Genomic DNA, 57,671 nt, shown 5'->3' with positions numbered 1-57,671 from the left:
TCATTACGGATTAAGTTAAAGCGCTCACAAGTATCGAACAGTCCTAAGTCTACAGCGGCAACCGAGGTCCAAACCTGGTCGTAGTTCACTGAGCAGGAGGCCATTAAATATTGCTTCTGAGTGGTGTTTTCTTCCAGCCAAGTGGAGTCCGCCGGTATCAAGTCGTGCTCGCGCAACTCAGCAGCCACATTTGGGATTTGAGCGATGAGCTTGGCGGTTTCTTTGTTGTAGCTGTTTTGAACGTGTTGTTCGTTCACCATTAGGGCGAGACCGAAGCCCACCATGGCGATAATGCCAATCGAAGTCAAAAACACCCGCGTGAGCAGGCGTTTTTTGGGTCGAAGAAATCGCATTAGTTGCATGACCGGCTAAATTTGTAGCCTTGACCGCGAATGGTGGCAATCGAGTTGTCCAAACCACCGGCGTTCAGCTTTTTACGCAGACGCGAGACCATCACCTCAATGGTGTTAGGATCGCCATCTTTATCGCCATACAAAACGTCTAGTAGACGCTGCTTTGACACCACTTCTTGGTGGTGGCGCATCAAGTATTCGAGAATTTGGTACTCAAACGCGGTGATTTCCATTGGCTCGTTGGCCAGAGTTACTTGCTTAGCGGCTAAATCTAGCTCCAAGTGCTCGCAGGTAATCACGGTTTTGACAAAACCGGCGCTACGACGCACAAGCGCGTTTAAGCGAGCCACGAGCTCTTCTTTCTGGAAAGGCTTAACCAAGTAATCGTCAGCACCTGCGTTGAGGCCTTCTACCTTGTCCTGCCAGTTAACACGGGCGGTTAAGATAAGCACAGGCGCGCGCACGTCAGCCTCACGCATTTGCGCGATTAGGCTGATGCCGTCTTGATCCGGTAGACCCAAATCCACTACAGCTACCTCAATTGGGTAGTTAGTGGCTTGGTACAAACCTTCTTTGGCGTTTGGTGCCACTTGCACCACATTGCCCATCTCTTCGAGTTGAACTTTGAGGTGGTGAGAGAGGATTGGATCGTCCTCTACTACAAGAATTCTCATGATAAATTAGCCCCTTAAGTGGTCTGGCTAGTGTAGCCCGAATACGAGGCTATGCCAATTAAGACGCTAGTGTAATGTATAACGACTTAACCCTAGCTGAACTTGGTTGTTAAGTTTAGCGATAACTAATAACTGAGACGGCAATGGACGCAAAAAAGGCGCCATAAGGCGCCTTCTTCGATTGAGTCGAGACTCGCTTAGAAGCGGTAGTCTACACCCAAGTAAAGCTGTGAAGTGCTGTTTACTTTGAAGCTTTGCTCTTCAACTTTGAACTTGGTGTCTTGCTTCAGGTAGCGGTAGCCAACTTCAGTACGAACACCGTTGTCGAACTGGTAAGAGAAACCAGTTTGAGCACCGTATACAGGAGTCGCTTCGTTGCCTAGGCCTGCATCTTTGAAGATACCAGCGCCAACGCTTGCACCGATGAACCAGTCAACTTTACCAGCGTCGTCTAGCTTAACTAGGTAGTCGTAAGACGCGATGATGTTGTGGTTGCGAGACTCGCCTTTGTCTTTAGAACCGTGAACGCCTTCAGAGCGAGTGTAGGTACCAGTGAAACGGTGAGTATCGTTCAAGATGGCACCAGCGCGCAGGCCGATGTTAGAGTTTGAAGAAGTCTCTTTAGCAGCGCCTTTGGTTTCAGTCCACTGGTTACCAACGGTGGCACCGATGAACAAATCAGCAGCCATGGCAGGTGCGGTCAAAGCGGTAGCGGCTACAGCAGCGATAATTGATTGTTTAACGTTCATTATTCTCTCCGAGGAAAATGTTCTGCCAAGTCGTGTTGGCTTCGTTTTGATGACGGCGGAGAGTGTATACAGAGGTGGCTGAATTGAACCTGAACAAGGAATTATTTTTCCAAATTCAGCTAAAGAGAGAAAAAAATCCAATAAAAAGGGCGCCTTACGGCGCCCAAAGGGGAAGCTAGCTTAGAAGCGATAGTCTAGACCCAAGTACAGTTGCTGAGTGTTGTTCAAAGAAAACTCTGCGTACTCGATAGAGGTTGGTGCAACTTCTGGCAGGTTGCCTTTCTTGTAGTCTTGCTTCAGGTAACGGTAGCCCAAGTCAGCGCTTAGCTTGTCGGTCAGGCGGTAGTTCAAACCAACCTGTGCGCCGTATACAAAGTCGTTGCTAGAACCGCTTTGGTCCATCTTGGTGTAGGCGCTACCAATGGTGGCACCCACATATACGTTTAGACGCTTGTCAGCAGTCACTGGAATTAGGTAGTCGTATGAGGCCAACAGGTTTTGCTGGTCAAACTTAGTACCTTCTAGCGAAGAAATTTTGCCAGAGTTCCAGCTGTAGCTAACAGTGGCACGGTGCTGTGAAGCATCGCCAAAATAAGCACCGGCACGCAGCTCGTAAAACGGGTCGCGCTCACGCTTAGTGCCAGAGTATGGCATTAGGTTCATTGGCTCTGGCTCAATGCTGTTTAGAGTGTTAGCGCGAATTTCGTTTTGCTGAGCACCGATGTTACCACCGATAAAGTATTCAGCTGCAAAAGAAGGTGCGGCGGCCGCCATTAGGGTGGTGCCAGCGATGACAGAAGTGATACGAGTTAGTTTCATGTTGCTCTCCATTAAAAACTCTGTGTTTTGTTGTTGGGAGCAGTGTAGGCTGGTCCAGCTGAACCGAGGCTGAACCAATATATCGATAAGTTATTGAAATTAAATAGGAAATTTTATTCCTAGGCAGTTTAATTCCGAGTGCGGCGGTTATAGATTTGTTGAGTCAACACCAGCGCTAGCAGGTTAAAGCCAACGACCGCAGCCATGATTATCGCCAGTCTAGTGTAATCACTATCAAAAGCGATTCGCATGCTAATTAACTGCCAGCTGGTTTGCAGCCAAACCATAATCGCAGCGATTAAACCCAGTTGGATTACTCGGTCGCTCCACTGAGCCTTAACGAAATAAAGTAGCGGAGCGACGGCAGAAACAATGACCACGGCGAGGTTGCCGTAGCGAAGAAAGTGCGCAGCCAGTAATACGTAGGCCAATACGATGATGAGATAACGCCACCACATACATGGAGTTCCTAAATCATTAGAAGATGCTGATAGCTTAAATGAGAATCAACACGAAAGGTTTGGAGTGCCTCTCGTTTTCGTTAAAAACGATAGGCAAGGGTGGCTACAGGCCCAAAAAAGCGGTAGTTAAATTGAGGACGGCTTTGTTCAAAGTTCATTTTCGACTCGAATTCCAAATAGCTGTAGCCCACGTAAGCTTTGAAATTCTTCCAGAACGACAAATTTACCCCAGCGTTGAGATCGAAAAAGCGGCCATCGAGGTTTTGGGTATCAATGCTGTAAAGCTTTGCGGTGGCGCTTAAATCGAAGTTTCTCAATAGCCGGTATTGGCCATAAAGGCCGAGATTGACCATAGGGTGCTTGGATTTTTCACTAACAGTATCACCAAGGGTTGGGCAGGGTTGCCCTGGGCACAGTGGCTGCATGCCCGCCAAGCTAAATTGCACTTTCATCTGGTGCAAGCCAAGGCTTACGCCAAACATGGACTCATTTTCGTGCCACAGCGGAATGCCGTAACTTAAACTGGCGATCTCTAGGGTTAACTCGCTAGCGATAAAAGCACCGTTGTTGGCTCGGTAGTCTGTGTCATTTTGTCGCCAAGTAAATGGCCCGCCATTGAACTCTCCGGCTTCTTTGCGCGTTAGGTACTGGTAATCAGCAATCAGACGGTGGTCGTTATTAAAATCCAGCTGCAGTGCAATTAACGGTACTGCCTCTCTGACTGGTAGGTCGAACTGGTTCTCGAGATTGAGATCACGAGAGGAGCCTGCAGCCTGGTTGTTGAGTTGAAACGACGAGTTAGATTTTGAGTAAAAGCCGCCGGCGCGCACCGTCACCTGCGCCGCTTCCACTGCAAAAGTGCAAAGCAGAGCAACAGATACTAACAGAGTGTTCAAGGCTTTTACTGACATACGAATGTTGAGCGCAATTGTTATAAGGCTTATAGCGGATAGTTTAGCTTTATTCGGCAAATTGCTACAATCGGGGATTGAATTGAGTTTGTCTTTTAGTGATTTGGAATGGCTATACACGCAAAAAAAGTAGAGTTTCGAGGGCGCGCTGCGCACTTAATAGACTTGGCGCATTCCATCACTCATTATTCGCAAAAGTACTTTTGCCAGTGCAGCAAACCCGCCCGTTACCTGTTGCTGACGAAGGGACGCCGCACTGGATACTGTAAAACCTGTTGGCAACGCGAGGAACTAGAGTCTTTTGAATAAGACGATTAATGGATAATTCCTAGAATTGGCGAAAATGTGAACGTTTGTTCAGCTTGGGTTCAAGGCTTTTTGGTTAATATTTAACCCGAAACAGAGAGTATTGAAAACCGGGCAAGTTGAGCCCTTGAGGAGTTAAACATGGCAGCTATCATTTCGTTATTCGCAGTCGTTTTCACCTACAACGTAGTTAAGACTGACCGCAAGTCGCGCTTTAATCCTTAATTGGAAAAGCCGAAAAAACACAGAAAACCCAGGCCTTGTGCCTGGGTTTTTCGATCTTTACCCTACCAATTTGATATTGGTTAAATTCACCCTGTGCGCCGGTCGCAATTTTTCGCCAGTTTGGTTAAAAAAGTAAACTAACACCACAAAAGGACATACGGTATGGCGAAGACATTGGTTATCACGGGAAGCACCAGCGGTCTAGGTTTAGCAACTGCACACTCAGCAGTGGCAAAGGGCGCTAACTTGGTGGTGTCTAGCGAGTCAGAAACCGCTCTACAAGAGACCTTGGCTGAGTTTTCGAGTCATGCAAACGTGGTAGGTATGGTATGTGATGTTACCGATGCGAGCCAAATCCAAGCCTTAATTCAAACCGCTCATCAGACATTCGGCAAAATCGATTGTTGGATTAACAATGCCGGAACCACCACACCTTCTGGCCCAACCACTGAGGTTCCGCTGGCGATGGCCAATCTGTTGGTGTCGGTGAATATACAAGGGTGTTTACAAGGTAGCAGTTTGGCATGCCGCTACTTTCGCAAACAAGGCTACGGTCGCCTGATCAACATTACCGGCCGAGGTGAAAAAGGGCCGCAAGTCGACGCGAATTGCTATAGCGCATCCAAAGCGTGGGCGCGTAATTTCACACTGGCGCTTCGCAAAGAAGAGGCGGGCAATGGCATTGAGGTAGGGACCTTTAACCCAGGACTCATTCTGACCGCCTTGACTCAGCACCCGCGCGTGCTCAAAGGTAAGCACGAAAAATTCATCAAGGGCTTAAAGACGGTGCTCCCTATCATAGGAAATCCCGCGTCGGTCTCCGGCGAAGCATTGGCGGGATTTGCCCTTCAGGAAAAGCCGCTCAAAGCGGAAAATCGCGCGGGTAGTTTTGTTTGGACAGCGCTGGGGCGCTTGATTAGCGGTCGACGCGCCGACGTCAACGTGGAAACTATTAGTCCCAAGCTGATTGAGCCCGAGTTGGATTAATCAGACGGACACAAAAAAGCCGCAATCAATCGATTGCGGCCTTTTTGCTATTTGGTCGGAACGAGAGGATTTGAACCTCCGACCCCCGACACCCCATGACTAGGGGTTATTGTCCTAAGTCGTATTTTTGATTTTTTTATAGTCTCAACCCTCTGTTTTTAATGCATAATGGCGAATTTCTTTGTCTAACTTCGTTCGTTGATGTTTTTTAAAGTCCACGATGTTAGCCCATAGATTAGCCCATGAGCTTACAGGGGAGCGTGCATGGCCTTATGCAAAAGAGATATTGAGCAAATTAAAGCTAACCCATCGGGAAAGGAGCGAGCACACAAACATACTAAAGGGCTCTATTTAAGAGAGACTAAGGCTGGCGTCCTCAGTTGGTTATGTAGGTACTCTTTCGAAGGCAAACAGTACAAACTGACATTGAACAAACTATCAGAGATGAGCATTCGTCAAGCAGAAGACAGGCATCAAGACATCTTGGACATGCTCGCTGAGGGACTAGATCCGAAAAGTGAACAAGAAGGAGAGAACCCTCGAACTGTAAAGGAGCTTTGTGACTCTTGGTATTCTTTAGACGCGCAACTCAACAGAAAGCGTCCAGAAATAGCGAAGGAGTCGATTGACCTGTTAATTGTCCCTGTAATAGGTCACATCAAGCTCAACATACTGAAGAAGCGACACGTCAACATGATGACTGACGCTTGTATTAAACGTGGGGCAGGTGGTCAGGCTAAAAAAGCGCTTGGCTTGTTTCGTCAAATTTGTCTTTGGGCATTTCAGCGCAGCATTCTTAGCTTTAATCCTACAGCAGATATCAATAAGTCTCGCCTTGGTGGTAAAAGTAGCCCTCGAGAAAGAACACTTAAAGACGAAGAAATATCAGTGGTTTGGAACACCATCGGTAACTTAGGTCTTAGCAAGCAAGTAGAGATCGGTGTAAAGATCTTGATAGCAACGGGTCAAAGGCGTGGAGAGATAACTCGCTGTGAATGGTCCGAGGTGAGATTTGACTCTGCAGAATGGTACATTCCCAAAGAGAAGTCGAAAAATGGTAAGGAGCATCTCGTGCCACTCTCTCCATTAGTTATTGAGTTATTTAAAGAACTGAAGAGATTCAGCAATGGGTCAGCCTTTGTTATGCCTGGGGCAAGCCATAGAAGAAGTCAAGCTGATGGGCATATGACTGAAAAGGCTATTACTCGAGCGATCGCACGAAAACAGTGTGAATTTTTGTTAGATGGCAAGGCGATTGAAAAGTGGGTAGCTCATGACTTACGACGGACAGCCATGAGCCGTATGGCGGGGATCGGTGTTGGTCTGCATATTATCGAACTAATAGCTAATCATCGTTTACCTGATATGTTAAGAGTCTACGTTACAGGAGTTCAGGAAGACGAGTTGTTCGAGATGCAACGGAGAGCGCTCAACCAATGGGCTGAGCACCTTAAGTCAATTTGCGGCATCTCGTCTCCTCGGCTGATAGCCGAGTGATTTTAAGCAGCTTGACTTGTGGCTAGTCTTTCAGCCCACTCATCAACCACGTATTTGGGCCAGCGAACGTTTCGAACTGAGATTTTTATAGGTTTTGGAAATTTTTTGTCTCTCATGAGTTTGTAAATAGTAGAACGGCTTAATTTCGTCAATCGACAAACGTCTTGGATTGTAAGTAGCTGTTCGATAGTAACCATGCTAGATACCTCTGTTTAAGTTCTTTTTGCGAAGTCATAGTTGGTCTACATACTTGACCTATGGTCTCTGCTTTTAAGGCTAAAAATGTCAACTCATTCTCGACAGAGACTCGTTCAAAGTAAGTAGTATTCAAGAAGAAATATTAGCTCTAAGGTGGTTCACGAAAAAGGTTAACAAGGTGATTAAGTCTGCGCGTTGAATGCACAACTCGAAGTTTTTCTTCATCCTCCTGTGGTTTGCACTCAATTCTCATAATCAGGTGATTAAACCTGTGGCAATCGCAAAAATCCCACGAATACATTCAAATAAGTCAATAAGATAGACTGGGAAGAGCAATCCTGGTGCGGTGGCGCAGTGAACTTTCTGAGAACAACTGAGAAGAGCGGTCAATTTGGACCCTGAGCTAATCACCCGTCCGGCTTTGAGCAGTCTATCGAAGCCGGACTAGCGCACTTTTGGAGTAAGCGGATAGGTAGTGCCAAGCTCTTACTTTAAGACGTCGGACTTGAAAACCCGGTTTCAAAACTTTAGTTTATGCGGAATTATCATGCTGGTTATATTGATGGGGAAGCTAAAGTGCTGTCGAAAAGGCCCGTTTTGTATATATGTGCTTTGCTGTTGGTTTACATCAGTCCATTTGCACTATCTCACTCTGGTGGGTTGGATGCAAATGGTTGCCATGGAGGAAGTAAACCATACCACTGTCACCGCTCTCCAGGTGAAATGGTAAAGAGTTTATCAGGACAAAACCGACTAAGATGTAGCGCTGGAAGCCGTTCGCAAGACTGTATAGGTACGTCGTCAAGGTCTTTATCATCGGGAGCTGATACCTTGCTTCAGCCTGAATCTCCACTTCCAAGTATGGAAGGTTTAAGTAGGTCAGATCAAGATTGGGTTAGACGAACATGCCCGAGTCAATTGGGGCCTTCACTAACGATCTCTTGCATGAACAGAGAAGTCGGAGCCTTAAGAGGCGGAGTCTCAAGTATGGATGACTTAAGTAAGTCAAACCAAGATTGGGTTAGACGAACATGCCCGAGTCAATTGGGGCCTTCACTAATGTTCTCTTGCATGAACAGAGAAATAAAAGCCTTAAGAAACGGTGTCTCAGGTCTGGCCGGCCTAAGCAAGTCAAACCAAGATTGGATCAGAAGGTCATGCCCCAGTCAATTAGGGCCTTCGCTAACCATCTCTTGCATGAACAGGGAAATAAGGGCTCTGAGAGGTTACTAGACCTGAGTATATCCATATTTCTAGCGGAAAAATCGTGTTTTGTGAACGCCTCTATTTCATTTTCCTGTAATGCCACTCCAAGGTAGGCTGATAACATATTTGGAATCTATTGGATCCCGATTTTTATCACATTAGTGCGATGGAGCCTGCATTTTACCGCTAGTTTTCGTTATGGAAATTAGCAGTTATCGTAGGAATCCTACAAATATGCTCCAACTATCAATAAGATAAAAATCGATAGGAGGCCGTTGGCCCTTTGTTGCCGTGCGCAGTTGGTCGAACATAATCGAGAGTTCCGTACAACAAGCTGTTTTGTTTAAAGGAAAGTACAATGAAAATTAACCAGTTTTATGCAAATTTGCGTTCTCAGTTAAAAAAGGTCATTACGGGTGTACAAGATGCTGATGGGCTTTTTTGGGACGACACTACTCCTAACTCTAGCATCAAACGAGAGCTAGAGAGTTTGCTGAAAGAAAATCTAGAGTTAGTCGCAAAACATTTTGGTATATACGTAGTAACTAGGCACTGTTCTTGTCCGAATAAGCAACACAATAAATACTTCGACTTCCCGACAAGTAATAACTATGGCTTGGATATCAACTACGGAGACTCACGTTACAAATGGACCATGCAGCAATTTTTTCAGGGTGAGCGATATTGCGCCTGCGCATGCAGTAAAATAAATAAACCAACTAACCATTGGGTTATTGATGACTTTGTCTATGATAAGCAACTAGAACGTGATTTCGACGCTGATAAGCTAATAAATATCCTTACCGATATTGTTGAGGCTATTGATAGTGCTGGCGAAAGAAGGCCTCGTTCCGCCATTCGGGAATGGCTGCTTAGAGCTGTGCTAAACATAAATGATGAATTGTTGCCTATCGCTATGGATGATTTTGTTACTAGGTATATAACAAATTGAACATAACAATCTGGTAGGGACCAAATAAACTAGGTATTTCTTGTCTTCATATAGGCTGACTCCGGTTCTCCAGACATCCAAAAACTAACCTTTGAGCATTGCTTGACACGTGCTTGTCGAGGAGAGAGCCCTTGTCTCTAGCTCTCTCCTTAAAGCATAGCTTTAAAAAGTTACAACTCTCAAAATTCTCCCGCCTAGTATTCTACGCACGCAATCAACTGAGCGACTAGTAGCAGATGTGGTGCTACGTTCGCTGTATATCTGCTGCTGTTGTACATCTCAAAAAACGGTTTCAACAAGTCTTCGGCGTTATCAAGCGAAGTTGTACCAGGCTGGGTTCAAAGAACGAAGGTAGCTTGGTAAAGCATGTTTACAGTGGAGCAAACCTACTTCGTTTGGTTGCGGACTTGAAACAAGCACAAGTTGGGCTTTTTTCATGCAATTACGTAAGCGCGAGAAAGCTAGATTGACAAGCGAACTCGGTGGCTTATCAAACATTAAACATAGGTTACCCGCTATGAAAAACCTCCATAAATTTAGTCTTTTAATTTTTTCAATGTTCTTATTCATACTGCAGGGCTGTGGCGGTGGAGGCGATAATTCATCCTCGAACAAGCCGCCGGAAAGTATAGTATCAGTATCTCTAAGCCCAAATAGCGTTGAAGTGGGTGTTGGCGAAAAGGCGTCTATAACAGCAACGGGCATCACCACAACGGGTCAATCGGTTGATGTTACAGGTTCTGGAACATGGGGAACATTAGATACAAATATCGTAACGGTATCTGGCGGGATGATTACCGGTGTAAGCGTTGGTGCGACGAGCGTTGTTTTTGAAGCCATGGGTGTAAAAGCGCAAGCCGCGGTTTCGGTAACGAGTGATGTAGTATCAATTGACATAGAAGATAACCAGCCAATGATTGCCTCGGGGCAGAGAGTCAATCTGGTAGCTAAGGCCATACTCAAGAACGGTGAAGTAATCGACAGCTCTAGCTCTGGTACATGGGAGGTATCAAACGACAATGCCAGAGTCACCACTAGTGGCCAACTTACTGCACTAAAGGATGGTAAGTTTACGCTAACGCATAGCTACTACGGCGTTAAAGCAACAAAAGAGCTAGAGGTCGTGACAATCAAGCAGCTAGTGCCAAATCGCTCCGCTCTGCGTCTTTTTGTGGGGGACAGCGAGCAACTCACAGTACGTGCAGAATTCGTAAATCGCACATCGGAGGAAGTGGGACAAGCAGGCGAGTGGGTAGCTATGAATGAGACGAGGGCAACGGTTGATAATGGCCTTGTCACCGCAGTCGGCGCAGGCCAAACGGCCGCACGGTTCAAATTCTTAAATCAGCAGTTGGATATTAAGGTTGATGTACTCGCGAAAGGCATGCTGAAGAAAGAGGGAGCCTTGCCAGAGTATTCCGCTGACTTAGTTAACATTGGATCTGCGGGCCATATCATTGAAGCTCGTAACTATAGAGCAACAGGCCAAAGACCCAAATTGCTGGTTAACGGAAGTGAGGTCACTCAGCTAGATGGACCAAGTAGCATCACCTCATTTGAGACCATCTCAGTAAACAGCACCGGCTCGATTGTGGCATATCAGCTTCGCGACGACAAAGCCAACATGTTGTTTAAAAGCATATTTGTTCACAATACATCAGGTGGCAAACAACTGCTCAGATTGGGAGACTTTTTTGAGGGAGTTTGCTGCAAGATTTACACTCAGTTTGTTGGCTCTGACTTGTACGTATTTAAGAATGGACAGATGGGTCGTCTTGGCGCGGATGGTATTTTTACGGTGCTTTTCGATGGATACAAAGCCGGTCAGGAGATATTCCAATCTTACAGTAACTTCACATTCTTGAAAGACAAAATAATTGCCACTAAGACTTCGCGAGGTGAAGGCGCGAAGGTCATTGAAATCGACTATCAGGGCAAGATCATTCGCTCTTTAGAAAATGGGTTACCAAGTCATGGAGATAATGGTCCAAGGGACATCGTTGAACTATCAGAAGGTCGGTATATTGCGCGTATGAACGGTTCAACGTGGGAGTTTAGTGGAAACTGGTTTGAGCGCCCTGACCTTGGTTACGTATCTCGGTTTGGCGAAAAGGTCTACTCAATTAAGCGGGAGAACAATTTCTGTGCGATACGAGAGGTTGATAGCGCGGTCGGTAATGCAGGAGACATCATCCACAATTACTCAACCTTGAACAGCTGCAACGAAAGGGTTAGCCATACAACTGGCGAGACACATGTGCTTTCAGCGCACGATGTTTTTGGCGTTGTTAAGCAAGTGACCTTTTTCAGCAATGAAACCAGAAGGGCTGACGCCAAAGAGTGACGGAGTTATAGTCAAGACGAGAGCGGAGCTCGGGTAGCTAAGTAGATATTGAGTTTTGAGCCTAGAAGCATCTCGGCCATCACTCAAGCCCCGAGTTGCCTCTTGATGTAATTAGCTAGCGGGGCCCATAATCGGATCGAATACAATTTGGTGTGCTATTGGTCTGCAGGGTCGTTGATTCGTCTCGCGGTAGATAGGCGGTTGAGTATCATATGTGCGCCCCCTATCTTGGCAAACTGGAAGCCATATGCTTCGAAACTCGAGCCTAGCTAAACCTCCATAAGGTTTACTGGGCTCAGTTTCTGTTTAGTGGGAGGCGGCTCCAGAAACTACCACCATGGTATAAGTGCCAGTTGTTGATTTACATCTGCATCCAAAACTCTACCACTGAGGTAGGCGTCTTATTCGTGTGGCAAGCATTTTCATTGATTCAAAGACGCCACTTTTCGGTTGCTTAAGCTCTCTAATGACATTGTCAACGTAGAACCGAAACATACTGAGTAGTCAGTCGCTCCACCTTTCGATGAGTTCTTCTCTGAGTATCTCAACTTCTTGTGGCGCTTCAAAACAAAGTCCCACTTGATTACCTTTTATCTGAACTACTAGTACTTTGATCTCCATGTCGTATATGAAAAGGCTAATGGACTCTTGCTCACGGCGGGTTAGTTTTAACATGGTGCACTTCCTTTGCTGTTTGGATGGTTCCAATTGAGCGTAGACTAGGGTCACTTACTTGTATGCCGTTGTGTAAAAAATCACTCGAAAGTATGAGACTCCATATCTGTTTTAGTCCCAGTTGTTGAACCGGCTTGCCATTACGTAGACGAAACCTTTCTCATAGTTGGCCAAAAGTACTTTCGGCAATCACCGCAGCAAGCGAGCCCTTATTTAAGAGCTCTCATGTTAAAAACATCGCCAGATAACAGCTTCAAATAGGGAAGGAATATAGCCTACCACCAAACTCTCGTTCGCGTAATCTGCGCACTCATTGAAGAGAAAACTTTTTCGTGCAAGATGGCATGGATTCATTTCAAAAGACTTAGCATCATTGTTTCATTGGGTAGACATTCCGGAGTTATCAATGAGAATTACAGCAGAGTACCGAGCATGGCTGGCGTCAATCGTAATAGCATTTCTCTACCTTGCGGTTGTTTTACCAATAGCTCTAAGGCATAGCTTCGAACTGTGTGTAGCGCTGTGGCTTCTGTTTTCAGCCTTCGCTGGGTTCGGCATTACCCCTTACTATCAAAGCCTTCGAAAACATAATGAGCCGCATTGTTGGAAGCGATTCATGGCGTACTTTTATCTCTATGGCGTTTGGCGAGCCTGCATGTTGCCGATGGAGTTCTGGCAATGGTACAAACGTCGTTAGCTCAGTCTGTTTCAACTTTCTTTTAGCGCATTCCAAGGTGCACTCATTGACTTCCTAACTGACTGTTTTATCGTCTGAATAACTGCAGTAGTCAGAGAACAGAAGTATCTTTTGTGTCTCTGACCATGCAAGTGATTTGAGCGTTGCTCAATGATTAGTGATGAACTTCAAGGAGGAATCATGGGTATTTTCAATTGGCTTAGCGACGTCTTTGGCGATAGTTCATCAGCGACTTCGTCAGTGGATGACAATGCCATCAACCCCGCCAACGGGTTGCCAATGGTCGATGGCACTGGAGGTGTTGATGTTGAGGGTAATCCTTATGGCACTGATTCCAGTCATGATTTGATGGATAGCAGTATGAATGACAGCCTTGGCACATCCAGTTTCGACGATTCATTTGGCTGCGGGGTCGATGATTCATTTAGCTCAGGTATAGACGACACGTTTTCCAGCGGCGGTTTTGATGAGTGGTAGAACACACCTGTAGCAATTAGCCGGAAAAGGATTCACCGAAATGAACTCTAAATCAATAAAAGTCGTCGTAGTTATCCTAGGCCTCTTGGTAGGGGGAGCCCTTGGCCAACAGTTGTTTTCTGATACTCTTCAAAACGAGACCACACAACTGAAGACGCAACTTGACGCCCAGGCAAGAGAGATTCGAGTGTTAAAGGCCAAGCTTAAACAGCTCGAGCAATCACTGCCTTGCGAACGGAAAGCTGACTCTAGTCTCAACCCATCGACCAATTGACTCGGTCTTCCTTATTCTCCCCGCTGCGCTCCTAGGTCTATGTGAGGACCAACATATGGGAGAGTATAGATGGGAGCTGACGTGCAGTTTCTAAGAGAGTACAAGCGCGCGAGCCAGTCACCTTGGGATGATGTCAGTACGGTGTTGCTGTATTGCCGGCATGGCACAGATGATGAAGGCCAACGCCAGTTTTCCTTTGACCGATACATCTACCAGCATCGGGCAGGGGATGGGCGAATACTGGGAATTAGCATTAGTAAAGCAATACTCGAAGCGCACGATGAGTTTAGTGGACGGTATCTTGAAGGTGATGAGATGGTGTTGTGCTTACTCGTTTACATTGATGAGATACGCTCCTTTTGTGGCTTGTTCGCGCAGGAGTTTGAAGCCGTATTTGGCTTACCGCCAGAGCCATACTTTGAGGTCGCGCAAGCGTATTGGTTGTCGCTTATCGAGCAACTCTAAAACTAAAAGCGAAACTTTGGTTTCGCTTTTTTCCGTTGACAGTCCCTAGGTATCAAAAGAACACAATTAATGACTTGAGGCGCTCAATCATCACTTCACAAAGTCTGACTGCCGGCCAAGGGCAGTGGATGTCGCTAAGGACGTGCGGCGTCACTAGAAGGTGACGCGCTGGCCCGTGTCACAGGCTTGGCCATACGAAAGCGTTATGGTTGATGCTTCGATGAAACTGACAAGAGCAAAAACGGAAAACGGGCGGCTATTCATAGCGGTCCGTTTTTCTTTTTCCGCTGAATGGAATACGCAGATTCTCCACACTCACTCCTAGGTATGGATGTGCAATGTCGCACGATGACTTTGACAGGCTTTGCCATGACCGATTTATACAAACGAGCACCCGACGCCCACCTTCACTATTTGCTGGAATCTCGCTTAGAGCGAGTGCGACTCAACGCCTTACTACTCTCTAACATTTTGGAAGAGGTCATGTACGGCGATTGGGTCCCCGATGAATGCATGCCGAACTTTAACCATGCCCAATTATCGGAAGTGATTGCCGACCGATTAGAGGCTTGCGTGGATAACAACCGCGAGCGTGAGCTGCTCTTTGATTTTGTTGACCACTATGTGCGTTTAACCGAGTACACCCGCCGTCCCATCTGGATTGATTGAATCGCTGACTACCAGGCGCACTCCTAGGCAACGGGGCTATTGCCCCGTAAGCTATTCATATCAATGGACAATCGATAAAGGTGTAAAGATGGATGAAGTGATGTCTTTGAGCCATTTCAGGCAGGCAAAAGCTTGGGTGGCTGAAGTGGGGGAGTACTTTGGCACACCTCAAGATTACGCCTTTTTGAAGTTTTTAACCCAAGTCATCACCCGATTGAGCGCCTCCCAAGGCGAGAGCTTTGACAGAGAGCAATTGATTCAGGCTTTCAACCTTTACGGCTACGGGTTTGATGCGGATGTGGTTGTCGCGTTTATCGAGGATGATGACTAGGCCCAATCACTCAACCCAGAGAAGAACGGATGAGCCTAGTGAGTTCAAAGGAGTGATGAATGAAATGGCCCGATGACATCAAGCCCTGGTTACCCACCTTGGTGGCTTACATCCTGCTGAACTTTATCTTCGATGCATTGGTTACCTACTTCGATTCAAAGCCCGGTGAGCTGGTCTTTGCCCTTTGGAACTTAGGCGTTGCTCTGAGCTTTGAGCCATATCGCAGAGCGCGAGCACGTGCCGGCGGCAAGGAGTGTTGGAAAGAGATTATGGCCTACTTTATTTTTTACGGACCCACGCACTTAATTGCCGCCGCCGGCCATCAGTTAACGCAACTGGCCAAATGGCTAGGCTATCGATAGAAAAGACTCTCAATCTCCTCACAAAAGGCGCTGCGATACACCAAGGCTTTTTGCAGCAACTGCGCTTGCTCTTCAGTAATACTCACCCCATGGCGAGCATTGGCGGGGCGTGCGAGCATCTCCGCTATCAACTGGTCGTTCAAACGTCGGGCATCGTCCAGGATCCCTTTAGACTGAGAGACCAAGAACACCTTGTCATAAGCGCCTTGTTCTAAGGCCGCGAGGTACTTGACTAAAATCCCCTGGCGAACTTGCTTACTCTTAAACGAATGCTCCATCTCAATGGCTGCAATTTGTTTATCCTCCTCCTGTACCAACGCATCAACCACTCGAAGACCGGTGCCCTTGAACAAACGATTGACCTCTCGCTCGGCAATCAACCCGTCCCATTTGGCATCCGTTCGGGCTTCTCGAGTGCCCATCAGACACACCACGCTGCAAATTAAGTCGTGCGTAACGGCATTGAGGTTAATCAGCTTTTGCGGCTGAGGGGCAGAGCGATAGTAAACCGGCAACTGGGTCAGATGTTCCGCTTGCTGTGCGCCGCTGTAACTTAGAATGTAAACCCGCCCATCAGGCGAGCGTAGGGTTGGCACTTTAACTAACAACCCTTTTTTTACCAGAACGCTTAAATGTATCAGCGCTAGGTTTCTCGATATGTCGAAATACCAACTGATGACCGTTGGTGACGTAATGTGAAAGCGCGCCAAAAGCTTGAGCGTTGCCGCTTCTCGCACTTTACCGGTGTAGAACTTACTGGGGGCCTCTTGATATTGGTGGGGGACTTGTAGGTAGCGCTCATACTCAACGCGCAAATCCGATGTTTGATTAGACATGAGAGTCTCACTTTTGGTTATGGATGAGCTCATACCTAGTCACTACCCAAACAAACTTTGACCGCTCTTCTTAAAATTCTCCCCCATCGAGCCTTGTTATCCATGCAAGCCATAACGAATAAGGAGAAGACTTGTGATGGATAAACCGCTAACGGCAGAAACCTTGGTGCAAGGCTTAGGTTTTGAGCCAGTGGTCACTGCGATTAACTCGCACCTTGAGGCCTATCAGTTAGGACGGGTAGGGGATAGCTCACTGCCTTTGCTCAAACGCTGGCGAGCTAATTCGATTGAGGAGGCTCAAGCGCTTGCTACGGATGACGCAATGCTAGCCTGGCTCGGTAACGACTATGCCTATTGGCGTTATGAACGCCGTCATGCCTGTGACCAACTACTGGAGCAGTACTATTCGCCGATTGTGGATTGGCTGGAAACGTATCTGGCCGAGCATGATTTGGATTATCTGGTGCAAGAGGCGATGTTTTATCGACGTTATAACTAAAGCAACTACAAAGCTTGGCTTCGGCCAAGCTTTTCTATGTTATCGAAATCCCCGCACACTGAGTTATCAGCTGCCAAGTAGTTAGTTGCGCTGATAGTGCTCGAGATGAGTTGTTGGTTGGGCTTTAGTATGGCTCTCACGCCTAAAGTCTCCTATCGCAAATCCCTTCTTCCTGAAGCGCCCGTAACCGTTGATTCAAAGCGGTGTTGTGATCGTCGCTTCGTAATACTTTTTTTCCTCTTCCTTTTAAATATTAAATAAGCCGGCGGCCGCCTTGGTGCTTCAACGGTTCACTTGGGGTGGGCCTGGCCAGGTCTCACCACCCATGATTCGCGCGAGGTGTTAAAGCATGGTCATGATGGCATCAAACAAAAGGTGAGTAAAAAATGCGGTTATGCAGAAACTTGTCTGCGTGGAACAGCGCTTCGTTAGCGAGCATTGGTTCACAGAATCAATGCCAGAAACGCTTAATCCAAGCCTGGATTGTTTCTGAGATAGGCTATCGCCAAATACCCACTATCGTGGGCAGCCAAAACCGGACTTCGCCGGTTTCGATTGATGCTCCAAAACGCCCGTCATCGCTGATGTTGCGCTGCAACGCGATGACTCAACGAGCTTCGCTCTAGCGTTTTAAAGCATGGGCGCAAATGCACGGGGCGATGCCCCGTACCAAAGGGCAAATTTGCCGCTTATGACGGTGCGCTTCGTACCGAAGTCGTTCGCACCTTTCAACGCTTCTCGTTTCTGGCGAAACTCGCTGGTTCATCCGATTCTGCTTTGCAGACTCGGATGAATTTCGCTTAAGCGAAACCAATTTCCCCTTTGGCACGGGACACCGTGCATTTGCGCCGCGCCGCCAAACTTCCGCTTCGCTTTAGTTTGGCTACGCATAAGGCAGTCCTTGTTCCAAAGACTTTCGTCTTACGCTTACTTAGTGGATCAAGCAAAGATTTGAGGAGGCGTCTGGGCTTATTAGGGCCTTATTTCATTGCTGTATTGATTTCAGTAAGTAGCAATAGTTCTCATATATATCAGACTCTTACCGATAAAGTTCTTGATGTTCTCATAGATTGATCTATCTGCTTGCTAGTGACGAAATTGGGTGGTTAAATCGTTCCTTGTCTTTGTGCAAGTTTAGGATGATGAAGTGTCTAAAGAAGTTGAGCAGTCTGAAATGAAATTTCTCTTGGAACAGCCATCTAGTAGTGATGATTTTAAGGGAGGAAGTCATAGCTACGTAGCGATTCAAATCGCTGAGACATTTGAGACCCAGCCAGAGATCAAAAATATCTGTTTGGAGGGAGACCTTGGCTCAGGTAAGTCAACAGTAATCGCTCTAACCGAAAAAATGCTCGCAGAAAAAGGGTACGTTTTTACTACTTTTGATGTTGAAAAATACCAACATTCTGCGACTAAAAAGGCTTTAGTGACAACTTTGGCCGAATCCATTGCGAGTATTGATGGTCAGGAAAATGCCGAGGAGATTAGGGAAGCTCAGAGTGTAGCTTTGGGCAATCAATTTGATTATGAGAAGACTACCCATAGTAGTATACCCGGCGCAACGGCGGTTTTTGCCTTGCTGTTACTATTCTCAACTCAAGCTTTAAAGCCTGCTCTCGAAAGTCTTTCCCTAACAATCAATACTCTGCGGGGTGTGAATTCATCCTCTTTCGACTTGGCTGGAGCTTCGAGTTTTCTCATTCTGTTTTCGCCAGTACTATTCTTGCTAGCTATAAAACTACTTAGCGCCCCCTGGCTGGCCCAAAAATATAAGTTTTGTAGAAAGCTTGGAAAAAGCACCTTTGGGAATCTCTTAAAAAGAAATTCCACCGATAGGATCAGCGAAACGTTGCTAGTTAACCGAGAGGTTGGAAGTCTTGAGTTACAACAAGCGTTTGAGGTGTTTTCTAACAAAATCCCTAAAAACATTAACTATGTTCTTGTTATTGATAACTTAGATAGAGTATCCGATTCAGAAAAGGTTAGAGATATCTGGAGTGATATAGAGTTGTTTATATCTAGCAATGTCAGTAATTTCCGGTTAATTGTTCCGTTTTCTTCATCACAAATCTCTTCTGCGATTTCTGATGATCCTATAGTGGGAAGAGAGTCCGTTACAAAGCAGTTTCCTGTTAGGTTTTGGGTTTCTCCCATAGTGAGCGCTGGCTGGAGAGAGGCGTTTAATGAGCTTTTCAAAAAATCTTTCATAAAACACGATTTAACTGATGAGCAGATTGATGTTGTAGCAGACCTGTTGGAAGTTTGGTGTGGAAGCCATGGTGTCAAGATAACCCCTCGTCTTTTAAAGCAGTATTTGAATGGTATTATCAGTACAATAAAATGCAGTCCTGATAAAGTCAGTCCCATAATCGCCGCGTACTATTATATGTCGGTAAGATACCTTGGTGTCGATTTTAAGATACTTATGCAAAGATTTTCAGCAGGAGTATCGGTGAAGGGAGCTGAAAAAGCTGCTTACGAATCTCAGCGGTTAATGAGGAAAAACTTTTCTGACACGAAGTGGTCAATGTCGCTAATTTGTATACATTTCCAATCTACGCAAAATATTGCAATGAGCGAATGGCTTGTTGAACCTCTCAAAGCCGCAATTAAAAGAAGAGATGTTGATGAAATACTAAGTAAAAAGGATACTTTTGGATTTGATACCGTGTGTAAGAAAATGATTTCTGAGTGCCCTATAGAGGAGGTTTTGTTCACGGCAGAGGAAATGGTAATTTTTGATTTCGATGAGTCTTCGGCCTGGATAGATAGGTGGCTTAAAGAAATAAACATAGTATTCAATGAGTCCTATATATATTCGTCAGAAAACCTTACTTCTGTGCTGAGTGCACTAGAAAAACTAAGCGAACATGGGTTTGAAGTCAGTAATGAAAGCCTTAATTCGTTATTTGAATCTATTGATAGGAAGGCCAGAAACTACTCCAGAGATAAGAATTCGATAGAAAAAGATGAGCTTAACTTACTTTATAGGATAGGGGTCTTAGCCAACAAGAAACCCAGAGCGCTCACTCAACTGACTAGTAACTCTGAAATTTTCGTTGAGCTTATTTGGCCATATAGGAAGGACTTCCCTGAGTGGAACTTGGATAAGTGTATCAAGAATAGCGGTCAGGCCTTAAAGATACTTAAGGCAAATGTTGATGCAAATGGCAACCCCATAGAATCGAGTTTGTTCCAAGTGATTGGAAAATTCCTAAGAGTAGGGGATTTTGATAGTTCTGGTGAAAACGGACCAGCTTCAGACTTGGTTATTTTGAATCATCATGAATTTAATATGAGAATCAAAAATGACGATTTTTATGCGCTACCTTTCGATACAAGCTGGCGTACCACGAACTACTGTCAAGAGTATATTAGCAATTGTGAACTTATGAGTCACGAGCGAAAGCAGGAGTATCTGGCGCAAACCTTGTCACATATTATTCAGCATCAGGACTGGAACACCTTCGAAAGCTATAGGCATATCTTTACAGAATATGAAAGCAAAGGACTGGATATCGCTAGATATATTCCGTTCATAGAAAGCTTTAACAATATACTAAACGGCATGCATAGAGATGGGATTGCTGAACTAATCAATGACTCTGTAAAGAGATGTATTTTGGGCCGTAAGGTAGGCGTACTTTCCATTAATGAACTAGCTATTCGTCACTATGGAGTGTTGAAAGCAGCTGTGGGGGAGCCTGACTTAATTATTGGCTGGGTTTCAGGATGGGAGACTCACGTGAAAAGCGATAGTGTAAAACACTATGCCCCTGAATTTGTTAAAGATGTACTTGGTAGTAGGTCGAATAAACAGTTTGCCAAGAAGCTACTTTCAGCCTTCGAAAGTAACTATGAAGTACCAGAAGATTGTGTGGGGCTATTTAAGTCCCCTACAGGCTCAGAGAAGGCATTTGTTAGACACTTTAAATCCTCGAACACAAGACTTAAGGGAGCTAACGCGGTCGTTTCCGATGCATTGCTAGACTATGTAAATAACTCGCCGTCGTTCTTTAGAGAGTGTGAATCTAGTTGGCTTGCTGATCTGCTCGATGCACTAAAGGTAGCAACCTTTGGAAAGGTGCATAGAGCTATTACAGCGCAATACTATCTATCCAGTGTTGGGGTCGACGATAAGTATATACTGATGTCAAAGTTCCCTAGTGACTCTACAATTATTCTACCTCAGAATGAAAATGATGAAGCAAATCTAATTATGCTGTACGAGAACTCGGCTGGTGAATCTGCCGAAGTGAAAGAGCGTTTAGATAAGCAAAAGTTATCCTTAGATAGTTGGACGTCTCGGAATAAATCAGTATTCCTGGAGTTCTTAAAAGGCTCAAAGGATGAATTCCCTCGCTTGAACAAAGTCCATTGCAGGGGTGCTAGAATCGCCGGTAAAAACACTAAAAAAAGAAGCAAGGAAGAGAGCATCGTATAGCGCTCTTTTTGCCTCTGTTATTTATCGGGGGGATTACCATTTAACAAAAATTGGCGATTATTAAGTGGGTGCTTTATTAGCCTTGTGGCGCCTCAATTTGTTGTGAGGCGGAGGGGATTCATTGCTCCCTTAATTTCCTATTACTGAGACTACAATGGCAAAGTGAGGCTCGGTCTGGCTGTGAGTTCAACGGGTGAGCGAACGGCATAGTTAATCAGGGGGGCTGGCGATAAGTCAGTCCTTCACTTTCTTTTGCTGAAACAATCCCTCACATGCCCTGACTAAATTTCTTGCAAGTGGACATAGTTGCGGGGCCAAATATGGCCCTTAGCTGCCGTTCACTTACCTATTTATTTCACACTCTTCCTGTCAATAAGGTAGAAAGAGTGGATAGTTTAAAATGTGTAGCAAAGCTTAAGAGCATTTGGACTTGAGCTATGCATCGCAGAGATGTTTTAACTATTCGTAGGTATATTCCAAACGTATTAGTCATTGTTTGACAATACACAAAAACTCAACTCAAATGAGTAGAGGTTTTTGTATGTTCTAGCCCTTGAGCACATAGCACTGTGTTTAAGTGCTTTCGAACTTAAGAAATAGTCCGTAGAGATATTCCATGTACTCTTCTGTATCGGTTTCAGCTATGTCGCCACCGTATAGAAGTCGGGTAGTGTCCCAAAGGTTTCTGGATGCTGTTCCAGGTTCTGCCATCGCTAGGTATTGTTTGGCCTTTCTCCAATCGGCTTTATAAGTTTCCAACCAAACTAGATGGGAGTATATTGCTTGCTCAGAAGAGAAAAATAGAAAGTTTTTAGCTTCTTTCACTCTTCCTGCTTCTACCAGTCCCAACAGGATTCTTGTCTCATCCTGTTCGTTTTTAAAGTGCTGGTTTTCTTTGGCAAGTTCAAGATGTTTTCTGAACTCGCGTTTTCGTGTAGTGGTGCGGATGTCGAACACCGCGATTTGGTTTGCGCAGTTAAGGGCAGAGATTATTTCGTCATCGGCGCAATAAGGGGTCGAGGGAGCCCATCGCTCAGCCAAGTCTCGCCTGTCTATTTGCTGGAGTCTTAAATATAACTCTTTTTTGCCCCGGTCCATATTGGGGCTGTATGGGCTAGTTTTGTGGTAATTCTCAGTAAACGCTTTATTTATCCCAACAATCAATATTTTGTAAAGCTCCCTGTATTTAGGGCGTCGTTCCCAACCTATGAAGGGAGAGAATGTGTCGTATGGCGAAAATTCAGACTGGCCTCTGAAGTTGAAAGATTCTAGTGCGGCTCTGGCAGATTCTATTGCCAGCTGAACCGCCGCTTCAGGGTCGATGTGCATGTATGCAAATACAAGCCCGCCGTTCCACCATCTGTTTTCTTTTGCGTTTATCCTCATCTTGTTAAGCACGGATCGGACTTTATCAGACTGGTTACGGTGATGAAACGCTATAGAGAGAAGAGCTAGTTCGTCTCTATGTGCTTCGTCGAGCGCTGATGGGTCTGAGTATTTTTCAAGCGTCTTAGTCGCGTGCTCGTCATCAATGAAGATTGCATAATAGAGTTCGAATTTAGTTGCTAGTGATTCTTTTTTTCGACGGTCTTCGATTGATTGAATAATAGGCTCAATAAGTTGAAAGATTGGCCGGAAAGTGAGCGTATCATGGCTCCCCAATAGCTCTTTGATAAGAAAAAAGAGTTTCCCAACTAGATTTATTTTTGCTTCATCGTCCATCTCCCTTGAGTCATAAAAGGGTTTGGTTTTGACTTTAAAGTAGGCCAGGGCGGGGTTCGAATAAAATCTTTTGCGCTTTTCTGCTTCTTGTTGTTGCCTGATTTGCTCCTCTCTTTCTTTTCGCAATTGTGAGAGGTAGTTGTTGTGTTCGATTTTAAGTTCACTAAGTTTGACACCGTTTAGTGAAACTTGGTCAGTTAGTAGTTCGTAGGTTGGGGTTGCGTTTGGGTAAGTCTCTCGAAGCTCTCTCAGCTTGTCGAATGTCTGCTGGTAACTTTTGAGCCTTAATTCGCTGGTGCTCTCGTGATTGGTTGCTTGCTGATGGGCTGTTATTGCGCTCACCAAGAGCTTTTGTGCCTTAGAATCATCTGACTCAAAGCACGCGGTTAAGAGGAGTGTAAGTGCGGCCGGTAAAATTAGCCTGATTTTTGAATACATCAACAATTCCTTGTTCTTCAGTTAGGCAAACGGTAAATCCCTGCCGCATAAGGCACTATTATTCCAATAGTAGCGTTACATTCTTTGATCGACGTCAAGGGTTATATAAGTCCTCCTTCAATTAAGCGTAGGTATAGGGCGTTGTTATTTATTTAGTTTTGCTTGTTGAAGCGTATTTGGTAAAAAAACGGGGTAGTTAAAATGTGGTCGTGACAATCTCTATCACGAGTACCGGCGCTCCTAGGTACACAGCCAGTCAGTTTATTTCCAATCTGATTCTCTCCTGTCATTTTTTACTAATCGACAGGCTAATCGGAATGGCATTTAAATCATTTATCTCGATCTTTTGCTATGGGTTTTAAGACTGGATTAGCTAAGACAATGAATGACCACTCTTGGCCGGTGGTCGGAGGTCGCCCCCCCCTTTTTTTCACCGGCCCTATCAAAAAGACGGAAAATGTAGAGCGCGTTAGGTGCTTTCTGTTGCCTACACAAGGCAGTTAAAGCACCCGCTTAAAACGCCTGCCGGACAAACCTCAATATCCATCACAGGAATGGAGATTCCTTAGCTGTTGCTATTTACTTTGGCCATTCAATTGTTACTGTGAATTAACAATTGAATGGCCAAATCGTTATACAACAAACACTTGAAGCAGGATTTAAAAGGATGAAAAAAACAGCTGTAGGCCTAGCCGCAATAACCATGTTGTGCGGCTGCGCAGTCGCCCCCCTTGAAAACCCTACTGCTCAATCCTGCTCAAAGTACTACAAGTCAGGAAAAAAGGAGACAGCAGAAGCTGTTTGCAGGGCGATAGCCGAGAGGGGCGACTTGGAGGGCTTTTACTACCTGGCAAAGATTGAGCGAGACAGGGGGAGCAATTTACAAAGCCTAGAAATGCTCTATAAAGCAGGAACAACCCGTCGCGCCGAATACAATAAAGCCGCAGAAGAACAGCTTCAGATTGCACTGTCGGCCAAACAAAACAAAAACTACAAGCCCTCCTTGGAGGTGTTTAAGAAGCTTGCAAGCCAAAAAAATACTAGAGCCAAGAAAGAGCTCGGCGATATGTTTTATTCTGGCTTAGGCGTCAAACCCAACTTAAAGCAGGCCATCTACTGGTATAAAGAAGCCGCAGAGTCGGGCGACTTGTACAGCCAGAACCAACTAGACAAAATCTTTGGCAAAGAGACCCTAAAAGGGGGAGGTCTATATCTACTCGGCCGGTACTCCGAAGCTATTGACGTTTGGAAGCCCATCGCTGATGCCGGTCACGCAGAGGCTCAAGTACACATGGGAGACTTATACAGGAAAGGGAACATCGGAGACCCGGATTACTCCTTAGCTCGTGAATGGTATCGGAAGGCCGCCGACCAAAATAGCAGCTACGGAGCATATATGCTCGGTTATTTATTACGAAATGGCAAAGGGGGAGCAAGGAACCCGAACGAGGCTTATAAGTATCTTAAGCAAGCTGCGAATATGGGCGAGTCAAGAGCCTATTATCACGTGGCGCATATACTAACGTTAGGCACTGGCGCTGAAGTGGACTACGCAAAGGCCAGATACTGGTACGAGAAAGCGCTCTCTGAAAGGCCCACTCATCTTGTTTATGAGGGGTTGGCAAAACTTTATCGCGACGGGCAGGGAGGCGAGACTGACATACGCAGAGCCAAGGAGTTGTTTCAATTAGCAATAGATGCTGGCAACAGATTTGCTAAAAGCCAACTAGAGGAGCTCGAAAAAAGAGAGAAAATTAAGCTGAGAAACCAGGACTCCCCAGTTTTGTTTGGCCTAAAACTGTATGGAGCCACTAGAGCTGAGATGCGCGAAAAAATAAAGGAGGCTGGCGCACAGGCAATTAGAGAGGACTATAACTATTGGGCTGACACCTACTTTTCTAGCAACCTAATGCAGAGTTCTGAAAGAATGCTCGTCTTTTATTCGATCAGCTCTGATAGCAGTGGCTATGGGTCATCTGGCGATTATTTAGCGCAAATTCAGTACGAGTTCGGCTCGCGGTCGCTCCAATTCTTCAGAGAAATCAAAGAACTCTTGACTGAAAAATATGGTGAAACTACCTACGTTTTTGATTCAATAAAGCTAGGCTACCTTACCCATACTTGGGAAAAGAACGGCGTCATAATCAAACTAGAAAAGGAGTGGGAGAACAGCGAGGTAATCCTATATTATGACGTGGACGAATTTAAAGAACGTATGGATGCAGAGATAAAAGAATTCGACAAGAAGAAAAAGCTAAGCAAGTATGAAGGGTCAAGCTCAGCTTATTAGCATGCCAAGAAACAGCGACAAAGCGTCTGAAAGGCGCTTTTCTTTTGCCTTGGCAACCTCCGATAAAGTTACGACTGTTCATTTGAATTGAAAACTGTTCCATGGACTTTTGCGTCTGTTTGTGCAGCAAGCGCCTCTATTAAAGGAATCAAAGCTGTTGCACTAAGACAGTGAATGACTACTTTTGGCCGATGTTCGCATGTCCTAGACAAGGGTGGCATGATGAGGCTTAGCTTGGCCCTAATCGGCCATTCGAAAACATGACAAGTTAGTTGTATGCTCATTTATAAATCAGTTCGTTGAGAGTCGATTTCATAGGGCAACGAAGAATGGAACGTAACCCCCTCAACCTTTTAAAAGTCGTGACAAATAGTATCTATGACGAAGCGACTTTTACATTCCCGAAGTTCGCCTTGCGGGATAATTGGTCAGCTCTTTTGTGGCCTGCAGAAGAGAACTCTGAGGCTATATCCTGGATAGATAGAAAGAAGTTTGAGGCTCTTCGAAAAACTATTCAATCACTTCACTCCAGCAATCGCATCTATATGGTCTGGGAAGCTCTTATGTCTGGCTCTGGGAGTAAAAAGGGTTTCAGGCCCGTTGTTGAGTTAGAGCTTTCTTGGCAGTCGTTGGTCGACTCCCAAGTGGAAGTATCTCAACAGCTTCTTCCGAGCGAGGGCATCTATATTTTTGACGCGGAACTAGATTGGTTCATACACATCGATGAGTCGATACTTCTAGCTGGAACAAGGGAGTTTGTGAACAGGTTTACGTCGAATTACGGCGGCTTTGAGACTACCTACCAGGCTACGTTTGCTCGACTAGAGCATCCTGAAAACACGGACGATTTTAGCTTGTGGTTTTCGAGGATTAAGAGTCGCTTTATCCTTAACCGCAAGGACGAGATTAATTAAATCCCAGTATGCCTTCTTACAGAGCTGTCGATATGTGGCCCTTAGCGGTCGTTCGTATTTTGGCCAAAATAGTATAGGCTCTTCAAAAAGAGCATTTAACCAATGGATTAGATTTAGGACGCATGGCTAAGAATTTTGAACAGGGTAAAGTTGTAGAAATTGAACTAGCAAACGGGCTATTTACATACGGTGTCGTTGTATCTAACCCGTTGATTGCGTTTAGTGGCAGTTTTTATCAGAGCCCCCAAGTGGTTTCAGAGAGCCTCTTTGGAAATATAGGGTTTCAAATTTGGGTGATGAAATATGCACTAGGTAGCAAAGGATGGCCGAAAGTAGGTAGCATCGACATTTCAAAACTCGACTTAGCTGAGCCCGAATTCTACAAATTTGATCAAATCGCAAAGTCATTTTCTATCGTCAAATCGGGTGTTGAGGTACAGGCAACTCGTGAGGACTGTCTTAATTTAGAGTGTGCAGCGGTATGGGATAAAACTCATGTTGAGGACAGGCTTATAGCTTTAAGTGAAGATCGATCTTGCAAGTGGTCCATGTCACTATTGGCGAATTCGAGAGCTTAAAAAGCTATTTGAATACGCTCAGATCATTTAGTAGCCATACTCCACTCGTCGCCAGAATATTGTGCGAACGAAAACTACTAGTCGAAGGTCTCTTGAAGACCTTTTTGGTGGCATAGCGAGGCTAAGCTTGGCCCTAAGCAGTCGTTCGCTTGCATGCTTACTATGGCAGGCCGCCATTACTGGTGGTCTAACTTCTACCTTTAACTTCGGTTAAAAATGGTAAATTTACCCTTGAATCTTGTCCGTTAAGCTATTTTTACTTTATTGGGCGTGCGGGTATCTACATTTATAACGAGTGGCGCTGCCATTAGCAGATGTACGTTTCTTTTGGTGTGACAAGCCTCACGACTCTTATATTGTTTTCCAAAATAACTATCCTATTCCCAGCTTTGGCGTGATTATTATTTTAACTTTGTAGTAAAAGCGTTAAAAGGTGGTTAGATGTTAGGTTGTCGTTCGGTTAAAGGGCTAGCTTTTGTTTTTATTGTATTCAATCTTTCTGGTTGTACTGTTGGTATTAATTCTGAGCAAAGTCGAAACCTTAATTCATTGATTTCAAATAAAGCAACCCCTCAACAAGTTGTCGATTCGTTAGCTCTCGCTCACAACGGTCAGATTGCCGAAACTCGTGGTATAAAATATGTTCATTGGTTAGGTTCCTTTGCGTATAGACAACTTGAGTATTATAAAGAAAAGCTCCCAAGGCATTGTGCTACATTAGGTGGAGTGAAAGGAAAAGATTATTGGAATATTGAATTGGAGCATTTGTTGCGGCAACAGAGTTTATTGCCGGAGAAGAGAGGTTTTAGCACAGAAGATACTAAAAGCTTTATTCGTCGGGGTTGGCGCAATGGTGGGAGATTCGAAATTTATGCATTGAAAGATATTCTTAATGTTGATGCAAACATAAACTCAAATGAGCGAAAAGGTTTGCATTCTCAATATATTTCACTAATGCCACATTTCGTCTGCCTTGCGAACGATAGTGATTTTCCTTTATACGTATATGATGTCAGAGCAATAAAAGATAAGAAACAAGGCGACAATATACAAGGCATATCCCTTTCTATTCTTGGTGAAGCTGAATTAAAGGCCATTTATAAATATCAGTTACTAAAAGCTTTTGAGCTCGGACAGAACATACACAAAAGAGAGCAAGATAGAATTGCCCGAAAAATTCAGCAGGAAGAAGAAGAAAAAGCAAAGAAAAAAGAATTAGCTAGAATTGAAAAATTGAAAAAAGCCAGTGTAGATTTAGAAAATCTTGCTAATGAACTTAGGTGGAATACTCGGAGCTCAGCTAATGCGAAACTGAGGCGGGGCGACGAGGTTTGCAGCTACAATAGGAATCTAATGGGCTATGTCGAGGATGTTTCTAAGCCCAACATAAAAGTATTATGGAAAGGGGAATTAGTAAAATATGCTGATGGATTCTTTTTCGGAAACAAACCAATATCGGTAATGAAGAACTTTAACCCATTCGACATGACTTGGGTTAATAGCTACAGATACAATAAAATTGATGAGATCACTTGGGTTAAATTTGAAGAGGTCGCTGCGTGTAATCATTAGCTAGACCACTAGTGGTTAACTAATTGGGCTGGTACAGATTCTTAGTTAGACGTTCAGTTTTCATTGTGATTTAACCAGCTCTAACACCTAACTTTTCTATTTTTATTCGGATGTGTAAATGTTCAGCATATGAAATATTAGAAGTGTGGCAAAGCCTTAAAGGCGGTGAGGCGAATTAGAGGCGAAAAATATTCAGAGAAAACTTGGCTTCCATTGTGACAAAGCGATGTTCTTGATGGATATAGAATAATTGGTAATTTTTTTCCTACTCTTACTAACATGATAAACAGTTTTCTATCGTTTGACAGCAAGAAATGGCAGCTCTTGGCCGTTTGCTGCTGCCCGGTGTGCTTTGTTGGATATATCAGAACAATTGGTTGGAAAGGTTAATACCAGTCATACCAGCTTGAAAACTATACAAACTTGGCGACCAGATTACTCCACCTTGGAGTTTGTATACCATTTTTTCAGCTTTAACCGCTGTAAAAAAATTGGCCAAAACTCGGAAGGTGGACATTTGTCTTCTAGGAGGTAACGGTAGAATCTGGTATACCACAGAGAATGTCGGTTACCAAATCCGAATGCAGGTAGGCCTGTTACAGAGCCAAAACTAATTGCGATTTGACCCGACTAGCCCACAGATTAGTCTTCAGGTTAAAATTATGCTCTGACTTTTTTATGTGAAAAAGCCGCAAACCTTTTCAGGCTGCGGCTTTAATTTGGTCGGAACGAGAGGATTTGAACCTCCGACCCCCGACACCCCATGACGGTGCGCTACCAGGCTGCGCTACGTTCCGATTTGTGTGTAGAGAGAGTCTCTCTAGAGCGCTCGAGCATGTTAAGTCACCGGCTATTCTGTGTCAAACAAGCCTCAGCCGATTGCCCAATTATTAAACGTCTGGCCTTTGGCTTTGGATCTAACGCCAAAATACCCCGTTTTCAGCATCTTGCACTTTCCAGCCTTGGTCAGAAAGTTTGCCTAAGTCGGACTCAAACAGCATCGAGTTGCCGCTTTTTATGCAATAAGCTTGGTGCGGTTTAATGCTTGGCAACGCACCTGGCGAATAGTCTTTACCTTGAGGTAGACCTTCAAACAAATTGGCCAGCTGGCTGCTAGCAGTAATTCGGCCAAAATCCTCGAAGTAGAATTTACAAAGCAGAGTTTCCTTGGCGGATTCTGGCTTAGAAATAGGCTTGGGTTGGTTACTTGCCACACCGCACCCCAACAAGAACAGGGCGCCTAGCACCATCAGCAATATTTTCTTGGACACGATTGGATTCCAACGAGAATTGTTTGGCTAGGAATTTTATTTCCATCAAGCTGAACGCTTGCTGATTCACAAAAAACAAAGCCGGCATCAATGCCGGCTTTTGTGAACTCTATCGGTCGTAAAACCTTTGTCCCTCATTCATCACTTCCATCAAGGGTTTGGGATGGAGTCGCGCACCGCGCTGGCGCTGGAACTGGGTATCAAAGATACGGTAGTTACCATGGCGGTTTATCAAAGTGATGCGATTGGGTTGGTAAATGGCAAAGTTGCGCTGATGCCCTGCATAAACCCAAGCGTTTTTCTGACGTTGTAAAAGGTCACTGCCGGAGCTGTAATCGCTGGCTGGGTTGTCGCACAGCGCCGCTCGGCTAAGCAGTGTTGGTACGATCCCGTGGTGCGAGGTAGCGTAGTCAATGGCATCAGGCTGGCTGTTCGGCCAGCTAACTACCAATGGCACGTGTACCGAGGCCGGTGACAAATCACGGCGGTTAATGGTGGCATCGCTACTAAACACCAAACCATTAATACCGGTCACTATCACGTGAGTATCTTGTGCCTGTTGACTTAATAGCTCCTCGAGACGCTTATCCAACGCCCGTAGCGCCTGGCGATACTGGTTGAATAGAATGCGCTCGGCCACATTCAGCTCAGCGCTGGCGGCAGTCGTGGCTATCCCGACAAAGCCTTCGGGCGTGTCGTAGCTTGCAGGACCGCTTAGGCGTACCATATTAAGCCAAGGCGCATCCGCTGGCGCTTGCCAGTCCTGGTAGCGTTTGATCAGCTGTTTATCGTTGTCGGCTTGGTTGATGGATGGGCTTAACGGGTGAACCTCAAATCCTTCAAACCAGCGCGAGCCAATGTCGTAGGGATTGGCACTAAACAGGTTGAGTTGATAGCCCAAATCGCCAAACACTTGGTTGAGCACGGGCACAGTGTCATCAGCGACAACAGCGTCTAGATAGCTGCCTTGTAGACCAAACATCAGGCTAAACAGGCCGGTATCTGAACGTCCGCCACCGGCAAAGTGCTGGTTAAAACTGCGGTTCTGCTGAGCGTAATCACTAAAGAAAGGCATGGTGTCAGCATTTACCATGTCCGCTCGCCACCCGTCGACCACTACCATTAGTAAATTCGGCTGCTTGGCCATACCGCGGCACTGCAGTGGCTCTAGCGGATAGTTCAATTGACTGATGCTGGCATCGGTGATTTGCGTGTTGTCTTGCTCAAAGCCGTGTTCTGCCATGAAAGAGCGGGCAGTGGCTGGGTAACTCAAAGGCAGCAGTACATCTTGGCGAGTAATTCGAGTTTCTTGACTGATGTCTGCCCATATGTGAATCAAGTGGGAGCCAAAAAAGCACACGGCGACCGCCGCGATGGCTTTGTTGCCAAAATTCTTTTTCTGAATCTTGTTGATGCGCCGCCAAATCCAATTGGCCGCCACCAGTTCAATGGTGATGATAAACGCCAAAGTTAAAGCCGCGTTGGTACGGCTGATGACCTGATTGAGATCGGCGTAAGCCAAGTCAAAAGCAAACGGGCTTAGGTGAATGCCGTAGGCTTTGAACACTTGTACGTCGAACAAGAGCACGCTCAGGGCTATGGTCGCCACTAGCGCGGCATACCCCCTTAGAAAACCGGCAAAGGGCAGTAATAGAGTTACCGGGAATAAAAACAAGACGTAAACTAAAAACGCCAAGAAAGCGAAGTGACCAAAGCTTGAGATTAAAAAATAACCCCAACCTAGGATCCCCTCGGGCGAGCCGGAATCCGCTAAATAGCGAAAGCCGATCACAAAGGCTAGCAGACCATTGAAAAAGGCAAACCAATGGCCCCAGTTGATCAGAGAAGAAGTGCGCTCTCGCTTGAGCTGTTGGTCTTGCTTCAGCATCGCTGAATAATCCTTAATTATTATGCGCTTGCCCCAATACCATAGTGCTATTGGGGCGAAATTTCATTAATTATCGGATAGGGATTGTTGCAGGGCTTGGGCGAATTGCTGAGCCAGTGCTTGACGTTGCTCGGCAGCGACGCGGGTGTTGAGTAAGTGGCTGATACTGTTGCCCAGCACCATAATGCTGAGATCCAACGGAGCTTCTTGTTGCTCAAGATGTTGTAAAACCCCGTTGACCAAGGCCTCAACCTGCTCGTTGGAATACTTAGATACTAACGCCATAGTGACATGTCTTCGCTTTAGTGGATAATAGCCGCCTATAATACCGAAATTCTTACCACATCACTATTGGCGCCTATGAGTATTCAAGTCGAAACTGCAATCATTCACGCAATTGTTAGCCAAGGCGAGGGCCAGCTGGTGTGTCGTATGCGACCTCAACCGCTGAACGACAGTCAGGCACTCACTACCACGCTCGAAGAACTGCACAGAATTTATACCGCTAAGCCTGGTAAAGGCTATGGTTACTTCGGCATTCCCGAAGGGGAGAGCGACCCAGAAGTTGAAGCCAATACGGCGTTCAAAGAAGCCCTGCGCGAATACCGCCAAGGTAACTTAGGCTTTGTCGACTTTAGCCGCCAAGCCGGTGAGTTGCTGCAAAGCGAGTTGTCTAAGTACGACTTTGCCACCGGTGGTTTTTTGTTGCTGTCGAGCTACAACCACACCGCCAATGATTACTTGTTCGTTGCTCTGTTAAGCGCCAAGCCTTCGCTAACCGTTAGCGATGACATGGAATTGCACCAAAATGACCACTTGGACTTGAGCAATTTGCAATTAGCGGCTCGCATCAATCTGACTGAGTGGGATGCTGATGCCGACAGTCGCAAGTACATCTCTTTTGTCAAAGGTCGTGCCGGTCGCAAGGTTGCGGACTTCTTCTTGGACTTCATGGGCTGCGCCGAGGGTATTAACGTTAAGGCGCAAAACAAGTCGTTGATGGTGGCAGTGGAAGATTGTGTGGCTGAGAGCGAGCTAGACAAACAAGAGCGCCAACAGGTACGCGATAATCTGTTTAGCTACGCCAGCGAGCAAGTAGACAAGGGCGAGTCGCTAAAACTGCCTGAGCTGTCCGAGCAATTGGCCGAAGCGGGTTTGGATGACTTTTACGCCTTTACCAATAATGGCGACTATGCCCTTGAAGATGAATTCGATGGCGACAAGTCAACTTTGCGTCAGCTGAAAAAGTTCTCTGGCAGCGGTGCTGGCGTGTCGGTGAGCTTTGATGCGATTCATTTGGGTGAGCGAGTGATTTACAACCCTCACCAAGATACTTTGATGATCAAAGGCATTCCGCCGAATCTCAAAGACCAGCTTGAACGTCGCTTAAAAGGCAGCGACTAAACGCAAACAGGCGCCAACTGGCGCCTGTTTTAGTTGTGTAACCTAGCGAATCCGTATGTATCAGTCGCGAGTAAAGGCCAAACGCTCGCCAAGCTTGTCGCTAACTAGGTTTTGACCGTCCCACATCAGCTGACCGTTAACCCAAGTGGCGGCGATGCGAGATTGGAACTGATGACCTTCAAACGGCGACCAGTTGCAGTGATACAAAATGTTTTCTTTGGTTACCGTGTAAGGTGAGTCCAGATCCACTAGCACTAGATCCGCATGGTAACCTTCGCGCAAGTAGCCGCGCTCTTTTACCTGGTAACGCTCGGCCACCGCGTGGCTAGTTTTCTCAACAATTTTTTCGAGTGAGAAAATGCCGTTGTGGTAATGCTCAAGCAAGCTTAACAGTGCATGTTGTACCAAAGGCACACCGGCTGGGGCTTTGAAGTAGGTGTTTTGCTTCTCATCCCAGGTGTGCGGTGCGTGGTCGGTGGCAATAATACTGATGCGATTGTCGTTTACCGCAGCAATCAGGGCTTCTTGGTCTGAGCGCTTTTTCACCGCAGGATTACATTTGATTTGGCTACCAAGGCGCGGGTAGTACTCGTCGTTGAAGTACAAGTGGTGCACACAAACTTCCGCAGTGACATTGGTGTTCTTCAAGTCTTCTAGGGACTTTGGCGGCTCGAATTGGTCGAGCTCTTCGGCGGTGGTCAAATGCAGCACGTGCAGCTTAGACCCAAATTGCTTCGCCAGCGAAATGGCCAAGGAGGATGACTTGTAGCAAGCTTCGCGAGAGCGAATTTCACCGTGCAACTCCATCGGCACATCTTCTCCATACTTCTCACGCGCTTGCGCCTCAAGCGCATTGATCATCGGGCTGTCTTCGCAATGAGTGGTAATTAGAGTTGGCGAGTTGGCGAAAATGCCTTCTAGGGTTTGGATATTATCAACCAGCATGTTACCGGTAGAGGCACCCATAAAGGTCTTAACACCACAGGCTTGATGCGGGTCTAGCGCCTTAATGACTTCAAGGTTGTCATTGGTAGCGCCTAAATAGAAGCTAAAGTTGGCGACGGCTTTGGTGGCAGCAAGCGCGTACTTGTCTTCAAGCGCTTCCAAAGTGGTGGTTTGCGGATTTACGTTGGGCATTTCCATGAAACTGGTGATACCGCCAGCCACACAAGCGCGAGATTCTGAACCTATGTTGCCCTTATTAGGGAAACCGGGCTCGCGAAAGTGCACTTGGTCGTCGATCATTCCTGGCAACAAGTATTTGCCTTTGGCATCAATCACTTTGGTGTTGTCGTCGGCACTGATTTCGGCGTCAATACGGGCGATTCGACCGTTTTCAATGAGTAAGTCTTGTTGAAGAATTTGGCCTTGATTAACTAGATGGGCATTGCGGATTAAGGTTTTCATGAAGTACCTGACTGTTATTTTGGTTTCAGCTCATGTTGTCAGTCGCTTATAATACCCGAATCACTTTGTGAAACCTATTGGGGTGGACTGTTTATCTGCCCAGGAGAACCCATTGAAATTGTTCGTAAAGGACCTTACGGTCGCCGACTTTTCCTACTTGTGCGCCAAGCGCGGAATGGTAGGGGAAAGTTGGTCGGTCGATGTCACTCTTGACGGAGCGCTGGACCATCAAAATATGGTGCTGGACTTCGCCAAAGTCAAAAAAATTATCAAGCAAGTCATTGATGATAGTGTAGATCATCGCTTGGCCGTGCCTGTTAACAGCGCTGGCTGCAAAGTCACGCGTCGCGACCAACAGGTGTGCGTGGATTTCGCCACTGAAAAGGGCTCGATTCACCTGGCTTGTCCCGAGCAAGCCTACGCCATGATTGATACCGAGGTGATCTCTCAAGAAGCCGTGCATGCTCACTTGCACGAACTCCTGTTACAGGCATTGCCTGAGAACGTTCAGGGACTTGAGCTCGAGTTTCATTGCGAAGCTATCGATGGCGCTTTTTATCATTACAGCCACGGGCTGAAAAAGCACGATGGTAATTGTCAGCGCATCGCTCACGGACATCGCTCTCCAGTTCAAGTCTACCTAGATGGCGAACGCTCAGATTCTGAGGAACAATACTGGGCGGAACGTTGGTGCGATATCTACCTTGGCACCTCAGAAGACCAAGTGAGTCTGGAAGTGTTAACTTTGGGTGAACCGTGTTCGCATTTGGTTGATAGCCATTGGGGTTTTTGTTATCAAGCGCCGCAAGGTGAGTTCCAATTGGCGATTCCTAAAGCAATTTGTGACATCATACCCTGTGATACCACAGTGGAATTATTGGCCGGCTTTATGGCTCGAGTCAGTAGCCACAATCATCCAAGCTCGCAAGTTCGAGTAGTAGCTTATGAAGGCATAGGTAAGGGTGCCATTGCGACCTGTCATAGCAACGAGTAACCAATGAAAAAAACGATAACAATGTTTGGCCTGTTGGCATGGGCTGTCGCCACATCGAGTCTGGCGGCAACTCAGCTTAAAGGCGAAATGACTCAGGGTAGTTTAATCCGCGGCGAAACCACGCCGGGAGCGGAAGTGACACTAAACGACAAATCTTTGCTGGTTTCCAAGCAAGGGTTCTTCGTGTTTGGTTTTGATAGAGATTCAAAAGCCAAACATTTGTTGAAAGTCGAACATCCAGACGGTGAGATTGAAACACTGACGCTGGACGTACAACCGCGTGAATACAAAAAGCAGATGATCGAAGGGATTGCCAAAAACATCATGCAACCCTCGCAAAAAGAGCTAGAGCGCGCCGCTCAAGACACCCGTCAAATCCACGAGGCGCGCTCAAACTTTATAGATAATCTAGATTATCTTGCCGACTTCCAATGGCCTTTGTTGGGCCGTATCACAGGTGTGTATGGTAGTCAGCGGGTTTATAACGGCGTACCAGGTCGACCGCACTTTGGCATCGATATCGCTAAGCCTGAAGGCACCCCAATTGTGGCGCCGGCCTCGGGGATTATCACAGTGGCTTCGCCAGACATGTTTTACTCTGGCGGTACTATTGTGTTGGATCATGGCTACGGGGTCACCTCGACCTTCTTGCACATGAGCAAACTAAGCGTTCGTGAGGGGCAGCGTGTTCAAGCGGGCGAGAAAATCGGTGAAGTGGGTAGCACCGGCCGTTCGACCGGTCCTCATTTGGATTGGCGAGTAAATTGGTATCAACTGCGCTTAGACCCGCAATACCTGGTGCCGTCGATGAAAGAGGCCCGCGCAGCAGCCAAGCAATAACTAGCTCGCTTGGGTTAATCCCAAGACTTGAGCTAACGAATAGGGGTGGAGCTTAATGCACACCCCATTTTTGTGCTTGAACGCCAAGCTTGGGTTAGCCAGAGCTTCCCCCTCGCCCTTAGGGCAAGAAGACTTAACCACAAACTCTCCCCAGCTAGCATCGCCGCTTTGATAGCCTTTGACCCATTGTTGGGCGCACAGCTCAAGCGCTTGAGCTGAGTCAGCATCGCAAGGTGACACCAACTCTACGTGCTCCCAGCCATCAATCGGATGGGGCTTAGACTTGGGAAACGGCAATTCGATGTAGCGAATCTTTCGCTGTGGCTGGCCGATAAGCGCTAATGGCTCGTCTAGTTGTAGCAGCAGAATAGGGCGGCCATTCACGGCTTTGTTGCTGACCACTTTGCCGAAAGGGACAAAGTCATCTACGAGCTGTTGCGCGTTATCAGCGCAGTTAACGCGCAGTGCGCAGTGATCGATTTGCCAGCTGCGCTGAGCAAGACCTAATTGACGCTCCGCTTGCTCGATGCGCTCGGAAAACACCGGCCATTGAGCGAATAACAACTTCCAAGTGAGCGCCATATCAATTTACCGTCTTATTTGGGCGCAGACTCGGAATAGCAAACACCAACGCAGCCAGCGAAAATCCGGCAAACATCACTCGAGTCCACTCAGCCATGGTTTGTCCTAGGAAAACCCAGTGTTCATCGGTACAGCTACCAGTGGGTTGCAGTAACCAAGGGAACCATTGGTCTAACGGTACCCAAAATTCTGGTGAGAAAGAGCATACGTGAAACGGTGACGGGTTGTTTTGCAGTTCCACCAACTCGTGGGCAATCAAAAGCCCCCAAATAGCGGCGATAGCCCACACCAACCAGCCGATTGCTCGTACAGGCCATTTCTGTGGTGCGATTATTCCGAGAAAACCCGCCAACGCGATACCCAACAAAGCGGTTCTTTGATAGACGCAGTTAATGCAAGGCTCATAGGCTAGTGCGTATTGGATGGTCAATGCGGTGCCTTCAAAAAGCAGCGCGAATCCCAGTAGTAATCCCCAAGCCAATCGACTTTGTGCGAATTGGTGTAGCCCCATAGTTAAAGCATCTCTTATCTAGTAATTTTGACAAAAAAGAAGCGCCTGATTAGGCGCTTGCTTATGTTAACCGATCCTAACCTAAATGGTTAGTGGCCACCTTGAATTCCGGTTTCAGCAGCTTCTTGCACTGTGTGGTGCTCAATCCAGTGCATTTCGTACAACCAGTCAGTCATCTCAACCAGAATACCCGATTGAATCACCAGCATACCGACAATAGTCAGAACAATAGTGTACGGCAGAGCCATGATAACCATGCGACCGTAAGACAGGCGAATTAGCGGTGCCAATGCCGAGGTCAACAGGAACAAGAAGGCGGCTTGGCCGTTAGGCGTTGCAACCGATGGTAGGTTAGTACCAGTGTTGATAGCCACAGCTAGCATGTCGAACTGGTCACGAGTGATTTGGCCATTCAACAGCGCAGATTTCACTTCGTTGATGTAAACCGTACCTACGAATACGTTGTCACTCACCATAGATAGCACACCGTTAGCTAGGTAGAACATCACTAGCTGGGTGTTGGCGTCTTTCACGCTCAGTACCGACTCGATAACCGGGGCGAACAGACCTTGGTCAACAATTACCGCAACCACGGCAAAGAATACCGCCAGCAGAGAGGTAAACGGCAGGGCTTCTTCAAAGGCTTTACCGATTTGGTGCTCGTCGATAACGCCGCTGAACGAGCTGGCTAGGATGATGATGGTTAGACCGATAAGACCAACCGCCGCCAAGTGCATCGCCAGAGCAACTACCAACCAAATGCCTACTAGGCCTTGAGCAATCAGCTTGGCCTTGTCTTTAACGGTACGGCGTTCGTCTTCGTAAGCGGCGTAGTCTTCAAGAATTGTGCGCACTGGGTCTGGCAGCTGAACGCCATAGGTGAAGGTTTTGGTTTTTTCTACCAAGACACAAGTGGCGATACCGGCGAAGAACACAGGCACTGTAACCGGCGCCATGCGAATGGCAAACTCGGTAAAGTTCCAGCTGGCTTGCGCAGCAATAATCAGGTTTTGCGGCTCACCCACCATGGTGCACACACCACCTAGCGCAGTACCAACACCTGCATGCATCAACAGGTTACGCAAGAAGGCGCGAAACTCTTCTAATGTTTCTTTGTTGATGCTCGGATTAGCGTCGTCGTCGGTGGTGTGATCATGGTGATGGCCAAAGTCTTTGCCCGATGCCACCTTGTGGTAAATCGAGTAGAAACCTACAGCAACCGCGATGATCACAGCGATTACGGTCAAGGCATCTAGGAAGGCCGACAGGAATGCTGCTGATGCACAGAACATTACCGACAATACCGTCTTTGAGCGAATAGAGGTGATCATCTTGGTAAACATGAACAACAACAGCTGCTTCATGAAGTGGATACCAGCAACCATGAACACCAACAGCAAGATAACTTCTAGGTTGGCTTCAATCTCGTGCATCACCATGTCGGGTGATGTCATGCCTATAATGACGGCTTCAAAGGCTAACAGACCACCTGGTTGAAGTGGGTAGCACTTAAGCGCCATTGCAAGAGTGAAGATAAACTGGATAACCAATACCCAACCGGCAACGAATGGGTCAATGGCGAATAAAACAGGGTTGATGGCCAAAAAACTGATGATGGCGATCTTGTACCACTTAGGTGCATGGCCTAAAAAGTTGGCAAAAAACGCCTGTCCTAAGGACATTTGCATAGTGACGAGCTCCGACAATAAATTACTGTTAGGGTTGCAAAATTAACCCAACTGTAGCAAAGGCGGCATTGTAGCAAGTGTTTGATACACCTGCTAGCTCCCTTGAAATGGGTGTATGGAATTTTGGGTCAGATAACACTTTCTCGCAAATAAATCGGGTTCGGATCACAATTTCCTAAGCGTTCATTTTGTCGACAAGGCGACTTTCCAAGGCGTGATTTACCAAACTTGTAGTTTCCATTTTGCGCCCATCTGGTATGATCAGTCGATTACTATTTTCTAAACGCGAGATAGAAGTTCTCCTATGATCATCAATGCCAAAGGCCCAGCCAGCTTTGCTGAAAAGTACATAGTGCGTTCGATTTGGGAAAACAAGTTTCCCCCGGGTTCGATTCTGCCGGCAGAGCGAGAGTTGTCTGAGCTGATTGGGGTGACTCGTACCACCTTACGCGAAGTACTGCAGCGCTTGGCGCGAGACGGATGGTTGACCATTCAGCACGGTAAGCCAACGCGAGTTAACAACTTCTGGGAAACCTCTGGACTCAACATTCTTGAGACCATCGCACGCTTGGACCAAGACGGCGTACCTGAGTTAGTTGACCAATTATTGGCAGCTCGTGCGGACATCAGTAGCATCTACTTCCGCACTGCCATTCGCAGCAAAGCCGCTGACGTGCATGAATTCATTCGCGATGGTCTTGCTGAGCTTGAAGACAACGCCATCGCGGTTACCGAATTCGATTATCAACTGCATCACAAGTTGGCCTTTAGTGCTGGTAACCCCATTTATGTGTTGATCCTCAACGGCTTCAAAGGCTTGTACAGCCGAGTGGGTGAGTATTATTTCTCTAACCCTCAAGCTCGCAGCGAAGCCCGTAGCTTTTATGAGTCGCTGGCCAAACTGGCAGAAGCGGGTGATTACAAGGCTGTGCCTGAGTTGATGCATCAATACGGTGTGGAAACTGGCAAAATTTGGCAATTGGTGCGCGAGAACATGCCGCGTGACATCGCCGAAGAAGCCAACTAGTCTGCAAGAGTTTCAAAAAAACGCCGCATTCAAAATGCGGCGTTTTTTGTGGCTAGCCCTCTTCGGAGAGAGCGAGAGGAATTTGCGCGATGATTCGTTCCTCGCTTTGTTCTTTTTGCACTAACTTCACATCAAATCCCCATAAACGATGCAAGTGCTTGAGCACTTCTACCTTGCTGTCTGCCAGCGGTATGCGGTTGTGCGGCGTGTATTCAAGAGTGAGCGAGCGGTCGCCGCGCAAGTCCACCTGGCTAACTTGTATATTGGGCTCTATGTTCGACAGGTTGTACTGTTGCGACAGGGCATGGCGTATTTGACGGTAGCCTTGTTCGTCGTGAATGTCAGTGACGGTCAAAAAGCTTTTTTGGTCGTTGTCCATGATCGAGAAGAGTTTAAAGTCGCGCATCAGTTTGGGTGATAAAAACTGGCTGATAAAACTCTCGTCCTTAAAGTCGCGCATGGCGTGGTGCAGGGTGGTCAACCAATCGCTACCGGCGATTTCCGGGAACCAATGCTTGTCCTCTTCGGTGGGGTTTTCACAGATTCGGCGAATGTCGACGAACATGTTAAAGCCCAGTGCATAGGGGTTGATGCCGCTAAAATAGGGGCTGTTATACGGGGGCTGATACACAACGTTGGTGTGACTGTGCAAAAACTCCAACATGAATTTGTCGGATAAGCGCCCTTCGTCATAAAGGTGATTCAGCAGAGTGTAATGCCAAAAGGTGGCCCAACCTTCGTTCATTACCTGAGTTTGTTTCTGCGGATAAAAATATTGCGCCATTTTGCGCACAATACGCACCACCTCACGCTGCCAGGGCTCTAGTAGCGGCGCATTTTTCTCGATGAAATACAGAATGTTCTCTTGTGGCTCGCTGGGAAATCTCTCCTCGGCGACAGCGCCTTTGGCATTATTGCGTTTTGGGACTGTGCGCCACAAATCGTTGACTTGCGACTGCATGTAGGCTTCGCGCTCTTTCTGCTTTTGCTGCTCTTGTTTGAGCGACAGTTGAGAAGGGCGCTTATAGCGGTCGACGCCGTGATTCATCAAGGCATGGCAAGAGTCGATAATTTCTTCAACCGCATCAATGCCGTGGGCCTGTTCGCACTCGCTAATGTAGTTTTTGGCAAACACCAAATAATCGATAATCGACTCGGCATCAGTCCAGGTTCGAAACAGATAATTGTTTTTAAAGAAACTGTTGTGGCCAAAGCTTGCGTGGGCCATTACCAAAGCTTGCATGGTAATGGTGTTTTCTTCCATTAAATACGCAATGCAGGGGTTGGAGTTAATTACAATCTCATAGGCCAAGCCCATTTGACCGCGTTTGTAACCTTGCTCGGTTTCAATAAATCGTTGCCCGAAGGACCAATGGCTATAACCAATCGGCATCCCGATACTGGCGTAGGCGTCCATCATCTGCTCGGCGGTGATCACTTCTATCTGGTTGGGATAGGTCTCCAAACCAAAATGCTCCGCCGCCTCTTCGATGACGTCTAGGTACTCTTGTAGCAATTCAAAGGTCCAATCTGGACCATCGCTCAGTTGTTTTTTCGCCATACACCCTCCTTACGCCGCTTGTTTTTTGAAGAGCTCCCTAAACACCGGATAGATATCGGCGACTTCGCGAATGTGCTGCATAGCGAAGTGAGGGTGCTTGTCGGCCAGTTTCAGGTATTCACGCCACAGGGTTTGGTGAGCGCGATTGGTGATCTCTATGTAACTGAAATAGCGCACGTTGCTCATGATTTTTTCGTTTAACCAACGGCCGCAGTTTGGACTGTCATCGGCCCAGTTATCACCGTCTGAAGCTTGCGCTACATAGACGTTCCACTCGTTGGCAGGGTAGCGTTCTTGCTGAATCTCGTGCATCAGCTTAAGCGCACTGGAGACGATAGTGCCGCCGGTTTCTTGGCTGTAAAAGAACTCTTGCTCATCCACTTCTTTGGCTTGAGTGTGATGGCGAATAAACACCACGTCCAGGTGCTTGTAGGTACGAGTTAAGAACAAATACAACAGGATATAAAAGCGCTTGGCCATGTCCTTGGTGGCCTGATCCATCGAGCCTGACACATCCATCAAACAAAACATCACTGCCTGCGAGGTCGGCACAGGGTGCTTAACGTAGTTGTTGTAGCGCAAGTCAAAGGTATCGATAAAGGGCACAGCATCGATGCGACGCTTAAGCTCTGCGATTTCATCTTTTAGGGTGCGGATCTTATCGGCGCATGCACCTGGGGTGTTTTCCAGTTGCTCAAGTTGGGCTTGCAACTCGCCCAAGCGACGACGTTTCTTGGCAGTCATTGCCATACGTCTTGCCAAAGAGCCACGCAAACTGCGCACGATATTGATGTTGGCCGGCACACCTGTATTGGTGAACCCCGCTCTGTGGGTTTTGTACTGAATCAGTTTGTCGAGCTTGTTCTGCTCTAAGTTAGGTAGCTCCAAGTCCTCGAACAACAAATCCAAGTACTCATCTTTGGACACATCAAAGGCAAAATCGTCTTGGCCTTCGCCTTGATTCGAGGCATCCCCCTCACCACTGCCTTGACCACCACCGCCAGAAGGCGGGCGTTCGAGTTGGTCACCTCGAGTAAACTGATCGTTGCCAGGAAATACACGTTGCCGCTCACCGCCAGCGCCTTGATGGAATACCGGTTGCTGTATGTCCTTGGTAGGCACTGACACACTCTCGCCAGATTCCACGTCGGTCACGCTGCGTTGAGTCACAGCGTCACTGACAGACTTTTTAATTTGATGCTTATATCGCCGTATGAACCTTTGTCGGTTAACCGTGCTTTTACCTTTGGTGTTCAGTCGGCGGTCGATAAAACTGGTCATCTCGCCTCCTCAGCCGAATTACGACGATTTACGTACTCGCAAGTACCATTCAGACAACAGGCGCACCTGTTTCTGGGTGTAGCCTTTCTCTGTCATACGCTCGATGAACTGATCGTGTTTCTTCTGATCTTCGCTCGAGGTTTTGGCATTGAAAGAGATTACTGGTAGCAAGTCTTCGGTGTTGGAGAACATCTTAGTCTCAATCACAGTGCGCAGCTTCTCGTAGCTGGTCCACAGCGGATTTTTGCCCTCGTTATTGGCGCGAGCACGCAACACAAAGTTGACGATTTCATTGCGGAAATCTTTAGGATTACTGATACCCGCAGGCTTCTCGATTTTCTCGAGTTCGGCGTTTAGGGCTGCTCGGTCAAACAATTGGCCAGTTTCTGGGTCACGATATTCTTGGTCTTGGATCCAGAAGTCGGCATAGGTGACGTAGCGGTCAAAGATGTTCTGGCCGTACTCTGAGTAGCTTTCCAGATACGCGGTTTGCAGTTCTTTACCAATGAACTCCACGTATTTGGGGATCAGGTAGCCCTTTAAGAATTCCATGTAGCGTTCAGCCACTTCTTTGGGGAACTGCTCTTGCTCAATTTGCTTCTCTAGAACATAGAAGAGGTGCACTGGGTTGGCGGCAATCTCGGTGGCGTCAAAGTTAAACACGCGCGAGAGGATCTTAAACGCAAATCGCGTCGAAAGACCGTCCATGCCTTCGTCCACACCAGCGTAATCGCGATACTCCTGCACGCTTTTGGCTTTCGGGTCTGTGTCTTTTAGCGTCTCACCGTCATACACTCGCATCTTGGAGTATATCGATGAATTCTCCGGCGCTTTGATACGCGATAATACAGAGAATTGCGCCAGTGCCTCGAGCGTACCCGGAGCACAATGGGATTGGGTCAGCGCCGAGTTGTCCAACAGTTTCTGGTAAATCTTCTGCTCTTCACTGATGCGCAAGCAATAAGGCACCTTGACGATGTAGACTCGGTCTAAAAACGCTTCGTTGTTCTTGTTGTTGCGGAAGGACTGCCATTCTGACTCGTTGGAGTGGGCCAAAATGATGCCTTGGTAAGGCAGCGCAGACAAGCCTTCGGTTCCGTTGTAGTTACCTTCTTGCGTCGCAGTCAGTAGAGGGTGGAGCACCTTTATCGGTGCTTTGAACATCTCAACGAATTCCATCAAGCCTTGGTTGGCACGACAAAGCGCACCAGAGTAGGCGTAGGCATCTGGGTCGTCTTGAGCGAAATGCTCGAGCTGACGTATGTCCACTTTACCCACTAGGGCTGAAATGTCTTGGTTGTTCTCGTCACCTGGCTCGGTTTTGGCAATCGCAATTTGGTCCAAAATCGATGGGAAGACTTTCACGACGCGGAACTTGCTGATGTCGCCACCAAACTCATGCAAACGCTTAGCCGCCCAAGGCGACATAATGGTGCTCAAGTAGCGTTTGTTAATGCCGTATTCTTGCGACAGAATCTGTCCGTCTTCATCAGCGTCAAACAGTGCAAAGGGGTGGTCGTTTACAGGGGATCGCTGTCCGTTTGCGGTCAAAACATAGATGGGCACGCGCTGCATGAGCGACTTGAGCTTTTCGGCCAGCGATGACTTACCGCCGCCCACAGGACCCAACAAATACAAGATTTGTTTAGACTCTTCGAGTCCCTGCGCCGAGTGTTTGAGATAAGCGACTATCTGCTCGATAGCGTCTTCCATGCCGTAAAACTCAGAGAAGGCGGGATAGCGTGCAATTAGACGATTCGAAAAAATCCGGGACAATCTAGCGTCGGTTGAGGTGTCGATAATCTCTGGCTCGCCGATCGCCTGCAGCAGGCGCTCAGCCGCAGAAGCGTAAGCCGATTTGTCTTGCTTACAGATGTCGAGAAACTGTTGTAGCGTGTATTCTTCGTCACGGGTGTGTTCGTAACGGGTTTGATAATGCTCAAAAATTCCCATAATGGACCCCTTAACCGGACTGGTCTGGTTTCGTTGTTGTCGTAATAATCGCGTGCCTTGTTTTCTTTAAGCCTAGTCAGAAAATGACGGTGTCACTAAAAAATTTATAATTATTTCAATGATTAACAATTGCAGTCTGCAACTGTTGCAAGAGGCAATCATGATACCTCTCACTACTAATTAGACCGGTTTGTTTAGGCTTGTGTTCCACAGGTACAGAATCGGGTACGAAAAAAGGAGCCAAATGGCTCCTTTTTATAGGGACTTTTTTTGCGCTTAGGCTGCGAAGTTATCCGCAACGAAGTTCCAGTTAACCAGGGCCCAGAAACCTTCGAGGTACTTAGGACGCAGGTTGCGGTAATCGATGTAGTAGGCGTGCTCCCACAAATCCACGGTCAGTAGTGGCGTTACGCCGTCGTCGGTTAGCGGGGTCGCAGCGTTGCTGGTGTTAACGATGGCCAAAGAACCGTCGGCGTTTTTCACCAACCAAGTCCAGCTAGAACCAAAGTTATTAACGGCCTTGTCGTTAAACTGAGCAACAAACTCGTCAAACGAACCAAAGCTGGCGTCGATGGCCGCTGCTAAGTCGCCACTTGGCTTGCCGCCAGCGTTTGGCGCTAGGCAGTTCCAGTAGAAGGTGTGGTTCCAAATTTGCGCGGCGTTGTTGAATACGCCACCGTCAGAGCTCTTAACAATCTCTTCTAGGCTCTTACCTTCGAACTCAGTGCCTGGGATCATGCCGTTAAGCTTAACCACATAGGTGTTGTGGTGCTTACCATAGTGGAATTCCAAAGTTTCTTTTGACAGGTGCGGCTCTAGGGCATCCATCGCGTAAGGCAGTGCTGGTAGTTCAATAGCCATTAGTTGCGTCTCCATTACTTTAATTTTCTATGGCTTACAGGTGGTTACCCAATCCTGTAATTGCCATGTATTGTAGTGGGGAAAAAACGTGATGTGAATCCCATTCGATCACTTTTAAAGACCATAAAAAACATGGGATTTTTATCCGATGAGTTTTAACGTACACTTACGAGCGACATTGAATAACCGCAAGGGTCAGGAAGTCTGATGGAAACCCTAGATAAAATTAAGCAGCAAATTAGCGAAAACCCTATCATCCTTTACATGAAGGGCTCACCAAAACTGCCAAGCTGTGGCTTTTCTTCGCAAGCTGGGCAGGCGCTTATCAATTGTGGCGAGCAGTTCGCTTACGTTGATATTTTGCAGCACCCAGATATTCGCGCTGAATTACCAAAGTTCGCTAACTGGCCAACTTTCCCGCAGTTGTGGGTAGAAGGCGAGCTGGTTGGCGGCTGTGACATCATCATGGAAATGTTTCAACAAGGCGAATTGCAAAGCCTGATCAAGGAAACAGCCGCTAAGTACAAGAGTGAAGACGCTGAGTAGTCACTCACTCTTGGTACATTGAGTGCATAAAAAGTGAAAGCCAGTCGTTTGACTGGCTTTTTTGTGGCCGTTAGTTAGGCAACAACAGAGATTTGGTCTGAGCCACAATCTAAGTTAGAGTGAATACTTTAACACAATAATAACAAGGCCTCAGGGACAGTCATGCAGCCAAATACACACATCGAGCCGGAACTTCTCGACAATAGCGACCAATTTAAGCACCCCTTCTTTCGTCAGTTTAAGCTTCGCACAGCCAATAGTCCCTTGGCGTTGACAGAAGACATCAGCAAGGACTATCTGTTTCCAACTTTATACGGCAATGTCAGCTGTGCTATTGGTATCTTTCTGTGCGATTACGACAAGGCGAAAGCCTTGTTGCCGCACCCGAAAATGAAGCCAGTGGCCATGCCCAAAGGCCGAGCGCTTGTCACCTTTTCTTGTTACGAGTATCGCAACGTCAGCGGCATTGCCCCTTACAATGAAATCGCGATGACTATCCCTGTGATGATAGACCCGAGCGTCAACGTCCCTGTGTTACCCGTGCTAATGGACAAACTGTTTAGGAAATTTGGTTACTACGTGTTTCACATGCCGGTGACATCTTTAGAAAATCGCATTCGCGGCAACAATATTTGGGGGCTGCCTAAGGTGGTCAATCGCATCGACATTGAAGCGGATGCGCAACAGTCGGTGACTCAAGCTTTTGATGAAGATGGCAATTCCTACTTCCGTTTGACCGTGCCCACTCAAGGCGCTAAACAGGCGTTTGATGTGCGCTCTAATTTGTACTCGCAGCTTGGCAGTCAATTACTGCAAAGCCCGACCCAGTTTAAAGCCGAGTTCAACGTGACCAAGTTTATGAACCGCCTGTGGACTAAGGGAGGAGCCGATCCAGGTGTGCTTGAGATAGGTGAGGGGCCTTATGCGGACATGTTACGAGAGCTGAAGATAGAACCCCAGCCGTTTCAGTTTCGTTTTGCCGATGACATGAACGCTTGTTTTGATTTACCCAATCCAAACTATCGAGCGCCATTTGGTTTTGAATAGCAGATGCGTGTAGATAGTAAAACGGCCAACATTCGTTGGCCGTTTTTTGTCAGTTTTGCGCAGCGCTTTAAAGCACGAGCGCTGCCGCCCAACCAAACACCAATAACGGTAGGTTAAAGTGGACGAAAGTTGGGATCACACTGTCGCGAATGTGGTCGTGTTGGCCATCGGCATTCAAACCTGCAGTCGGTCCAAGCGTTGAGTCGGACGCCGGTGAACCGGCATCGCCCAAGGCAGCAGCTGTGCCCACCAAGGCAATGGTCGCTGCTGCTGAGAAACCAAAGGTTGCCGCTAGTGGCACGTAAATAGTGGCAATAATGGGAATGGTGGAGAACGAACTACCAATACCCATGGTAATAAGTAGACCCACCAATAGCATCAAGAAAGCCGCCAGCGCTTTGTTATCGCCAATGGTATCAGCAATCGAGGACACCAGAGTCTGGACTTCACCGGTCGCTTTTACAACAGCGGCAAAGCCCGCTGCCGCAATCATGATAAAGCCAATCATGGCCATCATGGCAACGCCTTTAACCATTAACTCCTGGCTTTCCACGTGCTTTAGAGCACCACTTAAATTGAGCACGATAAAGCCCATCAGCGCGCCAAAAATCATTGAGTCGGTATAAAGCTGAACCCCAAGGGTGACTAGGATAGCCACTAGCGCGGCAATAACGCCTTTTTGGTTGATCTCGGCTTTGGCTTTGGTCGCCTGGCTTTGCTTTATCTCGTATTGGCGTGGCGCTCGGTAAGAGATGAAAATCGCAATCAGCAAGCCCAAAATCATACCTGCAGCGGGCAATAGCATGGCGTTAGGCACATCGCTGGCTTGCGCTTGTAAACCGTTGTCAATCAAGTTTGCCAACAGGATGTCGTTTAGGAAAATCGCACCAAAGCCCACAGGCAGTATCATGTAGGTGGTCACAAGACCAAAAGTCAGTACACAGGCTATCAAGCGACGGTCAACCTGCAGCTGACTCATCAGCATTAACAGCGGTGGTACCAGAATCGGAATGAAGGCAATGTGAATTGGCAGGATGTTCTGCGAGCTCACAGCCATTGCGACTAGCACTAGAATCAAACCACTTTTCACCCAGCCGCTGTGATCTTCTGAGCCGCCGACGCGTTTAACCAAGGCATTGGCAATCACGTCTGGCAGGCCTGAGTAGCTCAAGGAGACTGCAAAGGCGCCAAGCATGGCATAGCTTAGAGCGATTTTGGCACCGCCGCCTAAACCTTGGTTAAAGGCGTCGATGGTAGCGCTGATATCCAGTCCGCCCACCAAACCGGCGGCAAGCGCACTGATGGTCAGAGCAATAACTACGTTGATGCGGGCTAAGCTTAATCCGAGCATTAAGCACACGGCGATGACAACGGCATTCATAGAGTCGAGATCCGAGTGAAAAATTGGCCTGCATTATAACCAAGTTGATGAGTAAATGCCGAAAAACGAAAGCGAAAATGACCTTTTCGCGCCAGTTGTTGTCGATAATGAAAGCGGTATGTAAGACGCTCAAGCAAAATAGCTTGTGAACTTGTTAGCAGCTTTTATAATGCTGGCAGGTATTAAAAAATCCGACTGAAGTTGGAACCCTATTAGATAAACCACGGAGAGTGAACATGAGTGTATTAGTTGGCCGTCCTGCGCCAGACTTTACTGCTGCAGCGGTACTAGGTAATGGTGAAATCGTTGACGCGTTTAACTTGGCTGAAGCCATCAAAGGTAAGCCTGCGGTCATCTTTTTCTACCCACTAGATTTTACCTTTGTATGTCCTTCTGAGTTGATCGCTTTCGATCACCGTCTAGAAGACTTCAAAAAGCGCGGCGTAGAAGTTATCGGTGTTTCTATCGATTCTCAATTCAGCCACAACGCATGGCGTAACACTTCTGTAGACGAAGGCGGTATCGGCCCTGTTGGTTACACTCTGGTAGCTGACGTTAAGCACGAAATCTGCCAAGCCTACGACGTTGAGCACCCAGAAGCTGGCGTTGCTTTCCGCGGCTCGTTCCTGATCGACAAAGACGGCATGGTTCGCCACCAAGTGGTGAACGACCTGCCATTAGGCCGTAACGTTGACGAAATGCTGCGTATGGTTGACGCGCTGCAGTTCCACGAGGAGCACGGTGAAGTTTGCCCTGCCGGTTGGGAGCAAGGTGACGAAGGTATGACTGCAAGCCCAGACGGCGTTGCCTCCTACCTATCTGAGAATGCTGACAAGCTGTAAGCTTGGATTTGAGCATGAAAAAAGGACCCTAGGGTCCTTTTTTGTGTCTGGTATTTAGTGAAAAGCTAGTCTTGTTCTTCGTCGATAAGCGGCCAGCCCCCAAGGGATTTGTAGCGATTGACGATAAAGCAAAATAACTGCGCGGTGCGCTCAGTGTCGTAGGCGGCGCTGTGTGCTTGGCTATTGTCGAAATCGATTTTGGCCGCTTCACAGGCTTTGGCGAGCACGGTTTGACCCAGTGCCAACCCAGATAGGGCTGCGGTATCAAAGGTGGCGAATGGGTGAAACGGTGAACGCTTGATGTTGGCGCGCTCAATTGCGGCGTGAACAAAGCCGTGATCAAAAGCCGCATTGTGTGCCACCATCACGGCTCGATGACATCCAACTTGCTTCAAGCGCTTGCGAATGACCTTGAAGATTTCCTTTAGTGCGTGAGACTCATCCACCGCACCTCGCAGCGCGCAAAACGGACGAATGCCATTGAAGTCCAGGGCCGCTTGTTCAAGATTGGCTCCTTCAAAAGGCTCAACGTGAAAATGCAGAGTCTCGCTGACTGACAGCCAGCCATCGTCGTCCATTTCTAACAGGCTCGCGGCAATTTCTAGCAAAGCGTCTGTTTTAGCATTAAAACCAGCAGTTTCAACGTCGATGACGACTGGCATATAGCCGCGAAAACGCGATTTCATGAGGTTCGATTCATCAACCTCAACGGCGGCGGCAGGGGAAGGGCTAGACATGGGGACTCTCGATAAACCACAAAGGCAATATTATGCAAAAAGCCACGCCGCATTGCATCTGTTGTGGGCTTGAGAGCCATAAAAATACCCGCCAAAAGTACTAAAGCTTGAATGCGACGGGCCGATATCTAATACGAAGTCATTAAAGAGTGTAAATTATGCGGCGTTTTCTAGTGTCATTGTGTTGCGGTCTGATTAGCTTATCGGCAACCGCCGAATTGCGTCATTATCGCGCCACTTTGGACGATTCGTCGTGGCAATTAACTCGCTCGAGTCGTCTAGGTTGTGAATTACGCCATCCCATTCCAGCGTTTGGCGATGCGGTATTTCAAGCCCATTCGGGTAAAGACCACAATTTGTTGTTCACCTTAGACATGCAGATTAAGCCTGACAAGGTCACACAGGCTCAGCTAGTGAGTAACGCACCGCCTTGGCGCCCAGGCGTGCCAAGTCGACCTATCGCTCAGTTGACCTACCACAAGTACTTTAACGGTGAAGTGCCAAAGAACGCCGCTTGGGCCATGCTAAACGAGCTAGAGCGCGGTATGCAGCCTACCTTTTACTATCAAGACTGGTTTTCCCAGCAAGACCAGGTTGCAGTGGGTCTGTCCTCGGTGCGCTTCTCCCAGGCATTTGCCGATTTCAAGCAATGCGTGGCGAACCTACTGCCCTATGACTTTGAAGACATTGCGTACACCATTTTGACCTATGAATCTGGTGGTGAGCAGTTGACACCGGCCTCTAAAAAGCAGCTCATGCGCTTGCAAGAGTACGTGATGCATGACCCGAATTTGGAGTTGGTGCTGGTGGACGGGTACACGGATAGTTTTGGCTCGCGTCAGTCCAATCTCAAATTGTCGCAACAACGTGCCAATAGTATTAAGGCATTGTTGGTGCAAAGCGGCATTCGTCAAGAGAGAATTCTGACAACCGGTCATGGCGAGAAGCGTCATGTTGCTGCAAATAATATTGAGCGAGAACGGGCTAAAAACCGCAGAGTTGTGGTTCGAATTAACCGCTAGATTCGTATCTAATTGTAACCAATACGTCCGCTACCATGCGGACGCTTTTGTAGGCGTTGGCGCATAAAAAAACACCCGAGACCATATCGGCTCGGGTGAAAAAACAATAGCAATCAACAAATTGATGGAAGCCTTAGCCAGGTAATGGGAATCTATAAACCTAGGCATTATCACCAGCGTAAAGCGGTGCTTCCGGATAACTGAGTGCAATTTTAGCGCTGGTCTGAACACTGAACAAACGAGAAAAATTTCTTTTTCAGATTAGAAAAATTAATGGATAGGCAATAACTGTCCGCTAGCATAAAATTGTTTCTGGTTTGTTACTGCAACATAGCTGAAACGGCTTTTTGTCCAGTTGAATGGCTCGTCCGAAGGGGTGGAAGGCTTAGATTTTCTTGGTGAAGGTCAAAGTATTTGGTACTAAACAAGAGTTTAGGCTAAGTTCTGGTCTAATCTAGGCAAACTGCAGAGTGTCCTGATTCCCACCTAACACCAGATGGGGTATAGTAATCGGCTTACAAAAATAGCGAGATAGCAGGGTTATCACCATGGGCTTTTCATGGCCGATTAGAGTGTACTACGAGGACACGGATGCTGGCGGCGTAGTTTATCACTCCAATTATTTGAATTTCTTTGAAAGGGCGCGCACCGAGTGGTTAGCTGACATGGGCGTTGAGCAGACGGCCTTGTTGCAGCAAGACATCGCCTTTGTGGTTCGCAGCGCCAAGCTGGACTTTCTGATACCCGCCAGATTCGAGCAGAAACTTGTTGTCGAATCTGTTGTCTCTAAGTTAGGTAAGGCATCTGTTACCTTCACCCAAGAATTAAAAGACAGCCAGGGCACTGTGTATTGCCGTGGTGAAATAAAAGTGGGTTGCGTGCGACTTTCGGCATTAAAACCCTGCGCTATTCCTACCAACATTTACTCGGAGTTTTTACGTGCAAGCTGAACTGAGTTTTATTGATCTGTTTTTAGAAGCCAGTTTGTTGGTGAAATTAGTGATGCTGACCCTTGTAGGCATGTCAGTAGTGTCTTGGGGCATTATCTTTCAGCGCTATAAGTTGCTTAAGGCCGCTCGTGAGAACGCCGAGAAATTTGAAGACAAGTTTTGGTCTGGCGTCGATTTAAACCGTTTCTACAAAGAACTATCGGCTCGCAGTCAGGCCGCCTTAGGTCTTGAAAGCCTGTTTAGCGCTGGCTTTAAAGAATACGCTCGCCTTAATAATCTATCTGACCGCGCGCCTGCGGCGGTAATGGATGGTACCTATCGCGCCATGCGAGTATCCCTAACTCGCGAAGTCGACAAGATGGAAACTCACCTTCCTACCTTGGCAACCATAGGCTCAATTAGCCCATACGTGGGTCTGTTTGGTACCGTTTGGGGCATCATGAACTCTTTTATTGCCCTTGGCTCACAGCAAAACGCCACGCTGGCTATGGTGGCACCGGGTATTGCTGAAGCCTTGATTGCGACCGCCATGGGTTTGTTTGCCGCAATTCCTGCGGTGGTTGCTTATAACCGCTTCTCGGTGCAGGTAGAAAAACTAGAAACCTCCTACGCCAACTTCATGGAAGAGTTTTCGAGCATTCTGCATCGCCAAACCTACGGCAGTAAGGAAGTGGCTTAATGCACCACGGTTACCAACGCAAACGCCGCCGCCCGGTGGCCGAGATCAACGTAGTGCCCTACATCGATGTGATGTTGGTACTGTTGATCATCTTTATGGTGACAGCGCCATTGATTACCCAAGGGGTAAAGGTGGACCTGCCCCAAGGCGAAGCCGAAGCATTGCCACAAGATAGTAAGCCGCCTGTGGTAGCCACTGTGGATGGCGACGGATTTTATTATCTGGATATGGATGGCTCGGATGCCAACCAACCTATTGAACTTGAGGAACTAGCCACTCGAGTCGCCGCTTTGTTAACGCTAGAGCCTGAGCGGCCAGTGGTGGTTCGCGGTTCCAAGGATGTCAGCTACGAACAAGTGGTTCAGTTGATGATCACTTTGCAGGGGGCCGGCGTGCCTTCGGTAGGCTTGATGACCGAGCCGGATCAGGGAGGCTAAGGGTTGAAGTTTAATCCCGATAAACTGTTGCACTTTGTATGGCTATCACTGGGGATCCACGTGGTAGCCTTGGTGGTTATGATAATCGGCGTTAGTTTCGACGATAAGCCCAAGCACATCGCGGCACCGGCGTCTGTGCCTGTGGTACAAGCGGTGGTGGTGGATCAAGCTAAGGTCGCCGAAGCTGCCGAGAAACTCAAGCAGGCCCGCGAAGCCGAGCGCCAGAAAGAGATAAAGCGTCAACAAGAACTGGAACGCAAGGCCGCTGAAGCCAAGCGCAAAGCCGAAGCCGAGCAAAAGCGAATTAGAGAGCTTGAAGCGCAACGCAAGAAACGCGAGCAAGAAACCCTGCGCGCTGAAGAAGCCGCTAAGTTAGCCAAGCTTAAAGAGAAGCAAGAAAAGGAAAAGGCCGCAAAAGCACAAGCTGAGCGCGAGCGCAAAGAGCGCGAACGCGTGGCTCGTGAAAAAGCCGCAGCTGAAAAGCGCAAAAAAGAAGAGGCCGAGCGTAAGCGCAAAGCCGAAGAAGAGCGCAAACGCAAAGAGGCGGCAGAACGCAAAGCCCGTGAAGAAGCCGCTCGCAAAGCCGAAATGGAACGCCAGATGCAAGAAGCGCTTGCCGCTGAGCAAGAGGCCTTGGCCAATGCTCGCAGCCGTCAGGTGCTGTCTGAAGTACAGCGTTACACCGCGATGATCACTGCAACCATTCAACGCAATTGGAACAAAGATGAAACCATGCGCGGCAAGAGTTGTAAGTTGAACATACGTATCGCTCCTGATGGCTTTGTGACACGAGTGGCGGTTGTCTCTGGCGATAGTCACGTGTGCCGCAGCGCCGAGTTTGCGGTGAACAAGGCAGGGCGCTTGCCGGTGTCAAAAGAGCGCGACGTTTACGAAAAATTGAAAAACATTAACCTAACCATGCGTCCAGAGTTTGATTAAGGGGAGCTATGCAGTTGTTTAATAAATGGATTGGTGCGGCATTTGCGCTGTTGGTAAGCATCAACGCCCACGCGGCGTTAGAGATTGTGATTACCGACGGTGTGGATACCGCTCGCCCGGTGGCCGTAGTACCGTTTAAATGGGAAGGTCCAGGACCAGCGCCGTCGAGCATCTCGGATGTGGTGGTTTCAGACTTGCGTCGCAGTGGCATGTTCAACCCCATTGCTGAGTTGGGAATGCCGGAACAGCCTAAAGTCACCAGTGAAATGAACCTGGCGAGCTGGGCTGACACAGCGGTTGAAGCGGTTGTGATGGGCACGGTTAAGCCTTACGGCGCGGATCAATACCTTGTTGGTTTTGAACTGGTGGACATGGTGCGCGCGCAAATGTCAGCGCAAAATGGCCCTTCATCATTCTCTCAAGAGTTCATATTGGACAGCCGCGAAGCGGTAATTAGCGCTAAGCAATTTCGCCAGTACGGTCATCGCATTGCCGATATCATCTACGAAAAGCTAACCGGTGAGCGCGGTGCGTTTTTAACTAAAATCGCCTATGTGGTGGTTGAGCACGGCAAACCTTACCCTTACCAGTTAATGGTGGCGGACTACGATGGTTACAACGAAACCTTGTTGTTGCGCTCCAAAGAACCACTGATGTCTCCAGCTTGGTCACCTGATGGACGTAAACTGGCGTACGTCACGTTCGAGAATCGCCGTTCAGAAATCTATATTCAGGACATATATACTCAACAAAGACAAAAGATTACCAGCTTTGAAGGGATTAACGGTTCGCCTAAGTTCTCTCCAGACGGCCGTACTCTCGCTGTGTCTTTGTCCAAAGACGGTAACCCGGAAGTTTATCTGGTGGATATTGCCACTAAGCGCCTGACGCGTATCACCAACCACTACGCGATTGATACCGAACCCTATTGGGCGCCAGATGGCAAATCTTTGGTGTTTACCTCGGAGCGAGGTGGTCGCCCGCAGATTTATCAGGTAGATTTGCAAAGCAAGCGCGTACAGCGCTTAACCTTTGAAGGGGAATGGAATTTGGGTGGTTCAATCACCCCAGATGGCCGTAATTTGGTGATGGTTAACCGCACCAACGGCAAATACCACATTGCCCGACTGGATTTGGAGTCGCGCTTCATGCAAGTGCTGACCTCCACCCGATTGGATGAGTCTCCGAGCATTGCGCCAAATGGCAGCATGATCATTTACGGAACCACTCACAACGGCCGACAAGTGTTGGCGGCCGTCTCCATGGACGGACGATTCAAGGCTAGATTGCCAGCCCGTGAGGGCGAAGTTAAGGCGCCCGCCTGGTCGCCATTTTTATAAGTTGTTTAAGCTCAGTTGAGTAAATAAAGGAAGTTCACGAATGAAACTTAACCAATTGATGAAGAGCATGCTGGTGGCCATGCCATTGCTTGCCATCACTGCATGTAGCTCTACTTCAGGTACAGACTCTTCTGCCGACACTACCAACCAAGGTGGTAACGCAGGTATTGAGCAGGGCTCTGACGTACAAACCGGTGGTTTGGAAGCTGTGTTGACTCCAGAAGAGCAGCAACGTCAAAAGTTCGAAGAAATGCGCAAAGAGCACATCATCTACTTTGATTTCGACCGCTCTGACGTGAACAGTCAGTTTGCTGACCTGCTACAAGCCCACGCTGAGTACCTAGTTCAGTACCCGAACGTATCAGTACTGATCGAAGGTCACGCTGATGAGCGCGGTACCCCTGAGTACAACATTGCGCTAGGCGAGCGTCGTGCCAAGGCTGTGGCTAAGTACCTGCAAGGTCTTGGTGTTCAGTCGAACCAAATCGGTGTCGTTAGCTATGGTGAAGAGAAGCCTCTAGACGTTTCTCGTAGCGAAGCCGCTCACGCCAAAAACCGCCGTGCGGTATTAGTTTACTAAGGTAGGTTAGTATGCAACGACTGACTCTCTCGATCCTCAGTTTGTCACTGGCCGCCGCAGTTAATGCAGCGCCGGCACCTGTGGAAGACGCCTCTGGCCAATCGTCACAATATGGCTCGTCTAAAACCGAACAATTACAGCGCATGCTAAATGCCAGTAATCGGGTTCAGTTAGAGATGCAAAACCGTATCGACGCCTTGCAGCAAGAAGTATTGGATTTGCGCGGTATCACCGAACAGCAATCCTACCAATTGCAGCAAATGCAAAATCGCCAGCGCCAGATCTACGATGAGATCAGTCGTCTATCTGATCAGCTAGCGGCCGGTGGCACAGCCGCCGTTGCCGCTGGTGCCGGTAGCGCCGCTGCAGCGGGTATCAGCAGCCTGAGCGAAGCTGATACTTATCAGGCCGCGGTTAACCTGGTGCTTAAGGAAAAAGAGTACGACAAGGCCATTCCAGCGTTTGAGAGCTTCTTAGCCCAATATCCACAATCCAGTTTTGCAGCCAACGCCAACTATTGGTTAGGGCAGTTGTTGTTTAACAAGAGTGACTTGGCGGGTGCAGAAGCGGCGTTTACTCGGGTCAATAAAGACTTTCCCAAATCGAGCAAGCGTGCCGATAGCTTGGTTAAGTTAGGTATGATTGCCGCTCGCCAAAATCAAAACAGCGTCGCTAAAGGCTTCTATCAGCAGGTATTAAGCGAGTATGCCAATTCGGCCGCGGCTCGTTTAGCCCAGCAGCAATTGGATAAATTGCCTTAATCTTGGCCAGCATTGCAGCACTTCGGTGGTTTTTAAAACAAACGGTAAAAAATCACTGATTTGCTCTTGCATGGCAAGCCAAAAAGGGTATTATAAGCGCCCGTTGACGCAGCACAGCGCGTTGGCGACAAGTTGAAAAGTGGGTCGTTAGCTCAGTCGGTAGAGCAGTTGGCTTTTAACCAATTGGTCGAAGGTTCGAATCCTTCACGACCCACCA

At 47.3% G+C, this 57,671-nt stretch carries 54 protein-coding genes and 2 tRNA genes (1 of these 56 running past the window's edge); 32 read left to right on the top strand and 24 right to left on the bottom strand.

Going from position 1 to position 57,671, the window contains the following annotated elements; translation table 11 throughout:
* The 6 genes from CLC93_RS11320 to CLC93_RS11295 all read right to left on the bottom strand — a co-directional run.
* On the bottom strand, positions 1–353 hold the beginning of the coding sequence (locus CLC93_RS11320) for an ATP-binding protein (RefSeq protein ID WP_425439851.1). The gene continues 1,009 nt to the left of window position 1, outside the view; the window shows 353 of its 1,362 coding nt (coding positions 1–353); its start codon is at positions 351–353; the stop codon falls past the left edge of the window.
* Positions 353–1,027, bottom strand: a complete 675-nt coding sequence (locus CLC93_RS11315; RefSeq protein ID WP_095506090.1) for a response regulator — start codon at positions 1,025–1,027, stop codon at positions 353–355. The genes CLC93_RS11320 and CLC93_RS11315 overlap by 1 nt, the downstream gene beginning before the upstream one ends.
* Positions 1,028–1,224: 197 nt before the next feature.
* On the bottom strand, positions 1,225–1,776 hold the full coding sequence (locus tag CLC93_RS11310) for an outer membrane beta-barrel protein (RefSeq protein WP_095506089.1): 552 nt from the start codon (positions 1,774–1,776) through the stop codon (positions 1,225–1,227).
* Positions 1,777–1,956: 180 nt separating this feature from the next.
* The gene (locus CLC93_RS11305) at positions 1,957–2,595 is read right to left on the bottom strand and encodes an outer membrane protein (protein WP_245837151.1); all 639 of its coding nucleotides are present in this window, start codon (positions 2,593–2,595) and stop codon (positions 1,957–1,959) included.
* Between the two features lie 128 nt (positions 2,596–2,723).
* A complete protein-coding gene (locus CLC93_RS11300; RefSeq protein WP_095506088.1) occupies positions 2,724–3,053 on the bottom strand; it encodes a hypothetical protein in 330 nt (109 codons plus the stop codon).
* Between the two features lie 83 nt (positions 3,054–3,136).
* On the bottom strand, positions 3,137–3,967 hold the full coding sequence (locus CLC93_RS11295; protein WP_095506087.1) for a hypothetical protein: 831 nt from the start codon (positions 3,965–3,967) through the stop codon (positions 3,137–3,139).
* 693 nt (positions 3,968–4,660) lie between these two features.
* Here CLC93_RS11295 and CLC93_RS11290 point away from each other — a divergent pair.
* The gene (locus tag CLC93_RS11290; protein WP_095506086.1) at positions 4,661–5,485 is read left to right on the top strand and encodes an SDR family NAD(P)-dependent oxidoreductase; all 825 of its coding nucleotides are present in this window, start codon (positions 4,661–4,663) and stop codon (positions 5,483–5,485) included.
* A 264-nt stretch (positions 5,486–5,749) separates the two neighbouring features.
* On the top strand, positions 5,750–6,982 hold the full coding sequence (locus tag CLC93_RS11285; protein ID WP_095506085.1) for a tyrosine-type recombinase/integrase: 1,233 nt from the start codon (positions 5,750–5,752) through the stop codon (positions 6,980–6,982).
* 2 nt (positions 6,983–6,984) lie between these two features.
* Here CLC93_RS11285 and CLC93_RS17975 read toward each other — a convergent pair whose 3' ends face one another.
* Positions 6,985–7,179, bottom strand: coding sequence for a helix-turn-helix transcriptional regulator (locus CLC93_RS17975; protein ID WP_095506084.1), 195 nt, complete (start codon positions 7,177–7,179; stop codon positions 6,985–6,987).
* A gap of 1,565 nt (positions 7,180–8,744) precedes the next feature.
* On the opposite strand from CLC93_RS17975, the gene CLC93_RS11270 reads away from it, so the two are divergent.
* Positions 8,745–9,338, top strand: a complete 594-nt coding sequence (locus CLC93_RS11270) for a hypothetical protein (RefSeq protein ID WP_095506082.1) — start codon at positions 8,745–8,747, stop codon at positions 9,336–9,338.
* A 436-nt stretch (positions 9,339–9,774) separates the two neighbouring features.
* Positions 9,775–11,682 carry an Ig-like domain-containing protein gene (locus CLC93_RS11265; protein WP_095506081.1) on the top strand — a complete coding sequence of 636 codons (1,908 nt, stop codon included), beginning with the start codon at positions 9,775–9,777 and terminating at the stop codon, positions 11,680–11,682.
* Between the two features lie 504 nt (positions 11,683–12,186).
* On the opposite strand, the gene CLC93_RS11260 is transcribed toward CLC93_RS11265, so the two are convergent.
* Positions 12,187–12,357, bottom strand: coding sequence for a carbon storage regulator (locus tag CLC93_RS11260; RefSeq protein ID WP_095506080.1), 171 nt, complete (start codon positions 12,355–12,357; stop codon positions 12,187–12,189).
* Between the two features lie 877 nt (positions 12,358–13,234).
* On the opposite strand from CLC93_RS11260, the gene CLC93_RS11255 reads away from it, so the two are divergent.
* From CLC93_RS11255 to CLC93_RS11230, 5 genes are all read left to right on the top strand, one after another.
* Positions 13,235–13,531, top strand: a complete 297-nt coding sequence (locus CLC93_RS11255) for a hypothetical protein (RefSeq protein WP_095506079.1) — start codon at positions 13,235–13,237, stop codon at positions 13,529–13,531.
* 355 nt (positions 13,532–13,886) lie between these two features.
* Positions 13,887–14,270, top strand: a complete 384-nt coding sequence (locus tag CLC93_RS11245; RefSeq protein WP_245837150.1) for a hypothetical protein — start codon at positions 13,887–13,889, stop codon at positions 14,268–14,270.
* Between the two features lie 369 nt (positions 14,271–14,639).
* Positions 14,640–14,939: a hypothetical protein gene (locus CLC93_RS11240; RefSeq protein WP_141237384.1), complete on the top strand. Its 300-nt coding sequence runs from the start codon at positions 14,640–14,642 to the stop codon at positions 14,937–14,939.
* 88 nt (positions 14,940–15,027) lie between these two features.
* The gene (locus CLC93_RS11235) at positions 15,028–15,270 is read left to right on the top strand and encodes a hypothetical protein (RefSeq protein ID WP_095506075.1); all 243 of its coding nucleotides are present in this window, start codon (positions 15,028–15,030) and stop codon (positions 15,268–15,270) included.
* Between the two features lie 59 nt (positions 15,271–15,329).
* A complete protein-coding gene (locus CLC93_RS11230; protein ID WP_095506074.1) occupies positions 15,330–15,632 on the top strand; it encodes a hypothetical protein in 303 nt (100 codons plus the stop codon).
* Here CLC93_RS11230 and CLC93_RS11225 read toward each other — a convergent pair.
* Positions 15,623–16,468: a hypothetical protein gene (locus CLC93_RS11225; protein ID WP_095506073.1), complete on the bottom strand. Its 846-nt coding sequence runs from the start codon at positions 16,466–16,468 to the stop codon at positions 15,623–15,625. The two genes, CLC93_RS11230 and CLC93_RS11225, sit on opposite strands and share 10 nt — an antisense overlap.
* Positions 16,469–16,601: 133 nt before the next feature.
* On the opposite strand from CLC93_RS11225, the gene CLC93_RS11220 reads away from it, so the two are divergent.
* The 3 genes from CLC93_RS11220 to CLC93_RS11215 all read left to right on the top strand — a co-directional run bounded on the left by CLC93_RS11220 (position 16,602) and on the right by CLC93_RS11215 (position 21,411).
* A complete protein-coding gene (locus CLC93_RS11220; RefSeq protein WP_141237383.1) occupies positions 16,602–16,967 on the top strand; it encodes a hypothetical protein in 366 nt (121 codons plus the stop codon).
* A gap of 386 nt (positions 16,968–17,353) precedes the next feature.
* Positions 17,354–17,593, top strand: coding sequence for a hypothetical protein (locus CLC93_RS17625; RefSeq protein WP_141237382.1), 240 nt, complete (start codon positions 17,354–17,356; stop codon positions 17,591–17,593).
* Between the two features lie 521 nt (positions 17,594–18,114).
* Positions 18,115–21,411: a P-loop NTPase fold protein gene (locus CLC93_RS11215; RefSeq protein WP_141237381.1), complete on the top strand. Its 3,297-nt coding sequence runs from the start codon at positions 18,115–18,117 to the stop codon at positions 21,409–21,411.
* Positions 21,412–21,984: 573 nt separating this feature from the next.
* Here CLC93_RS11215 and CLC93_RS11210 read toward each other — a convergent pair.
* Positions 21,985–23,571 carry a hypothetical protein gene (locus CLC93_RS11210; RefSeq protein ID WP_095506070.1) on the bottom strand — a complete coding sequence of 529 codons (1,587 nt, stop codon included), beginning with the start codon at positions 23,569–23,571 and terminating at the stop codon, positions 21,985–21,987.
* 667 nt (positions 23,572–24,238) lie between these two features.
* Here CLC93_RS11210 and CLC93_RS11205 point away from each other — a divergent pair.
* The 4 genes from CLC93_RS11205 to CLC93_RS11190 all read left to right on the top strand — a co-directional run bounded on the left by CLC93_RS11205 (position 24,239) and on the right by CLC93_RS11190 (position 28,925).
* On the top strand, positions 24,239–25,861 hold the full coding sequence (locus CLC93_RS11205) for a tetratricopeptide repeat protein (RefSeq protein ID WP_095506069.1): 1,623 nt from the start codon (positions 24,239–24,241) through the stop codon (positions 25,859–25,861).
* 329 nt (positions 25,862–26,190) lie between these two features.
* Positions 26,191–26,775, top strand: a complete 585-nt coding sequence (locus CLC93_RS11200) for a hypothetical protein (protein WP_095506068.1) — start codon at positions 26,191–26,193, stop codon at positions 26,773–26,775.
* A gap of 122 nt (positions 26,776–26,897) precedes the next feature.
* Complete coding sequence (locus tag CLC93_RS11195) at positions 26,898–27,353, top strand: Imm26 family immunity protein (RefSeq protein WP_095506067.1); 456 nt, start codon at positions 26,898–26,900, stop codon at positions 27,351–27,353.
* A gap of 441 nt (positions 27,354–27,794) precedes the next feature.
* Positions 27,795–28,925, top strand: a complete 1,131-nt coding sequence (locus tag CLC93_RS11190) for a hypothetical protein (RefSeq protein WP_095506066.1) — start codon at positions 27,795–27,797, stop codon at positions 28,923–28,925.
* Positions 28,926–29,645: 720 nt separating this feature from the next.
* Here CLC93_RS11190 and CLC93_RS11185 read toward each other — a convergent pair.
* The 4 genes from CLC93_RS11185 to CLC93_RS11170 all read right to left on the bottom strand — a co-directional run bounded on the left by CLC93_RS11185 (position 29,646) and on the right by CLC93_RS11170 (position 32,369).
* Positions 29,646–29,722: transfer RNA gene (locus CLC93_RS11185), tRNA-Pro, on the bottom strand.
* A gap of 120 nt (positions 29,723–29,842) precedes the next feature.
* Positions 29,843–30,196 carry a hypothetical protein gene (locus CLC93_RS11180; protein WP_095506065.1) on the bottom strand — a complete coding sequence of 118 codons (354 nt, stop codon included), beginning with the start codon at positions 30,194–30,196 and terminating at the stop codon, positions 29,843–29,845.
* A 109-nt stretch (positions 30,197–30,305) separates the two neighbouring features.
* The gene (locus CLC93_RS11175; protein WP_095506064.1) at positions 30,306–32,084 is read right to left on the bottom strand and encodes a DUF3413 domain-containing protein; all 1,779 of its coding nucleotides are present in this window, start codon (positions 32,082–32,084) and stop codon (positions 30,306–30,308) included.
* Between the two features lie 66 nt (positions 32,085–32,150).
* Complete coding sequence (locus tag CLC93_RS11170) at positions 32,151–32,369, bottom strand: DUF1414 domain-containing protein (protein ID WP_095506063.1); 219 nt, start codon at positions 32,367–32,369, stop codon at positions 32,151–32,153.
* Between the two features lie 75 nt (positions 32,370–32,444).
* On the opposite strand from CLC93_RS11170, the gene yejK reads away from it, so the two are divergent.
* Entirely contained in the window at positions 32,445–33,488 is a 1,044-nt protein-coding gene (gene yejK / locus CLC93_RS11165; RefSeq protein ID WP_095506062.1) for a nucleoid-associated protein YejK, read from the top strand.
* A 60-nt stretch (positions 33,489–33,548) separates the two neighbouring features.
* Here the strand turns inward: yejK and CLC93_RS11160 are convergent, their stop codons facing one another.
* The gene (locus CLC93_RS11160) at positions 33,549–34,895 is read right to left on the bottom strand and encodes a dihydroorotase (protein ID WP_095506061.1); all 1,347 of its coding nucleotides are present in this window, start codon (positions 34,893–34,895) and stop codon (positions 33,549–33,551) included.
* Between the two features lie 112 nt (positions 34,896–35,007).
* On the opposite strand from CLC93_RS11160, the gene CLC93_RS11155 reads away from it, so the two are divergent.
* Positions 35,008–35,889: a 6-carboxytetrahydropterin synthase gene (locus CLC93_RS11155; RefSeq protein ID WP_095506060.1), complete on the top strand. Its 882-nt coding sequence runs from the start codon at positions 35,008–35,010 to the stop codon at positions 35,887–35,889.
* A 3-nt stretch (positions 35,890–35,892) separates the two neighbouring features.
* Entirely contained in the window at positions 35,893–36,729 is an 837-nt protein-coding gene (locus CLC93_RS11150; RefSeq protein ID WP_095506059.1) for a M23 family metallopeptidase, read from the top strand.
* Here the strand turns inward: CLC93_RS11150 and CLC93_RS11145 are convergent, their stop codons facing one another.
* The 3 genes from CLC93_RS11145 to nhaB all read right to left on the bottom strand — a co-directional run bounded on the left by CLC93_RS11145 (position 36,730) and on the right by nhaB (position 39,510).
* A complete protein-coding gene (locus CLC93_RS11145) occupies positions 36,730–37,311 on the bottom strand; it encodes a VOC family protein (protein ID WP_095506058.1) in 582 nt (193 codons plus the stop codon). It lies immediately after the preceding gene.
* A gap of 1 nt (position 37,312) precedes the next feature.
* Positions 37,313–37,822: a disulfide bond formation protein DsbB gene (dsbB, locus tag CLC93_RS11140; protein ID WP_095506057.1), complete on the bottom strand. Its 510-nt coding sequence runs from the start codon at positions 37,820–37,822 to the stop codon at positions 37,313–37,315.
* Positions 37,823–37,911: 89 nt separating this feature from the next.
* Entirely contained in the window at positions 37,912–39,510 is a 1,599-nt protein-coding gene (gene nhaB / locus CLC93_RS11135; RefSeq protein ID WP_095506056.1) for a sodium/proton antiporter NhaB, read from the bottom strand.
* Positions 39,511–39,814: 304 nt separating this feature from the next.
* Here nhaB and fadR point away from each other — a divergent pair, with 304 nt between their 5' ends.
* Positions 39,815–40,537, top strand: coding sequence for a fatty acid metabolism transcriptional regulator FadR (gene fadR, locus CLC93_RS11130; protein ID WP_095506055.1), 723 nt, complete (start codon positions 39,815–39,817; stop codon positions 40,535–40,537).
* 52 nt (positions 40,538–40,589) lie between these two features.
* Here the strand turns inward: fadR and CLC93_RS11125 are convergent, their stop codons facing one another.
* The 4 genes from CLC93_RS11125 to sodB all read right to left on the bottom strand — a co-directional run bounded on the left by CLC93_RS11125 (position 40,590) and on the right by sodB (position 46,193).
* Complete coding sequence (locus tag CLC93_RS11125; protein ID WP_095506054.1) at positions 40,590–42,098, bottom strand: SpoVR family protein; 1,509 nt, start codon at positions 42,096–42,098, stop codon at positions 40,590–40,592.
* A gap of 9 nt (positions 42,099–42,107) precedes the next feature.
* Positions 42,108–43,379 (bottom strand): YeaH/YhbH family protein, encoded by a 1,272-nt coding sequence (locus tag CLC93_RS11120; protein ID WP_095506053.1) that lies wholly within the window; start codon positions 43,377–43,379, stop codon positions 42,108–42,110.
* Between the two features lie 18 nt (positions 43,380–43,397).
* Complete coding sequence (locus CLC93_RS11115; RefSeq protein ID WP_095506052.1) at positions 43,398–45,332, bottom strand: PrkA family serine protein kinase; 1,935 nt, start codon at positions 45,330–45,332, stop codon at positions 43,398–43,400.
* 276 nt (positions 45,333–45,608) lie between these two features.
* The gene (gene sodB, locus CLC93_RS11110) at positions 45,609–46,193 is read right to left on the bottom strand and encodes a superoxide dismutase [Fe] (protein WP_095506051.1); all 585 of its coding nucleotides are present in this window, start codon (positions 46,191–46,193) and stop codon (positions 45,609–45,611) included.
* A 207-nt stretch (positions 46,194–46,400) separates the two neighbouring features.
* Here sodB and CLC93_RS11105 point away from each other — a divergent pair, with 207 nt between their 5' ends.
* Both CLC93_RS11105 and CLC93_RS11100 read left to right on the top strand, forming a co-directional pair.
* A complete protein-coding gene (locus tag CLC93_RS11105) occupies positions 46,401–46,739 on the top strand; it encodes a Grx4 family monothiol glutaredoxin (RefSeq protein WP_095506050.1) in 339 nt (112 codons plus the stop codon).
* Between the two features lie 162 nt (positions 46,740–46,901).
* Positions 46,902–47,786, top strand: a complete 885-nt coding sequence (locus CLC93_RS11100; protein WP_095506049.1) for an acetoacetate decarboxylase family protein — start codon at positions 46,902–46,904, stop codon at positions 47,784–47,786.
* 67 nt (positions 47,787–47,853) lie between these two features.
* Here the strand turns inward: CLC93_RS11100 and CLC93_RS11095 are convergent, their stop codons facing one another.
* Entirely contained in the window at positions 47,854–49,137 is a 1,284-nt protein-coding gene (locus CLC93_RS11095; RefSeq protein ID WP_425439852.1) for a Na+/H+ antiporter family protein, read from the bottom strand.
* Between the two features lie 266 nt (positions 49,138–49,403).
* Here CLC93_RS11095 and CLC93_RS11090 point away from each other — a divergent pair, with 266 nt between their 5' ends.
* Positions 49,404–50,009 (top strand): peroxiredoxin, encoded by a 606-nt coding sequence (locus tag CLC93_RS11090; protein WP_095506047.1) that lies wholly within the window; start codon positions 49,404–49,406, stop codon positions 50,007–50,009.
* A 65-nt stretch (positions 50,010–50,074) separates the two neighbouring features.
* Here CLC93_RS11090 and rnt read toward each other — a convergent pair whose 3' ends face one another.
* Complete coding sequence (rnt, locus tag CLC93_RS11085) at positions 50,075–50,746, bottom strand: ribonuclease T (protein WP_095506046.1); 672 nt, start codon at positions 50,744–50,746, stop codon at positions 50,075–50,077.
* Positions 50,747–50,904: 158 nt separating this feature from the next.
* Between rnt and CLC93_RS11080 the strand changes: the two genes are divergently transcribed.
* From CLC93_RS11080 to CLC93_RS11040, 9 genes are all read left to right on the top strand, one after another.
* Positions 50,905–51,768, top strand: a complete 864-nt coding sequence (locus CLC93_RS11080) for a flagellar protein MotY (protein WP_169902982.1) — start codon at positions 50,905–50,907, stop codon at positions 51,766–51,768.
* 548 nt (positions 51,769–52,316) lie between these two features.
* Complete coding sequence (gene ybgC / locus CLC93_RS11075) at positions 52,317–52,718, top strand: tol-pal system-associated acyl-CoA thioesterase (protein WP_095506044.1); 402 nt, start codon at positions 52,317–52,319, stop codon at positions 52,716–52,718.
* Positions 52,708–53,397 (top strand): protein TolQ, encoded by a 690-nt coding sequence (gene tolQ, locus CLC93_RS11070; protein ID WP_095506043.1) that lies wholly within the window; start codon positions 52,708–52,710, stop codon positions 53,395–53,397. Before ybgC ends, tolQ begins: the two co-directional genes overlap by 11 nt.
* Positions 53,397–53,834, top strand: coding sequence for a protein TolR (gene tolR, locus CLC93_RS11065; protein ID WP_095506042.1), 438 nt, complete (start codon positions 53,397–53,399; stop codon positions 53,832–53,834). The genes tolQ and tolR overlap by 1 nt, the downstream gene beginning before the upstream one ends.
* 3 nt (positions 53,835–53,837) lie before the next feature.
* A complete protein-coding gene (gene tolA / locus CLC93_RS11060; RefSeq protein ID WP_281254665.1) occupies positions 53,838–54,773 on the top strand; it encodes a cell envelope integrity protein TolA in 936 nt (311 codons plus the stop codon).
* An 8-nt stretch (positions 54,774–54,781) separates the two neighbouring features.
* On the top strand, positions 54,782–56,113 hold the full coding sequence (gene tolB, locus CLC93_RS11055) for a Tol-Pal system beta propeller repeat protein TolB (RefSeq protein ID WP_095506041.1): 1,332 nt from the start codon (positions 54,782–54,784) through the stop codon (positions 56,111–56,113).
* A 40-nt stretch (positions 56,114–56,153) separates the two neighbouring features.
* A complete protein-coding gene (gene pal, locus CLC93_RS11050) occupies positions 56,154–56,693 on the top strand; it encodes a peptidoglycan-associated lipoprotein Pal (RefSeq protein ID WP_095506040.1) in 540 nt (179 codons plus the stop codon).
* A gap of 11 nt (positions 56,694–56,704) precedes the next feature.
* Positions 56,705–57,454, top strand: coding sequence for a tol-pal system protein YbgF (gene ybgF, locus CLC93_RS11045; protein WP_095506039.1), 750 nt, complete (start codon positions 56,705–56,707; stop codon positions 57,452–57,454).
* A gap of 141 nt (positions 57,455–57,595) precedes the next feature.
* A tRNA-Lys gene (locus tag CLC93_RS11040) sits at positions 57,596–57,671 on the top strand.

This window comes from Paraferrimonas sedimenticola, assembly GCF_002282855.1.
GTDB lineage: Bacteria > Pseudomonadota > Gammaproteobacteria > Enterobacterales > Shewanellaceae > Paraferrimonas > Paraferrimonas sedimenticola.
Note: the sequence above shows the minus strand (reverse complement) of the source record. Positions and strands in the feature narration are given on the sequence as shown.

Bases quoted from the DNA above. Each gene is read 5' to 3' on its own strand.
- CLC93_RS11315 (WP_095506090.1), bottom strand. From the start codon at position 1,027: ATGAGAATTCTTGTAGTAGAGGACGATCCAATCCTCTCTCACCACCTC.
- CLC93_RS11310 (WP_095506089.1), bottom strand. From the start codon at position 1,776: ATGAACGTTAAACAATCAATTATCGCTGCTGTAGCCGCTACCGCTTTG.
- CLC93_RS11305 (WP_245837151.1), bottom strand. From the start codon at position 2,595: ATGAAACTAACTCGTATCACTTCTGTCATCGCTGGCACCACCCTAATG.
- CLC93_RS11300 (WP_095506088.1), bottom strand. From the start codon at position 3,053: ATGTGGTGGCGTTATCTCATCATCGTATTGGCCTACGTATTACTGGCT.
- CLC93_RS11295 (WP_095506087.1), bottom strand. From the start codon at position 3,967: ATGTCAGTAAAAGCCTTGAACACTCTGTTAGTATCTGTTGCTCTGCTT.
- CLC93_RS11290 (WP_095506086.1), top strand. From the start codon at position 4,661: ATGGCGAAGACATTGGTTATCACGGGAAGCACCAGCGGTCTAGGTTTA.
- CLC93_RS11285 (WP_095506085.1), top strand. From the start codon at position 5,750: ATGGCCTTATGCAAAAGAGATATTGAGCAAATTAAAGCTAACCCATCG.
- CLC93_RS17975 (WP_095506084.1), bottom strand. From the start codon at position 7,179: ATGGTTACTATCGAACAGCTACTTACAATCCAAGACGTTTGTCGATTG.
- CLC93_RS11270 (WP_095506082.1), top strand. From the start codon at position 8,745: ATGAAAATTAACCAGTTTTATGCAAATTTGCGTTCTCAGTTAAAAAAG.
- CLC93_RS11265 (WP_095506081.1), top strand. From the start codon at position 9,775: ATGCAATTACGTAAGCGCGAGAAAGCTAGATTGACAAGCGAACTCGGT.
- CLC93_RS11260 (WP_095506080.1), bottom strand. From the start codon at position 12,357: ATGTTAAAACTAACCCGCCGTGAGCAAGAGTCCATTAGCCTTTTCATA.
- CLC93_RS11255 (WP_095506079.1), top strand. From the start codon at position 13,235: ATGGGTATTTTCAATTGGCTTAGCGACGTCTTTGGCGATAGTTCATCA.
- CLC93_RS11240 (WP_141237384.1), top strand. From the start codon at position 14,640: ATGACCGATTTATACAAACGAGCACCCGACGCCCACCTTCACTATTTG.
- CLC93_RS11235 (WP_095506075.1), top strand. From the start codon at position 15,028: ATGGATGAAGTGATGTCTTTGAGCCATTTCAGGCAGGCAAAAGCTTGG.
- CLC93_RS11230 (WP_095506074.1), top strand. From the start codon at position 15,330: ATGAAATGGCCCGATGACATCAAGCCCTGGTTACCCACCTTGGTGGCT.
- CLC93_RS11225 (WP_095506073.1), bottom strand. From the start codon at position 16,468: ATGTCTAATCAAACATCGGATTTGCGCGTTGAGTATGAGCGCTACCTA.
- CLC93_RS17625 (WP_141237382.1), top strand. From the start codon at position 17,354: ATGCGGTTATGCAGAAACTTGTCTGCGTGGAACAGCGCTTCGTTAGCG.
- CLC93_RS11210 (WP_095506070.1), bottom strand. From the start codon at position 23,571: ATGTATTCAAAAATCAGGCTAATTTTACCGGCCGCACTTACACTCCTC.
- CLC93_RS11205 (WP_095506069.1), top strand. From the start codon at position 24,239: ATGAAAAAAACAGCTGTAGGCCTAGCCGCAATAACCATGTTGTGCGGC.
- CLC93_RS11200 (WP_095506068.1), top strand. From the start codon at position 26,191: ATGGAACGTAACCCCCTCAACCTTTTAAAAGTCGTGACAAATAGTATC.
- CLC93_RS11195 (WP_095506067.1), top strand. From the start codon at position 26,898: ATGGCTAAGAATTTTGAACAGGGTAAAGTTGTAGAAATTGAACTAGCA.
- CLC93_RS11190 (WP_095506066.1), top strand. From the start codon at position 27,795: ATGTTAGGTTGTCGTTCGGTTAAAGGGCTAGCTTTTGTTTTTATTGTA.
- CLC93_RS11175 (WP_095506064.1), bottom strand. From the start codon at position 32,084: ATGCTGAAGCAAGACCAACAGCTCAAGCGAGAGCGCACTTCTTCTCTG.
- CLC93_RS11170 (WP_095506063.1), bottom strand. From the start codon at position 32,369: ATGGCGTTAGTATCTAAGTATTCCAACGAGCAGGTTGAGGCCTTGGTC.
- yejK (WP_095506062.1), top strand. From the start codon at position 32,445: ATGAGTATTCAAGTCGAAACTGCAATCATTCACGCAATTGTTAGCCAA.
- CLC93_RS11160 (WP_095506061.1), bottom strand. From the start codon at position 34,895: ATGAAAACCTTAATCCGCAATGCCCATCTAGTTAATCAAGGCCAAATT.
- CLC93_RS11150 (WP_095506059.1), top strand. From the start codon at position 35,893: ATGAAAAAAACGATAACAATGTTTGGCCTGTTGGCATGGGCTGTCGCC.
- CLC93_RS11145 (WP_095506058.1), bottom strand. From the start codon at position 37,311: ATGGCGCTCACTTGGAAGTTGTTATTCGCTCAATGGCCGGTGTTTTCC.
- dsbB (WP_095506057.1), bottom strand. From the start codon at position 37,822: ATGGGGCTACACCAATTCGCACAAAGTCGATTGGCTTGGGGATTACTA.
- nhaB (WP_095506056.1), bottom strand. From the start codon at position 39,510: ATGCAAATGTCCTTAGGACAGGCGTTTTTTGCCAACTTTTTAGGCCAT.
- fadR (WP_095506055.1), top strand. From the start codon at position 39,815: ATGATCATCAATGCCAAAGGCCCAGCCAGCTTTGCTGAAAAGTACATA.
- CLC93_RS11125 (WP_095506054.1), bottom strand. From the start codon at position 42,098: ATGGCGAAAAAACAACTGAGCGATGGTCCAGATTGGACCTTTGAATTG.
- CLC93_RS11120 (WP_095506053.1), bottom strand. From the start codon at position 43,379: ATGACCAGTTTTATCGACCGCCGACTGAACACCAAAGGTAAAAGCACG.
- CLC93_RS11115 (WP_095506052.1), bottom strand. From the start codon at position 45,332: ATGGGAATTTTTGAGCATTATCAAACCCGTTACGAACACACCCGTGAC.
- sodB (WP_095506051.1), bottom strand. From the start codon at position 46,193: ATGGCTATTGAACTACCAGCACTGCCTTACGCGATGGATGCCCTAGAG.
- CLC93_RS11105 (WP_095506050.1), top strand. From the start codon at position 46,401: ATGGAAACCCTAGATAAAATTAAGCAGCAAATTAGCGAAAACCCTATC.
- CLC93_RS11100 (WP_095506049.1), top strand. From the start codon at position 46,902: ATGCAGCCAAATACACACATCGAGCCGGAACTTCTCGACAATAGCGAC.
- CLC93_RS11095 (WP_425439852.1), bottom strand. From the start codon at position 49,137: ATGCTCGGATTAAGCTTAGCCCGCATCAACGTAGTTATTGCTCTGACC.
- CLC93_RS11090 (WP_095506047.1), top strand. From the start codon at position 49,404: ATGAGTGTATTAGTTGGCCGTCCTGCGCCAGACTTTACTGCTGCAGCG.
- rnt (WP_095506046.1), bottom strand. From the start codon at position 50,746: ATGTCTAGCCCTTCCCCTGCCGCCGCCGTTGAGGTTGATGAATCGAAC.
- CLC93_RS11080 (WP_169902982.1), top strand. From the start codon at position 50,905: ATGCGGCGTTTTCTAGTGTCATTGTGTTGCGGTCTGATTAGCTTATCG.
- ybgC (WP_095506044.1), top strand. From the start codon at position 52,317: ATGGGCTTTTCATGGCCGATTAGAGTGTACTACGAGGACACGGATGCT.
- tolR (WP_095506042.1), top strand. From the start codon at position 53,397: ATGCACCACGGTTACCAACGCAAACGCCGCCGCCCGGTGGCCGAGATC.
- tolB (WP_095506041.1), top strand. From the start codon at position 54,782: ATGCAGTTGTTTAATAAATGGATTGGTGCGGCATTTGCGCTGTTGGTA.
- pal (WP_095506040.1), top strand. From the start codon at position 56,154: ATGAAACTTAACCAATTGATGAAGAGCATGCTGGTGGCCATGCCATTG.
- ybgF (WP_095506039.1), top strand. From the start codon at position 56,705: ATGCAACGACTGACTCTCTCGATCCTCAGTTTGTCACTGGCCGCCGCA.